General features: G+C 67.8%; 47 protein-coding genes and 1 other RNA gene (2 of these 48 running past the window's edge). 20 read left to right on the top strand and 28 right to left on the bottom strand.

What is annotated here, in order from left to right; genetic code table 11:
- Window positions 1-1,090: the 5' portion of a ribonuclease catalytic domain-containing protein gene (locus METUNV1_RS09975; RefSeq protein ID WP_008061318.1), read on the bottom strand. Its footprint begins 926 nt before the window's first position; 1,090 of the gene's 2,016 nt are visible here — the first part of the coding sequence; it begins with the start codon at window positions 1,088-1,090; its stop codon lies beyond the left edge, outside the window.
- A gap of 154 nt (window positions 1,091-1,244) precedes the next feature.
- On the opposite strand from METUNV1_RS09975, the gene mgtE reads away from it, so the two are divergent.
- Together mgtE and METUNV1_RS09965 are read left to right on the top strand one after the other, a co-directional pair.
- Complete coding sequence (mgtE, locus tag METUNV1_RS09970) at window positions 1,245-2,687, top strand: magnesium transporter (RefSeq protein ID WP_008061317.1); 1,443 nt, start codon at window positions 1,245-1,247, stop codon at window positions 2,685-2,687.
- Between the two features lie 11 nt (window positions 2,688-2,698).
- Window positions 2,699-3,217 carry a hypothetical protein gene (locus METUNV1_RS09965; RefSeq protein ID WP_008061316.1) on the top strand — a complete coding sequence of 173 codons (519 nt, stop codon included), beginning with the start codon at window positions 2,699-2,701 and terminating at the stop codon, window positions 3,215-3,217.
- Window positions 3,218-3,227: 10 nt separating this feature from the next.
- Here METUNV1_RS09965 and METUNV1_RS09960 read toward each other — a convergent pair whose 3' ends face one another.
- The 9 genes from METUNV1_RS09960 to METUNV1_RS09920 all read right to left on the bottom strand — a co-directional run bounded on the left by METUNV1_RS09960 (window position 3,228) and on the right by METUNV1_RS09920 (window position 11,062).
- Entirely contained in the window at window positions 3,228-4,046 is an 819-nt protein-coding gene (locus tag METUNV1_RS09960; RefSeq protein WP_008061315.1) for a sulfite exporter TauE/SafE family protein, read from the bottom strand.
- A 100-nt stretch (window positions 4,047-4,146) separates the two neighbouring features.
- Window positions 4,147-5,151, bottom strand: coding sequence for a 2-dehydropantoate 2-reductase (locus tag METUNV1_RS09955; RefSeq protein ID WP_008061314.1), 1,005 nt, complete (start codon window positions 5,149-5,151; stop codon window positions 4,147-4,149).
- Between the two features lie 99 nt (window positions 5,152-5,250).
- Entirely contained in the window at window positions 5,251-6,747 is a 1,497-nt protein-coding gene (locus METUNV1_RS09950; RefSeq protein ID WP_008061312.1) for a tripartite tricarboxylate transporter permease, read from the bottom strand.
- A 30-nt stretch (window positions 6,748-6,777) separates the two neighbouring features.
- Window positions 6,778-7,287 carry a tripartite tricarboxylate transporter TctB family protein gene (locus METUNV1_RS09945; protein ID WP_008061299.1) on the bottom strand — a complete coding sequence of 170 codons (510 nt, stop codon included), beginning with the start codon at window positions 7,285-7,287 and terminating at the stop codon, window positions 6,778-6,780.
- A 106-nt stretch (window positions 7,288-7,393) separates the two neighbouring features.
- Window positions 7,394-8,398 carry a Bug family tripartite tricarboxylate transporter substrate binding protein gene (locus METUNV1_RS09940; protein WP_008061296.1) on the bottom strand — a complete coding sequence of 335 codons (1,005 nt, stop codon included), beginning with the start codon at window positions 8,396-8,398 and terminating at the stop codon, window positions 7,394-7,396.
- 54 nt (window positions 8,399-8,452) lie between these two features.
- Complete coding sequence (locus tag METUNV1_RS09935) at window positions 8,453-9,979, bottom strand: acyl--CoA ligase (protein ID WP_008061294.1); 1,527 nt, start codon at window positions 9,977-9,979, stop codon at window positions 8,453-8,455.
- A gap of 332 nt (window positions 9,980-10,311) precedes the next feature.
- Window positions 10,312-10,494: non-coding RNA, 6S RNA (ssrS, locus tag METUNV1_RS09930), on the bottom strand.
- A 35-nt stretch (window positions 10,495-10,529) separates the two neighbouring features.
- Window positions 10,530-10,835 (bottom strand): cell division protein ZapA, encoded by a 306-nt coding sequence (locus METUNV1_RS09925; RefSeq protein ID WP_008061286.1) that lies wholly within the window; start codon window positions 10,833-10,835, stop codon window positions 10,530-10,532.
- Window positions 10,832-11,062 carry a hypothetical protein gene (locus METUNV1_RS09920; RefSeq protein WP_232416324.1) on the bottom strand — a complete coding sequence of 77 codons (231 nt, stop codon included), beginning with the start codon at window positions 11,060-11,062 and terminating at the stop codon, window positions 10,832-10,834. The genes METUNV1_RS09925 and METUNV1_RS09920 overlap by 4 nt, the downstream gene beginning before the upstream one ends.
- A 70-nt stretch (window positions 11,063-11,132) precedes the next feature.
- Between METUNV1_RS09920 and cobU the strand changes: the two genes are divergently transcribed.
- Together cobU and cobC are read left to right on the top strand one after the other, a co-directional pair.
- Complete coding sequence (cobU, locus tag METUNV1_RS09915; protein ID WP_008061277.1) at window positions 11,133-11,669, top strand: bifunctional adenosylcobinamide kinase/adenosylcobinamide-phosphate guanylyltransferase; 537 nt, start codon at window positions 11,133-11,135, stop codon at window positions 11,667-11,669.
- Entirely contained in the window at window positions 11,666-12,250 is a 585-nt protein-coding gene (gene cobC / locus METUNV1_RS09910; protein WP_008061276.1) for an alpha-ribazole phosphatase family protein, read from the top strand. Before cobU ends, cobC begins: the two co-directional genes overlap by 4 nt.
- Window positions 12,251-12,324: 74 nt before the next feature.
- Here cobC and METUNV1_RS09905 read toward each other — a convergent pair whose 3' ends face one another.
- On the bottom strand, window positions 12,325-12,585 hold the full coding sequence (locus METUNV1_RS09905; protein ID WP_008061275.1) for a hypothetical protein: 261 nt from the start codon (window positions 12,583-12,585) through the stop codon (window positions 12,325-12,327).
- 223 nt (window positions 12,586-12,808) lie between these two features.
- On the opposite strand from METUNV1_RS09905, the gene METUNV1_RS09900 reads away from it, so the two are divergent.
- Entirely contained in the window at window positions 12,809-13,390 is a 582-nt protein-coding gene (locus tag METUNV1_RS09900) for a histidine phosphatase family protein (RefSeq protein WP_008061273.1), read from the top strand.
- 169 nt (window positions 13,391-13,559) lie between these two features.
- Window positions 13,560-15,320 (top strand): lipid A export permease/ATP-binding protein MsbA, encoded by a 1,761-nt coding sequence (msbA, locus tag METUNV1_RS09895; RefSeq protein WP_008061271.1) that lies wholly within the window; start codon window positions 13,560-13,562, stop codon window positions 15,318-15,320.
- A gap of 4 nt (window positions 15,321-15,324) precedes the next feature.
- Here the strand turns inward: msbA and METUNV1_RS09890 are convergent, their stop codons facing one another.
- A complete protein-coding gene (locus METUNV1_RS09890) occupies window positions 15,325-16,521 on the bottom strand; it encodes a glycosyltransferase (protein ID WP_008061270.1) in 1,197 nt (398 codons plus the stop codon).
- A 146-nt stretch (window positions 16,522-16,667) separates the two neighbouring features.
- On the opposite strand from METUNV1_RS09890, the gene METUNV1_RS09885 reads away from it, so the two are divergent.
- Complete coding sequence (locus METUNV1_RS09885) at window positions 16,668-17,642, top strand: PEP-CTERM sorting domain-containing protein (protein WP_008061268.1); 975 nt, start codon at window positions 16,668-16,670, stop codon at window positions 17,640-17,642.
- 85 nt (window positions 17,643-17,727) lie between these two features.
- Here the strand turns inward: METUNV1_RS09885 and METUNV1_RS09880 are convergent, their stop codons facing one another.
- From METUNV1_RS09880 to METUNV1_RS09865, 4 genes are all read right to left on the bottom strand, one after another.
- The gene (locus METUNV1_RS09880; RefSeq protein ID WP_008061267.1) at window positions 17,728-18,504 is read right to left on the bottom strand and encodes a ferredoxin--NADP reductase; all 777 of its coding nucleotides are present in this window, start codon (window positions 18,502-18,504) and stop codon (window positions 17,728-17,730) included.
- Window positions 18,505-18,610: 106 nt separating this feature from the next.
- Window positions 18,611-20,887, bottom strand: a complete 2,277-nt coding sequence (locus METUNV1_RS09875) for a hybrid sensor histidine kinase/response regulator (RefSeq protein ID WP_008061265.1) — start codon at window positions 20,885-20,887, stop codon at window positions 18,611-18,613.
- 32 nt (window positions 20,888-20,919) lie between these two features.
- The gene (locus METUNV1_RS09870; protein ID WP_008061263.1) at window positions 20,920-21,750 is read right to left on the bottom strand and encodes a phosphate/phosphite/phosphonate ABC transporter substrate-binding protein; all 831 of its coding nucleotides are present in this window, start codon (window positions 21,748-21,750) and stop codon (window positions 20,920-20,922) included.
- A gap of 109 nt (window positions 21,751-21,859) precedes the next feature.
- Window positions 21,860-22,930, bottom strand: a complete 1,071-nt coding sequence (locus METUNV1_RS09865) for a glycosyltransferase family 4 protein (RefSeq protein ID WP_008061262.1) — start codon at window positions 22,928-22,930, stop codon at window positions 21,860-21,862.
- 83 nt (window positions 22,931-23,013) lie between these two features.
- Between METUNV1_RS09865 and ilvD the strand changes: the two genes are divergently transcribed.
- Together ilvD and METUNV1_RS09855 are read left to right on the top strand one after the other, a co-directional pair.
- The gene (ilvD, locus tag METUNV1_RS09860) at window positions 23,014-24,867 is read left to right on the top strand and encodes a dihydroxy-acid dehydratase (RefSeq protein WP_008061261.1); all 1,854 of its coding nucleotides are present in this window, start codon (window positions 23,014-23,016) and stop codon (window positions 24,865-24,867) included.
- Window positions 24,868-25,043: 176 nt separating this feature from the next.
- Window positions 25,044-26,639, top strand: coding sequence for a sensor domain-containing diguanylate cyclase (locus tag METUNV1_RS09855; protein ID WP_008061260.1), 1,596 nt, complete (start codon window positions 25,044-25,046; stop codon window positions 26,637-26,639).
- Between the two features lie 15 nt (window positions 26,640-26,654).
- On the opposite strand, the gene METUNV1_RS20105 is transcribed toward METUNV1_RS09855, so the two are convergent.
- The 5 genes from METUNV1_RS20105 to METUNV1_RS09830 form a co-directional block, all read right to left on the bottom strand.
- On the bottom strand, window positions 26,655-28,133 hold the full coding sequence (locus METUNV1_RS20105) for a glycosyltransferase family 39 protein (protein ID WP_008061259.1): 1,479 nt from the start codon (window positions 28,131-28,133) through the stop codon (window positions 26,655-26,657).
- Window positions 28,134-28,165: 32 nt separating this feature from the next.
- Window positions 28,166-28,828 carry a phosphatase PAP2 family protein gene (locus METUNV1_RS09845; RefSeq protein ID WP_157257873.1) on the bottom strand — a complete coding sequence of 221 codons (663 nt, stop codon included), beginning with the start codon at window positions 28,826-28,828 and terminating at the stop codon, window positions 28,166-28,168.
- Between the two features lie 285 nt (window positions 28,829-29,113).
- Window positions 29,114-31,624 carry a chemotaxis protein CheW gene (locus METUNV1_RS09840; RefSeq protein ID WP_008061257.1) on the bottom strand — a complete coding sequence of 837 codons (2,511 nt, stop codon included), beginning with the start codon at window positions 31,622-31,624 and terminating at the stop codon, window positions 29,114-29,116.
- Between the two features lie 226 nt (window positions 31,625-31,850).
- Entirely contained in the window at window positions 31,851-32,372 is a 522-nt protein-coding gene (locus METUNV1_RS09835; RefSeq protein WP_008061256.1) for a PepSY domain-containing protein, read from the bottom strand.
- Between the two features lie 180 nt (window positions 32,373-32,552).
- Complete coding sequence (locus METUNV1_RS09830) at window positions 32,553-33,050, bottom strand: hypothetical protein (RefSeq protein ID WP_008061254.1); 498 nt, start codon at window positions 33,048-33,050, stop codon at window positions 32,553-32,555.
- Window positions 33,051-33,320: 270 nt separating this feature from the next.
- Between METUNV1_RS09830 and METUNV1_RS09825 the strand changes: the two genes are divergently transcribed.
- Entirely contained in the window at window positions 33,321-34,046 is a 726-nt protein-coding gene (locus METUNV1_RS09825; protein ID WP_008061253.1) for a PEP-CTERM sorting domain-containing protein, read from the top strand.
- 6 nt (window positions 34,047-34,052) lie between these two features.
- Here METUNV1_RS09825 and uvrA read toward each other — a convergent pair whose 3' ends face one another.
- Both uvrA and METUNV1_RS09815 read right to left on the bottom strand, forming a co-directional pair.
- Entirely contained in the window at window positions 34,053-39,641 is a 5,589-nt protein-coding gene (uvrA, locus tag METUNV1_RS09820) for an excinuclease ABC subunit UvrA (RefSeq protein WP_008061252.1), read from the bottom strand.
- Between the two features lie 228 nt (window positions 39,642-39,869).
- Window positions 39,870-40,529: a S1 family peptidase gene (locus tag METUNV1_RS09815; RefSeq protein WP_008061251.1), complete on the bottom strand. Its 660-nt coding sequence runs from the start codon at window positions 40,527-40,529 to the stop codon at window positions 39,870-39,872.
- A gap of 116 nt (window positions 40,530-40,645) precedes the next feature.
- Between METUNV1_RS09815 and METUNV1_RS09810 the strand changes: the two genes are divergently transcribed.
- A complete protein-coding gene (locus METUNV1_RS09810; RefSeq protein ID WP_008061250.1) occupies window positions 40,646-41,908 on the top strand; it encodes a dicarboxylate/amino acid:cation symporter in 1,263 nt (420 codons plus the stop codon).
- A gap of 32 nt (window positions 41,909-41,940) precedes the next feature.
- A complete protein-coding gene (locus METUNV1_RS09805; protein WP_008061249.1) occupies window positions 41,941-42,864 on the top strand; it encodes a ZIP family metal transporter in 924 nt (307 codons plus the stop codon).
- Window positions 42,865-43,102: 238 nt separating this feature from the next.
- Here METUNV1_RS09805 and mltA read toward each other — a convergent pair whose 3' ends face one another.
- On the bottom strand, window positions 43,103-44,440 hold the full coding sequence (mltA, locus tag METUNV1_RS09800) for a murein transglycosylase A (protein ID WP_008061248.1): 1,338 nt from the start codon (window positions 44,438-44,440) through the stop codon (window positions 43,103-43,105).
- 96 nt (window positions 44,441-44,536) lie between these two features.
- Here mltA and METUNV1_RS20100 point away from each other — a divergent pair, with 96 nt between their 5' ends.
- The 8 genes from METUNV1_RS20100 to METUNV1_RS09765 all read left to right on the top strand — a co-directional run bounded on the left by METUNV1_RS20100 (window position 44,537) and on the right by METUNV1_RS09765 (window position 52,611).
- Complete coding sequence (locus tag METUNV1_RS20100) at window positions 44,537-44,668, top strand: hypothetical protein (protein WP_008061247.1); 132 nt, start codon at window positions 44,537-44,539, stop codon at window positions 44,666-44,668.
- A complete protein-coding gene (locus tag METUNV1_RS09795) occupies window positions 44,655-45,548 on the top strand; it encodes an ATP-binding protein (protein WP_008061246.1) in 894 nt (297 codons plus the stop codon). Before METUNV1_RS20100 ends, METUNV1_RS09795 begins: the two co-directional genes overlap by 14 nt.
- Window positions 45,545-46,507 carry a Nudix family hydrolase gene (locus METUNV1_RS09790; RefSeq protein WP_008061245.1) on the top strand — a complete coding sequence of 321 codons (963 nt, stop codon included), beginning with the start codon at window positions 45,545-45,547 and terminating at the stop codon, window positions 46,505-46,507. Before METUNV1_RS09795 ends, METUNV1_RS09790 begins: the two co-directional genes overlap by 4 nt.
- A 2-nt stretch (window positions 46,508-46,509) precedes the next feature.
- Window positions 46,510-47,394: a TraB/GumN family protein gene (locus METUNV1_RS09785; protein WP_008061244.1), complete on the top strand. Its 885-nt coding sequence runs from the start codon at window positions 46,510-46,512 to the stop codon at window positions 47,392-47,394.
- A gap of 95 nt (window positions 47,395-47,489) precedes the next feature.
- The gene (locus tag METUNV1_RS09780; protein WP_008061243.1) at window positions 47,490-49,526 is read left to right on the top strand and encodes a methyl-accepting chemotaxis protein; all 2,037 of its coding nucleotides are present in this window, start codon (window positions 47,490-47,492) and stop codon (window positions 49,524-49,526) included.
- A 156-nt stretch (window positions 49,527-49,682) separates the two neighbouring features.
- Window positions 49,683-50,528 (top strand): 23S rRNA (adenine(2030)-N(6))-methyltransferase RlmJ, encoded by an 846-nt coding sequence (locus tag METUNV1_RS09775; protein ID WP_008061242.1) that lies wholly within the window; start codon window positions 49,683-49,685, stop codon window positions 50,526-50,528.
- 9 nt (window positions 50,529-50,537) lie between these two features.
- Window positions 50,538-50,978, top strand: coding sequence for a DUF2721 domain-containing protein (locus METUNV1_RS09770; RefSeq protein WP_008061240.1), 441 nt, complete (start codon window positions 50,538-50,540; stop codon window positions 50,976-50,978).
- Between the two features lie 166 nt (window positions 50,979-51,144).
- Window positions 51,145-52,611 carry an alkaline phosphatase PhoX gene (locus METUNV1_RS09765; RefSeq protein WP_008061239.1) on the top strand — a complete coding sequence of 489 codons (1,467 nt, stop codon included), beginning with the start codon at window positions 51,145-51,147 and terminating at the stop codon, window positions 52,609-52,611.
- A 49-nt stretch (window positions 52,612-52,660) separates the two neighbouring features.
- Here the strand turns inward: METUNV1_RS09765 and METUNV1_RS09760 are convergent, their stop codons facing one another.
- The 4 genes from METUNV1_RS09760 to METUNV1_RS20220 form a co-directional block, all read right to left on the bottom strand.
- Entirely contained in the window at window positions 52,661-54,658 is a 1,998-nt protein-coding gene (locus METUNV1_RS09760; protein WP_008061238.1) for an ATP-binding protein, read from the bottom strand.
- Window positions 54,659-54,719: 61 nt separating this feature from the next.
- Window positions 54,720-56,756: an ATP-dependent DNA helicase RecG gene (gene recG / locus METUNV1_RS09755; RefSeq protein ID WP_008061237.1), complete on the bottom strand. Its 2,037-nt coding sequence runs from the start codon at window positions 56,754-56,756 to the stop codon at window positions 54,720-54,722.
- Between the two features lie 37 nt (window positions 56,757-56,793).
- Window positions 56,794-57,174, bottom strand: coding sequence for a Rid family detoxifying hydrolase (locus tag METUNV1_RS09750; RefSeq protein ID WP_008061236.1), 381 nt, complete (start codon window positions 57,172-57,174; stop codon window positions 56,794-56,796).
- 110 nt (window positions 57,175-57,284) lie between these two features.
- Window positions 57,285-57,671, bottom strand: the 3' portion of a protein-coding gene (locus METUNV1_RS20220; protein ID WP_408630414.1) for a CZB domain-containing protein. Its footprint extends 6 nt past the window's final position; 387 of the gene's 393 nt are visible here — the last part of the coding sequence; the start codon falls outside the window, past its right edge — the gene reads right to left on this strand; it ends in the stop codon at window positions 57,285-57,287.

Below are 57,671 nucleotides of genomic sequence, written 5' to 3'. Positions count from 1 at the left end.
TGAACAGCGGCTCGATCGCGTGGTGACGCAGATTGGCGACCACCGCGACGCGGTCGATGCGGGTTTCCTTGGCGGTGATGCGCAGATCGGTCTCGACGTCGAGGTAGAGCGACAGCGCCGGGCAGTCGCGGCCTTCCGCCAGCGTATAGGCCTCGACCGCCTCGTCCGGCAGCATGGTGATCTTGCGGCCCGGGAAATAGACGGTGGACAGCCGCGCGCGGGCGATGTCGGCCAGCGGCGTGCCCGGCTGGATGGCCAGCGAAGGCGCGGCGATGTGGATGCCGATGCGCCAGCCGCCGCCCTCTTTCGGGCGCACCGAGAAGGCGTCGTCGATTTCGGTGGTGGTGGCGTCGTCGATCGAGAAGGCGCGCACGCCGGCGTCCGGCAATTCGCCGACCGGCGGCACTTCGTGGGTCGGGAAGTCGGTGCCCTTCGGGAAGTACTCGAACAGGAAGCGGCCGAGGTGATATTCGTGGCTGGACGCGAAAGCGCCCGCCCGGGCCATGATGCCGACCACCGACAGGCCGGCGGCCACGGCGGCCGCCTCGACCGCCTTGGTTTCCAGCCGGTTGCGGTCCGGCTTGTACAGGATCTGCGTCGCGCAGGCGGCGATTTCGGGCGGCGTGCGGCCGGCCTGAAGCTCGGCGCTCCAGTGCTCGATCTGTTCCTGCTGCAGCCGTTTCTTCTCCAGCCCAGCCAGCGCGGCCTTCAGGATGTCCGGCGGTGCCTTGCGGAAACGGCCGCGGCCCTTGCGGTGGAAATACACCGGCGCCGCATGCAGGCCCAGCAGGATGGCGGTGGACTGCACCGCGGTCGGCGTGGCGCCGTGGTACTCGCGGGCCAGTTCTTCGAAGGCGAATTCGTCATCGCCGCACACTTCCCACAGGAAGGGCGCGTCGAGTTCGGCGGCCTGGGCTTCGGCGGCGGCCAGCAGCGCGGACGGTTCGGGGCTGGTGAAGCGCAGCAGCACATGGGCTGCCTTCACCTTGGAGCGCTTGCCGCTGGGCAGTTCGACCTGCAGCGAGGACACGCTGTCGGTCATCACGGAACCGGCGCGGAAGTGGCCGTCCTCTTCGAAAAGAACGTTCATGAAACGGGGCAACAGGGATTCGGTCCGTGATTATCGTTGAAAGCGGTCACACACTGTCGCATCGCGGCAAAAAGCCTCGGGACCGTCACGTCGGCCGGCTACAATCGGCTGCCCGCCCGCCACCCTGGCAGGCCCGACCCGGAACCCGCGACACGTGGCCGACGCCGACGAAATCCTGCACTCCGACGCGATGCAACAGCGCCTGCAAGAGGTGAGGACGCTGCTCGACCGTCAGAAGCGGGTGGAGAGCCTGGTGCACCGCCAGGAAATGCCGCGCCACGAACTGGTCGAGAACCTGATCGCGAAACAGCATCACAACGAGCTGACCAAGAAGCTCGATGCGATGCACCCGGCCGACATCGCCTACATCCTGGAGGCGCTGCCGCCGGACGACCGTCTGCTGGTGTGGGATCTGGTGCGCGCCGAGCGCGACGGCGAAATCCTGCTCGAAGTGTCGGACGCGGTCCGCGAATCGCTGATCGACGCGATGGAGCCGAAGGAGCTGGTGGCCGCGGTCGAACAGCTCGACGCGGACGAACTGGCCGACCTTGCGCCCGACCTGCCGACCGAAGTCATGCAGGACGTGTTCAGCTCGCTCGATCACGAGGAGCGCGAACAGCTGCGGGCGGCGATGTCCTACCCGGAGGATTCGGTCGGCGCGCTGATGGATTTCGACATGGTGACCGTCCGCGAGGACGTGACGCTGGAAGTGGTGCTGCGCTACCTGCGCCGCTTCGACGAACTGCCGGACCACACCGACCAGATCTTCGTGGTCGATCGCGACGACAAGCTGCGCGGTGCGCTGTCGCTGAACACGCTGCTGGTGAACGACGTCGAGGTCGAGGTGGCCAGCGTGATGCAGGATCACCAGCTGGTGCTGCACGCCGATGACAGCGCCGAATCCGCCGCCCAGGCTTTCGAGCGCTACGACCTGGTGTCTGCACCGGTGATCGACCACCACGACCAGCTGATCGGCCGGCTCACCGTGAATGAGGTGATGGACTTCATCCGCGAACAGTCGGAAGAGGAACTGCTGGCCCAGGCCGGTCTGCGCGAGGAGGAGGACATCTTCGCGCCCATCATGGATTCGGTGAAGAACCGCTGGGCCTGGCTGGCGATCAATCTGGTCACCGCCTTCTTCGCCTCGCGCGTGATCGGTGCCTTCGAAGGCTCGATCGAAAAGCTGGTGGCGCTGGCCGCGCTGATGCCCATCGTGGCCGGCATCGGCGGCAACTCCGGCAACCAGACCATCACCATGATCGTGCGCGCGATCGCGCTCGGCCAGATACAGCCGGAGGCGGCACGCCGGCTCTACCGCAAGGAAATGGGCGTGGCACTGATCAACGGCATCGTGTGGGGCGGTCTGCTCGGCCTGCTTGCGTGCTGGCTGTACGACTCGTGGGCGCTCGGCATGGTGATGACCGGCGCGATGACGCTGAACCTTCTGCTGGCCGCCTTTGTCGGTGTATCGGTGCCCATGCTGATGGCGCGCTACGGACGCGATCCGGCGGTGGGCTCTTCGGTGCTCATTACCGCGGTGACCGACTCCGGCGGCTTCTTCATCTTCCTCGGGCTGGCCACCCTGTTCCTGCTCTGACGGAGGTGTCCATGCAGCTGCGGCTGTTCGCGATCGGGCTGGCGATGATGGTGGCCGGCACCTGTGCCGAAGCGGGCGACCGGGCGCTGAGCGTGCCCTGCGCCGAAGCCGGCGCGCTGGAACTGTCGGTGCCAGACGACTGGGCGGTGGACATCCGCCGTCATGACCCGCGCATGCCGCCCACGGTCACGCTGGCCGCACCCGACGGTCTGGCGCAGTGGGTGCTGACGCCGGTATGGAAGGCGGCCGACCGCAAGCCGCCGTCGACGCCGGCGGAAATCCGCTCCCGGGTCCAGCGCACCGCGGAAACGCTCGGCGCCGGCGCAAGCCCGCTGCGCGAACTGCCCGGCGGTCTGTACTTCGACGGCGCCGCCGGCCAGACGCCTGATCCCTATACCCGGCTGCGCCAGGGCATGCTCAAGGTGGGCGAACTGACGGTGAGCTTCACCGCGATGAGCGCCGACACCCGCGCCGCGGATCAGGATCAGCTGCTGAACCGGCTGGGCACCGCAGTACACCGCGCGCCCTGAGCGCGGGCGGTCAGGCCGCCACCCACAGCTTCCACAGCATGCGCGCGGCGAGCGCGACCAGCAGGATGGAAAAGATGCGCTTGAGCGTGGCCACCGGCACCCGGTGCGCCGCGCGCGCGCCCATCGGCGTGGTGAGCAGGCTGGCCGCGACGATGGCCACCAGCGCCGGCAGGTGCACATAGCCGATCGCCTGGGCGGGCAGATGGTCGGCGTGCAGGCCGTTCCAGATGTAGCCGGCAGTGCCGCCGAGCGCGATCGGCAGGCCGAGCGCGGCCGACGTACCGATGGCGTTGCGCATGTCGCGGTTGCACCAGGTCAGGAAGGGCACGGTCATCGCGCCGCCACCCACCGCCACCAGCGCGGACACCATGCCGATGCCGCTGCCGGCGACGATCAGCCCGCCGGTGCCCGGCAGCTGGCGCGAAGGCTTGGGCTTGATGCCGATCAGCATGTTCAGCGCCACGTAGACGACGAACACCGCGAAGAACAGCGACAGCGTCTGGGTCGATACCAGCCGGGCGATATGGGTGCCGGCCGCGGTGCCGATCAGCACGCCCACCGTCATGCTGCGCACCGTGGGCCAGTCCACCGCACCGTGCGCGTGGTGGGTGCGCAGGCTGATGATGGAGGAGCCGACGATGGCCGCCATCGAGGTGCCCAGCGCCAGATGCAGGATGTGGTCGGGCGTGACCTGGATCTGCTCGAACAGCATGACCAGTATCGGCACCAGCAGGGTGCCGCCGCCGATGCCCAGCATGCCGGCGAAGAAGCCGGCCACCGTCCCGAGCGCGAGACAGGCGAGCACGAATCCGAGGTCGGGGAAGAACATGGTGGTGCGCCGCAAAAAGAACGAGGGGGCGCTATCTCAACACAAAAACAAGCGGGGCGCCCGCAGGCGCCCCGCTGTGTCGCACAGTCGATGACGGTGCTCAGCCGTCGATCGACAGCTTGCCCTTCTTGTCCGACAGCGTGCGCGCCAGCAGCGACACCAGCGCATACACCGCGTCGATGTTAGGCGTCGGGATGCCGGTGATGCGACCCAGTTCGCGCACCGAACCGACCAGCGCCTCGAATTCCAGCGGGCGACCGGCTTCGACGTCCTGCAGCATCGAGGTCTTGTGCGCCCCCACCGCTTCAGCACCGGCGATGCGCTTGTCCAGACCGATCTTGAACTCGACGCCCAGCTTCTCGCCGACCGCCTGCGCTTCGCGCATCATGTTGGCGGCCAGTTCGCGGGTAAGCGGGAAGCGGCAGATGTCTTCCAGCGTGGCGTGGGTCAGCGCCGAAATCGGGTTGAAACTGAGGTTGCCCCACAGCTTCACCCACATTTCGGAACGGATGTCCTTCGACACCGGCGACTTGAAACCGGCGGCGATCATGGCCTGCGACAGCGCCTCGATGCGCGGCGAACGCGAACCGTCGAGTTCGCCCAGCGTGAAGCGGTTGCCCTCGATCAGCTTGATCACGCCCGGCTCGACCAGCTCGGACGCCGGATAGACGACCGAGCCGATGACACGCTCGACCTCGATATTGGCGGCAACGATGCCTTCCGGGTCGACCGAGGTGACCGGCGTACCTTCGTACTCGCCGCCCAGCTTGTGGAAATACCACCAGGGGATGCCGTTCTGCATGGTCACCACCAGGGTGTCCGGACCGAACAGCGCGCGCATGTCGGCCGCCACGTCCTTCACCTGGTGCGCCTTCAGCGTGAGCAGGACGACGTCCTGCACGCCGGCATCGCTCATCTTCTGCACGCCGCGGATGTTCGGCGCGTCCTCGACCGTACCGTCTTCCAGAATGAGCGACATGCCCTTGGCCTGGATGGCGGCGAGGTTGGGGCCACGCGCGATGCAGGTCACGTCATTGCCCGCGCGGGACAGCTTCACCGCGAGGTAGCCACCGATGGCGCCGGCGCCAACGACTGCAATCTTCATTGTTTCGTCTCCTTCGATGTAGCGCGGCGGAGCGCCCGGTCAGGACGTTCCGCCGCCTGTGCCGCGCCGCCGTCGTGCGGCGGGCGGCGGTGTTTCGGATCAGTCGCGACCGCGCAGGTAGTGCTTCAGCGCCGGCACGATGGGCCACAGCAGCATCACGAAGGACAGGCTCATCAGGCCCGCCACCAGCGGATTCGCCCAGAAGATGGACAGGCTGCCCTGCGACAGCAGCATGGACTGGCGGAAGCTCGATTCGGCCATGTCACCCAGCACCAGCGCGAGCACCAGCGGGGCCAGCGGGTAGCGCAGCTTCTTGAACAGGTAACCGAACACGCCGAACACCAGCATCATGATCACGTCGAAGATCGAACTGTGCACCGTGTAGGCGCCGATCGCGCAGATCACGATGATGACCGGACCGATGACCGAGAACGGGATGCGCAGGATGGCCGCCCACCAGGGCACCGTGGTCAGCACGACGATGAGGCCGACGATGTTGCCGAGGTACATCGAGGCGATCAGGCCCCAGACGAAGTCCGGCTTTTCCTGGAACAGCAGCGGACCCGGCTGCAGACCCCAGATCAGCAGGCCGCCCAGCAGCACCGCGGCGGTCGGCGAACCCGGAATGCCCAGCGTCAGCATCGGCAGCAGGGCCGAGGTTCCGGCGGCGTGCGCCGCGGTTTCCGGCGCCACCACGCCTTCGACGTTGCCCTTGCCGAACGAGTCCTTGTCCTTCGCGCCGCGACGGGCCAGACCGTAGGCCATGAAGGAGGCCGGCGTGGCGCCACCCGGGGTGACGCCCATCCAGCAGCCCACCAGCACCGAGCGGATCGAGGTCCGCCAGTAGCGCAGCAGTTCCTTCCAGGTCTGCAGCACGATGTTGAGCTGGATCTTCGCGCTCTTGCCCTTGAAGGCCAGACCTTCTTCCATCGTGAGCAGGATTTCGCCGATGCCGAACAGGCCGATCACCGCGATCAGGAAGTCGAAGCCCTTGAGCAGTTCGGGGAAGCCGTAGGTCATGCGCAGCGTGCCGGTCACCGTGTCCATGCCCACCGCGGCCATCGCGAAGCCGAGCGCCATCACCGCCAGCGTCTTGGCCGGTGGCTCCTTGCTCATGCCGACGAAGGAACAGAAGGTGAGCATCTGCACCGCGAACATTTCCGCCGCACCGAACTTCAGCGCGAACTTCGCAACCAGCGGCGCGAGGAAGGTGATCAGCAGCACCGCGAAGAAGGCGCCGACGAAGGACGACGTGAACGCCGCGGTCAGCGCGGCACCGGCCCGCCCCTGCTGGGCAAGCGGAAAACCGTCGAAGGTGGTGGCCACCGACCACGGTTCACCCGGAATGTTGAACAGGATGGACGTGATCGCCCCGCCGAACAGCGCGCCCCAGTAGATGCAGGACAGCATGATGATGGCGGACGTCTGGTCCATCGAGAACGTCAGCGGCAGCAGGATGGCGATGCCGTTGGCACCACCCAGGCCCGGCAGCACGCCGATCAGGATACCCAGCGTGATGCCGAGCACCATGAAGCCCAGATTGGGCAGGGTCAGCGCAACGCTGAACCCGTGCAGCAGGTTGTTGAGTTCTTCCATCTCGATCTCGGACGTGAGTTGTTCTGTGTTTCAGAGGCCGAGCATCTGCTCGATCGGCCCCTTGGGCAGCGGCACGAGGAACCAGCGCTCGAACAGCATGAAGGCAGCCAGCGGCACGCCGACCGACGTGAGCACGGTGCCGATGACACCGAACTTGCCATGCACCTTCATGAAGTAGGCAATCAGCACGAAGGAGGACACATAGAGGCCCAGATACACCACCGCCACGATGTAGATGGACAGCGGCACCAGCATCTGCATGACCGACTTCAGCTCGACCCAGCTCGCGAACTGCGGCTGCGGCTTGCTGATCCGGGCCAGCGCACCGATCAGGATCCAGCCGCTCGAAACCAGCAGGATGCAGCCGATGTAGAACGGGAAATAGCCTGCCTGCGGACCTTCACCCTCTTCCCAGCCGGTACCGATGCGCATGCTGTCGGACACGACGATGACGCCGACGGCCAACAGGAAGAGCGCGACCAGAATTTCCGGCCAGCGGTTGGAGAGGCCGGCTTCAGCGGCGTCCTCGGATCGCTCCATCATGAATCTCCAGAATCAAAAAACAGGAAGGGAACATCTTTGCGGCGCATCGAAACGAATACGGGCGGGGATGACCCGCCCGTATGCATTGCCACTGCAGCCGGGATTACTTGGCCAGGAAACCTGCTTCCTTCATCAGGCCGTAGTGCATGGCTTCGGTCTTGCCCAGCCAGTCACTGAATTCCTTGCCGCTCATGAAGGTCTGCTTGAACGCGCCCTTCTTCATGAACTCGGCCCAGTCCGGCGTCTCGCGTACCTTCTTGAACAGGTTCACGTAGAAGTCGACCTGGTCCTGGGTCACGCCCGGCGCCAGGAAGATGCCGCGCAGCATCAGGTACTCGATCGGCACGCCCGCGCTCTTGCAGGTCGGGATGTCGGCCCAGGACTGGGTGGCGGTCACCTTCTCGTTGTACGGCAGCTTTTCGCTGTCCATGATGCACAGCGGGCGCAGCTTGCCGCCGCGCCAGTGAGCTTCCGCCTCGATCGGGTTGTTCACCGTCGAGTTCACGTGGCCGCCGACCAGCTGAACCGCGACGTCGCCGCCGCCCTTGAACGGCACGTAGGTCATCTTCTTGCCGGTCGCCTTGTCGATCATCGCGGTAATGATCTGGTCTTCCTGCTTCGAGCCGGTGCCGGCCATCTTGAAGGTGTTGGCCGGCTTGGCCTTCACGTCGTCGATGTATTCCTTGGCGGTCTTGTACGGCGCGTCGGCATTCACCCACAGCACGAACTGGTCGAGTGCCAGCATCGCGCCCGGGGTGAGGTCACGCCAGTTGAACGGAACACCGGTCGCCAGCGGCGTGGTGAACAGGTTCGACAGGGTGATGATGATCTTGTGCGGGTCGCCCTTGGCGCCCTTCACTTCCAGAAAACCTTCCGCGCCGGCACCGCCGGACTTGTTCACGACCACCAGCGGCTGGGCCATCAGCTTGTTCTTGGCCACGATGCCCTGGATGAAACGGGCCATCTGATCGGCACCGCCACCCGTACCGGCCGGCACCACGAACTCGACCGGCTTGGTCGGTTCCCACGCCTGGACGGCGCCGGTCAGACCGATGGTTGCAATGGCGGTCACGAGGGCACGGCCGGCCCACTTCCCGAATTTGGTCATGTGCATGTCTCCTTTTTTGTGAAAAACGGTACTGCGCGGAAGGGAGAGTGCCTGTCAGCCACCCAGGCCCAGTTTCTGGGCGAGACCGATGCGTTGCAGCTTGCCGGTCGCACCCTTCGGGATTTCGTCCATGAACAGGATCTTGCGCGGCACCTTGAAATCGGCCAGTCGCGTCGCGGCGAAGGCGGAGATTTCCTTGTCGGTGGCCTGCTGGCCTTCGCGCAGCACGACGACCGCGCCCACTTCCTCGCCCAGCTTCGGATGCGGAATGCCGAAGGTGACGACCTGCGCCACGGCGGGGTGATCCATCAGGACTTCATCGACTTCGCGCGGGGAAATCTTCTCGCCGCCGCGGTTGATGATTTCCTTCAGGCGGCCGGTCAGCGACAGATAGCCTTCGGCGTCCTTGCTGCCCTGGTCGCCGGTGCGGAACCAGCCGTGGGTGAAGGCTTCCTTGTTGGCCTTCTCGTTGTTCTCGTAACCCGGCGTCACGTTGGCGCCGCGGATCACGATTTCGCCGATCTCGCCGGCCGGCAGGATGTTGCCATCGTCGTCCATGATCTCGACTTCCGGACCGGCGGCCAGACCGACCGAACCCGGCTTGCGGGCGCGCGGCGGCAGCGGGTTGGACGCCATCTGGTGCGAGGCTTCGGTCATGCCGTAGGCCTCGATCAGCGGCGCGCCGAAGGTTTCTTCCAGCTCGCGGATGACCTGGGGCGGAATCGACGACGACGAAGAGCGCATGAAGCGCAGCGGATTGCGCTCGATGATTTCCTTGTTGCGCGAAGCGCGCGACAGGATGGCCTGGTGCATGGTCGGCACCGCGGTGTACCAGGTCGGGTGCGCTTCATCCATCAGCGAGAAGAACTTCAGCGCGTCAAAACCCGGCGTGCAGAACACCGAAGCACCGGCGGACAGCGGCGCCATGATGCCGGCGATCAGGCCGTGGATATGGAACAGCGGCATGATGTTCAGGCCGCGATCCTTTTCGGTGAAGGCCAGCGTGGCGCGGATGTTCTGCGCCGAGGCGGACACGTTGCGCTGGGTCAGCGGAACGATCTTCGGACGCGAGGTCGTGCCCGAGGTGTGCAGCACCAGCGCAACGTCATCCGCCTGGGCCGAACCGCCGTTGGCGGCCGGCGCGACGGTGGCCGCGTCACGCGGTTCGAGCGAGAAGTCGCCGGCGGCTTCGTTCGCCACCAGATCGATCACGCGCACGCCCAGCTTCTGCGCGACCTCGATCGCCGGCGACACGCTGCCGCGCTCGACCACCAGGGCCTTTGCATTCAGGTCGGACAGGTAGAACTCGAATTCCTCGGCGCGGTAGCCCGGGTTCAGCGGCGCGGCGGTGGCACCGGATGCAATGCTGATGAAGGAGCTGGCCATGTCCGGGCCGTTCGGCAGGACGATGGCGACGCGGTCATTGCGACCGATGCCCAGTTCATTCAGTCGTGCAACGGTGCGCGACATCAGTGCGCGCAGGTTGCCGAAGCTCAGATCGGTGCGCGCGGGCGCGGACAGCGCCACTGACGAATCGGCACCGTTGGAAAACAGCTCGGCAAGCGTGGAAATACCGGACATACAGACTCCGAAAAGCTCAATAGAACGAAGGAACGGACGGGTGCATCCGGACCGCGACAGGCCCGCATGCGTCGTATGGACGCACCGGACGGTATGGGCGACCGAGTCTTTCCGAGTTTGAACGCTGGTTCAAGACGCGGCGCCGCAAAACGGTCTGCTCCAGCAAAGCTGGCGCAGCAGAAATCTTCAACGGAGCACTGTGTAACAGATGCGCTACACAGACAGACCCTGGCAGGGTAGCCAGGGCAAGGAGAGAAGGCCGCTTCTGGCGGCCGGGTCCGTCAGCCCGGGGTGTCGGGAGACGGACCGTATTTACTGCTTACTGCGAATTGGGGACCCCCGCGCATGTCGCTAGGCCGGCATCCTGAACCGGGGGTTCAGAGCGGCCGCGTTCCTGCCACATCAGGCACACCCGCGAGGGGTGCGCACAACAGCGGCGTCGATGGTTCGCGACCTCATGCCAATGAGACATTGGTTCAAGGAATCTATGACCTTGGCGAACACCGCAGGGGATTGATACGCAAGGACTTTCACCTTGCCGCAATCGCCTCTAGAAGAGCTTTTCCTGTGCGGAAAGCGCTTCGTCGATACGCGACTGCATAGCGTTGATTCTACGCCGCAGCGGCACCAAATCAACACCGCCTGTCGCCTGCATCTGAAAAATTTCGTGCGCGAGGTTCAGTGCGCACATCACCGCCAGACGCTCGCCCGACGCGCGCGTGGCCTCGGCCAGATCGCGCATGCGGCGCTCCACCAGCTCGACCGACGCGTTCAGCGCATCGCGCTCGCCTTCGCGGCACTGCACCCGGTATTCGCGACCGAGTATCGTGATTTCGACCAGATTGGAATCGCTCATTCCTGCGGCAGCCTTTCCAGAAGACCGCTCACCTTTTCGCGGGCCGCGGCGACCTTGTCGCCCAGCACCTTGTTCTCGCCTTCGAGCGCCGCGACGCGATTGCGCAGGACGATGTTTTCGTCATGCAGCGCGCGGAAGCGACCGAGCAGAATGTCGAGCCGGTCGCCGAGCTGGTTGATGTCGTGATCCATCGGCGAACTATAGGTGCGCGCCGGCGGAACGGTCAAGACGAGGCGGCGCAGCGTCGTCCGGCGGCGCGGTCTTACAATCCGCATTCCTATTGCAGAGGGCTGGAGCGTGCGCGAACTGATACTGGGCGGGGCCCGCAGCGGCAAGAGTGCCTATGCCGAGCGCCGGGCCGCCGACAGCGGCCTCGAAGTGGTGATGGTGGTGACCGCCGAAGCCGGCGACGGCGAAATGGCCGAGCGCATCGTCCGCCATCGGGCAAACCGGCCGGCGGACTGGGCGGTGGTCGAGGCGCCGCTCGGCCTGGCGCAGGCGCTGCGTGACACCGCTGCACCTGGCCGCTTCGTGGTGGTGGACTGCCTGACGCTGTGGCTGTCCAACCTGCTGATGGATCTGGACGAGCAGCGCGGCGCACCGCTGCCCGCGCGCTTCGTCCGGGAGCGTACCGCCCTGCTCGACACCCTGCCCGGCCTGCCCGGCCATATTGCGCTGGTGTCGAATGAGGTCGGCTGGGGCGTCGTGCCGATGGGCCGGCTGTCACGCGTCTTCGTCGACGAAGCCGGCCGGCTGCATCAGGCGATCGCCGGCGTGTGCGAACAGGTGACCCTGGTCGCCGCCGGCCTGCCGCTGCACCTGAAGCAGCCGTGAAGCGGCTCTGGCTGGTCCGGCATCCGCAGGTCGCCGTGCCGCCGGGCATCTGTTACGGGCGCACCGATGTGGCACTCGCCGCAGCGCCGGACGCGATGACCGCCGCGCTGCGGGCCTGCCTGCCCGGGAATTTCGGCCTGCTGAGCAGTCCGCTGCGACGCTGCGCCGAGCTTGCCCGCCTGCTGCACCCCGCGCCGCGCTTCGATGCCCGCCTGCAGGAAATCGATTTCGGCGATTGGGAAATGCAGCGCTACGAGGCACTGCCGCGTGCGGACATCGACCGGTGGGCAGCGGACGTCTGGGGCTTCCGCCCCCCGGGCGGCGAGTCGGCCGGCGACATGGCACGGCGGGTGGACGCGGCCTGGGCCGAGCACCGGCACGATATTCAGGTGGTGGTGGCGCACGGCGGACCGCTGAAAGTGATTGCCGGGCGCCTGCTGGATCTGCCGCAGGCGGCATGGCTGGACATCCGCTGCCCGCAGGGCGGGTGGATTGAATTGCGCCACGACGGCCTCAGATGGCAGCGGACCGGACAGGAGTTCGACGAGCCCGGCGCGCGCGCCGGGGTCGGCGGGGCATGACCCGACACCGATCGCCAAAAGAAAAAGCCACCCTTCCGGGTGGCTTTTCCGGATGCTGCGGTGACCGCGCTGTATCAGCGGCTGGCTTCGGCCTTCTCGACCCGCTTGTCGGCGGACGATTCGGCGACGCGTGCGCTGTCCACCTTGCGGGTGAACACCCAGCGCGACGGGGTCTTCACGAAAGCGTAGCCGGTGGGCGCGTCGATGAACACCTTGTAGTCTTCGGGGTGTCCGACCGCGCCGGACGACACCGAAGCTTCGGTAGCGGCCGAGGCGCCGAGCGTGGCGATCGCGAGTGCAGACGCGAGAGCGATGCGGAGTGCAGTGGTTTTCATGGTGAAGCTCCTTGCAAGTTGAAAAGCAGAAAATGCTGTCGTTGAGTTCAATGTAGTGCAGCGCAGCAAACGTTTCAACCCCGCACCAGAAAGCCATTTGCGCCAGATCAAGTAAGAATTTTTTGCGGCGCATCACAGTGCATTCCCGACGTTACACAGTGCTCCAGACTCACATTTTGCAACGATGACGACCCCGCTTCCGTCATCCCATGAACGCAACACCATGAACGAACTGTTCCGCCTAAGTGATCCGCTGGACCTCTACCTGATACGCCACCCGAAGCCGGCGGTGGATCCGTCGCTGTGTTACGGCGCGGTCGATCTTCAGCTCGCGGAGGACGTCGGGGCCGTGGCCGACCGGCTGGCGCCTCATTTGCCTGCGGATGCGCGGGTGGTGAGCAGCCCGCTGACGCGCGCCCGGCTGCTGGCGGAGGCGCTGGCGCCGCAGGTGACGACCGACGCGCGACTGGTCGAGCTCGATTTCGGCGAATGGGAGATGAAGCCGTTCGCCGACATCCCGCCCGAAGGCTTCGACGTGTGGGGACGCACGCTGATCGATTTCCGCGCGCCCGGCGGCGAGCTGTATGCCGACATGGCGGCGCGGGTGTGGGCGGCGTTCGAAACGCACCGGGCGGGCGCCGGCGCGCTGGTCATCGTCGCGCACAATGGCCCGATGCGGGCGCTGACCGGCACGCTGCTCGGCCTGCCGTCCAATCGCTGGCTGAATCTGGAATTCGAATTCGGCCGCCTCACCCACCTGACGATCGGCCCACTCGGCCCCAAACTGCGGTCGATGAACCGCTAGCGGCGTCTTTCAGTAAGGGCGCGACGCCCTCGTCGCGACCGGGCGCCCGTCCGCCAGCCGCCCCCTCACCAACGCGTTTCACCGCACGGCGCTGCGACCGAAACACCCTGCCGCTGACGGAAAAGCGCGCGATCCGGGATAATCGCGGCTTCTCCGCCTTCCGTCCGCCATGACTTCACCCCAGGTTTCCAGCCGCGCGCTCTATGCGCGCCTGCTCGGCTATGTGCGTCCGTACTGGATCGCCTTCGCCGTTTCCGTCGTCTGCATGGCGCTCACCGCGGCGGCCGAGCCCGCCTTCCCGGCCATCATGAAGGCGCTGCTCGACGGCGGTTTCAACGGCCAGGACCCGGATGCGATCTGGTTCTACCCGCTGGCCATCGTGCTGCTGTTCGTGGTGCGCGGCATCTTCGGCTTCATCGCCGACTACGCCTTCGCATGGGCGGCCAACAACGTGGTGCTGGACCTGCGCCGCGCCATGTTCGGCCGGCTGCTCGCGCTGCCCACCCGCTTCTTCGACAACCAGTCGTCCGGCGCGCTCATTTCGAAAGTGGCCTACGACGTGCAGGGCGTGACCCAGGCGGCCACCAACGTGATCACGGTGTTCGTGCGCGATTCGCTCACCGTGCTCGGTCTGCTCGCCTGGCTGCTGTGGCTGAACTGGACGCTCACCCTCATCGTGCTGGGCATGCTGCCGCTGATCGCGCTCATCGTGCGGCTCAGTTCGCGCCGCATCCGCGAATCCGCCCGCGGTGCGCAGACCGCGATGGGCAGCATCGCGCACACGCTGGAAGAAACCATCGAGGCGCACAAGGTGGTGAAGATCTTCGGCGGCCAGGACTATGAAATGGGTCGCTTCGAAGCTGCCTGTCGCAAGCAGCGCCGGCAGAACATGCGCAACATCGTGGCCGCCTCGCTGGTGTCGCCGATGACCCAGGTGCTCACCGCGGTGGCGCTGGGCATCGTGATCGCGGTCGCGCTGAACGACTCGGCGGCACAGCGCACGACGGTCGGCGGTTTCATGGGCTTCGTCACTGCCATGCTCATGCTGCTGGCACCGCTGAAGCGGCTGACCGACGTCAACGCGCCGCTGCAGCGCGGCCTGGCGGCGGCGGAAAGCGTGTTCCAGCTGATCGACCAGGACGCGGAGCGGGACGCCGGCACGATAGAGATCGCACGCGCGCACGGGCGCATCGACTTCGACCAGCTCGGCTTCGGCTACCCGGACCGCGAACAGAAGGTGCTGCAGCGTTTCGACCTGTCGATCGCGCCGGGCGAGACAGTGGCGCTGGTCGGCGCCTCCGGCTCCGGCAAGACCACGCTGGCCCACCTGCTGGCGCGCTTCTACACGCCGACCTCGGGCCGCATCCTGCTCGACGGGCACGACATCCAGAACGTGAAACTGGCCAGCCTGCGCGCCAACATGGCGCTGGTGAGCCAGGACGTGGTGCTGTTCAACGATTCGGTCGCAGCCAACATCGCCTACGGCGCGATGCGCGGCGCCAGCCGCGAGGACATCGAGGCGGCCGCGCGCGCGGCGCAGGCCTTCGATTTCATCCAGGCCATGCCGGAAGGCTTCGATACGCTGATCGGCGAGAACGGCGTCAAGCTGTCCGGCGGACAGCGGCAGCGGCTGGCGATCGCACGCGCGCTGCTGAAGGACGCGCCGGTGCTCATCCTGGACGAAGCCACCTCGGCGCTGGACACCGAATCGGAACGCCAGGTGCAGGCGGCGCTGGAGGTGCTGATGAAGAATCGCACCACGCTGGTGATCGCCCACCGGCTGTCCACCATCGAGCGCGCCGACCGCATCGTGGTGATGGACCGCGGCCGCATCGCCGAAATCGGGCGGCACGCCGACCTGCTGGCAGCCGGCGGCATGTACGCCAACCTCTACAACTCCCAGCTGGGCGGCGGCGAACAGCCGGGCTGAAGGTTCAGCCGGCCATCAGCCTGTCGAGTTCGGTCGCGATGCGGGCCCCGGTAAGGACCGGATCGGCATCCGCGTGGCGCGCGGCCAGTGCGGCAGCCGCCTGCGTGAACGACGGTTCATCGAGCAGCCGGCGCAGCAGCGCCGGATAATCCACCGCCTTGCTGCCCGGCGCTACCGCCAGACCGAAACCGCCGTCGGCGATGCGGCGCGACACCATGTACTGCTCCATGTGATTGGGCAGCGTCAGCTGCACGCAGCCGGCCAGTGCCGCCGCACTCACCGTGCCGATGCTGGCGTGGGTGATCACGACGTCGGCGTCGCGCACCACCGGCGACATCTTGACCGGCTGCGACTCGAAGCGCAGCCGCGGGCCGGCAAGCCGGGCGACCGCATCCGGCGACAGCCCCTTGGCATGGACCAGCGCGCGCAGGCCGCTGTCGCGCAGCGCGCCCATCACCGCGTTGAAATCCGCATGTTCGGGTGACAGATAGGCGAACACACGCGGCCCGTCACCCGCCGGCCACTCCGGATCAACGCCGCTGTCGCCGACGAAGCTCGGTCCGACCATCTCCACCGTGTCGTCGTAATCCGGATAGTGGGCCAGCTCGGGCAGCGTGGCCGCCAGGCAGCGCACACCGTCGAACAGCGCGGTCAGACGGTGCATGGGCGCTTCACCGAGCAGTTCGAGCGCACGGTTGGCCGGCGCCAGCAGCGTGGCGTCGCTGCGCGCGCACAGCTGCACTTCGTCGTGATTCCAGTAATTCATCGCCGGAAACACATCGCGATGCGGCGGGATCTCGAAACAGTTGCCGATGGCCGCGACCGGCACGCCCCGGCCACGCATCGCGAGCATGGCGGTGGGCGCGTGGTCGCACACCAGCAGATCGGGCCGGTACAGGTCGAACAGTGCCCGCCAGGCCGAAACAAGACCGGCCAGACCGCCGGCATCGAGCCAGCCCGCGGCCGCCAGCACCGCGGAATAATTGACCAGACGCGGCGGATTGACCATGCGCGGCAGCCATACCGGCGACTGCAGGATGGGAAAGCCGTCCGCGACCACGCGACCATGGGCGCGCGCCAGATCCTTCAGCGCGAACGCGACCTCGTGCCCCCGCTCGCGCAGACCGCGCGCGGTGATGAGCATGCGGTCGATATGACCCATGTTTGCGCCCAGCTCCCAGGCCATCAGTACGCGGCTCATTCGGTGGATTCCTGTCGCCCGTTTTTACACAGCTCCGGATTCATCGGATACGGATCATGCCAAACCATTGATTTAACGATTCGTTAACAATTAGGCACGCTTCTTGTTAAGGAACGCGCGGTCGCATCCTACAGGACTCAAACAACATGAAAGTACGTCTTCATACCCGCCCGACGCTGATGGCGGTATCGCTCGCATTCTGGCTGGGCCACGCACCGTTCGCCGCCGCAGCCCCGCTGCTCGGCGCCAGCACCACGGCCAGCAGCAATGGCAACGTCGGCGTCGAAAGCACCTACGCCTACCCCGGTTACCAGAACAGCAGCACCTACGCGTGGAGCGGCAGCTATGATTCCGCATCCGGCTACGCCTTCTCTTCCTCGACCGGCGCCTATGCGGTATCGAGCTGGGCGCAGGGCTACAGTGGCAGTGGCACGGCTTTCGCCAGCTTCCTCAACACCGTGGTCAATAACAGTGCTGTCGCCCAGCACTACACGCTGAGCTTCAAGATCTACGGCGGCTCGCTGTCCACCAGCGCCTACGCGACGCTGGACCCGGACGAATACCTGCGCGCCGACTACGCGGCCTCGATCAAGGTGAACGGCCAGAAGGTGTGGTTCTCATCGGCCGGCATCGCCAACATCGGCGGCACCACCAGCTTCACCAAGGCCGGCACCGACCTGAATTCGGGTGACGATGGCAGCGACGGCTACTACAGCTGGGGCAGCAGCTACGTGACCGTGGATCTGGGCATCCTGGATCCGGGCGAGTCGCTGGACGTGCTGGCGGAACTGAGTGACAGCGCGCTGAGCAATGTCGGCGTCTACTCGTATTCCGGCAGCGGCGGCTATGACGGCTACGGCGGTTATGGCGGCTACGACTACTGCGGTTACGGTGAAGTGGCGACGCTGGCTGCAGCCACCACCGACACCGGCCTGGTTGAAGGCTGCGTCGCTTCCAAGGGCAATGCGAGCGCCTTCTACGGCGACCCGTCGGAAATCGACGCCGACCCGCTGGCGTTCGCGGTCACTGCGAACGCCGTACCGGAGCCCGGCAGTCTGGCGCTGCTGGCGATGGCCGGCGGCGCAGCCGCCCTGGCCCGCCGACGCCGCCGCGACAGCTGACGCCGGCGCGCTGAAAACAGAAATGGCACCGCAAGGTGCCATTTCTGTTTGACGGGTCGTATCGCGCCACCACGCGACAGACCGATCAGCGTTCGACGAAGGCGCGCTCGATCACGTAGTCGCCCGGTTCGCCGATCCCCGGGGAGATGACGAAGCCGCGCGCGTCCAGCAGATCGGCGGTGTCCTTGTTCATGCTCGGGCTGCCGCAGATCATCGCGCGGTCGGTTTCCGGGTTCAGCGGGGGCAGGCCGAGATCGTCAGTCATCTTGTTGCTGATGATGAGATCGGTCAGGCGGCCGCGGTTGCGGTAGGGCTCGCGGGTGACGCTGGGGTAGTAAAGCAGCTTCTCGCGCACCATCTCGCCGAGGAATTCGTCGTTCGGCAGCTGGTTCTCGATGTAGTCCTGATAGGCCAGTTCGTTCACGTGGCGCACGCCGTGGAACAGGATGACCTTGTCGAAGCGCTCATAGGCTTCCGGATCGCGGATCAGGCTCAGGAAGGGCGCCAGGCCGGTGCCGGTGCCGAACAGATACAGGTGCTTACCGGGCTTCAGGTCATCCAGCACCAGGGTGCCGGTGGGCTTGCGACCGACCAGGATTTCGTCACCCGGCTTCAGATGCTGCAGCTTGGAGGTGAGCGGGCCGTCCTGCACCTTGATGCTGAAGAACTCCAGGTGTTCCTCGTAGTTCGCGCTGGCGATGCTGTACGCGCGCAGCAGCGGCTTGCCGCCGGTTTCCAGACCGATCATGACGAAATGGCCGTTGCGGAAGCGCAGCGACGGATCACGCGTGGTCTTGAAGCTGAACAGGGTGTCGTTCCAGTGGTGAACACTCAGGACTTTTTCGGGGGCGACGGCAGCCATGGCGATTGAAGAAGAGTCGGAAATTGAAGGGATGATGATTTATAGCGCCGCAGCGCACCATAACTCAAGGCGACAAAAGACAATAATTCAATAACCTTGAGTTATCTCAACCGCGTCTTGCCAGATGACGGACCAGGGTTTCGATCAGCTGACGGGCGTGGAAGGGCTTGGAAATGAAATCGTCCATGCCCGCCTCGCGGCAGCGTTGCCTGTCTTCCTCAAGCGCGTTCGCGGTGATGGCGATGATGGGCGCGCGCTGCCAGTAGACATCGTCCAGTGCCCGGATGTGCCGCGTGGCTTCCAGGCCGTCCATGACCGGCATCTGCACGTCCATCAGCACCAGATCGAAGTGGCGGCCCCGGCAGGCCTCGACCGCCTGGGCGCCGTCGGTCGCCTGCGTGATGCGCACGCCGTGGCGGGACAGCAGACGCTTGAGCAGCACCTGGTTGACCGGCGTGTCCTCGGCGATCAGCACGTCGGCGTCCAGCGCCAGCACCTCGTTGTCCTCCGCCTGCGCCGGCGCCTGCGCGTCGCGGTTGCGCGCGGCCGGCAGCGGCAGTTCCACCTGGAACAGGGTGCCCTGCCCCGGTTCGCTCTGTACCGAAATGCGGCCCTTCATCAGATCGACCAGCCGCGACACGATGGACAGGCCCAGACCGGTACCGCCGTAATTGCGCGTGGTCGACGAATCGGCCTGCGAGAAGGGCGCGAACACCTGACCGAGCTTGTCGGCCGCGATGCCGATGCCGGTGTCGCGCACGGTGAGCAGCACCCGGCCATCAGCCGACGGCGCCAGCGTCACGGTCACGCCGCCGCGCTCGGTGAACTTGATGGCGTTGGACACCAGATTGGACAGCACCTGGCGCACCCGCAGCGGGTCGCCCATCACCTGCAGCGGCAGGCCGGGCTCAAGCCGGCTGTCCAGTGCGATGCCCTTGGCCGAGGCCTGGGCGGAAAACAGCGCCAGCGTGTCGGCAAACAGCGCGGGGAGGTCGAAATCCACCGATTCCAGGGTCATCTGCCCGGCATCCACCTTCGAGTAGTCGAGGATGTCGTTCAGGATGCCCATCAGGCTGTCGGCGGACGATTTCACCCAGCCCAGGCTTTCGCGCTGCTCATCGCTGAGCGGTCCGTCGAGCACCACGTCAGTCATGCCGATGATGCCGTTCATCGGGGTGCGTATTTCGTGGCTCATGGTGGCCAGGAAGGCCGCCTTGGCGCGGCTGGCCTTCTCGGCCTCTTCCTTGGCGCTGCGCAGTTCGTTCTCCGCCGTCCGGGCGGCGGTGATGTCCTCGCTCAGCCACAGCCGGCCTATGGTCTGGCCGTCACCGTCCCGCACCGCAAAGCCGCGCTGGGTCAGGATGCGGCCGTCCGCCAGATGCAGTTCGCGCACATGGTCGTCCGGCGCGAACACCGGATCGGAAGACGGCCCGGGCAGGCAGGCGCGGCAGCGCGCCTCCACGTCCGCCAGCCTGTCGAGGCCCTGACCGCCGGACGCAGGCAGCGCCCACACCCGCGCCAGATGTTCGTTCATGTAGAGCACGCGGCCATCACGGTCGGCCAGCAGCACCCCGATATCCATCGCCTCGAGCAGCGCCTCGAGGCGGCCATTTGCTTCGGATGCCTCGCGCGCCAGGCCGCGCTCCTTGTCGTGCAGCGCCTCCAGTTCGCCGATGCGCTCGCGTATCGCCGCCGACATCGCATTGAAGGCGCGCCCGAGCTGACCCACTTCGTCCTGGCCTTCGGCCACCGGATCCGGGGTGAGGCGCCCCTGTCCGACCGCCTCGGCCGCGCGGGTGAGGTGCACCAGCTGGCGGGTCAGCCACAGACCGAGCACGGTGAGCAGTGCAACCGACAGCAGCAGTTCGCCGCCGGCGATCGCCGCGCCCTGCAGCAGCAGCTGCCGGTTGGCGGCCTTCAGCGCCGACATGTCCAGACCGAAACGCAGCATGCCCAGCTGCTGCCCGGCCAGCGCGATCGGTGTGCCAAGGTCGTACACCGGCGGATCCTCTTCGCTGGCCAGATCGAAAACCGGGTCCAATTCAGGCAGCCGCGCGTGGCGGTCGATGCCGCTCGCCGCCACGACCTTGCCCTGGGTGTCCTGCAGCACCAGATACGCGATGCCGCGGCTGGACACGCTTTCGTCCAGCACCGCCTGCAGCGTGGCGTAGTCGCTCTGCGCCATCGGTGCCACCAGCGCCGCGTTCAGGATGGGCATGATCTGGCGCGCGTGCTCTTCCGCCTGCTCGGTCATGTTGGAGCGCTGCAGCCGTACGCTGTTGCTCACCAGCAGCGTGAGCATGACCGCCTCGACCAGCAGTGCGGCCAGCAGCAGACGCCCGCGCACCGAGCGCTTGAGGCCGAAACGGAAAATGTTCTTCACTGCAGGTCTTTACGGCGCATTCGTCGCTGTGGTCACTGCGCGGATTTTTTCAGCTGTTCCCGCACTTCGGCGGCGTAGGGCGCCATGACCTCGAGCTCTCCGGGGCCCAGCTTGCGGTAACCCTCGAGCTTGTAGCGCACGAAATAGTCGCGCCCTGCCGGCGACTCGGCGAAGGACCACAATGCAGCGTCGATCGCCGACGCCCGCGCGGATTCCGCCGGATTCAGCAGATAGACGCGGCCGGCCAGCGCCGGACTTTCCGCAAGAAAGCGCAGTTGGGCCTGCACGTCCGGCGTCAGGCCCTGGAAATTGGCCAGCGACATGGCGCCGGCCACCACTTCGCCGCTGATCAGCAGCTGGGCCACGCTGTCGGCGGCACTGACGAATCTCACCTGGGTAGCGGTGGCGCCATTGTCCGCCATCCAGTGCAGACCCCACAGCGTCACCAGCGAGGACGGACTGAGACCGGCCACCGGCTGGCCGGTCAGGTCGCGTGCGCTGCGCACCTTGCTGCCGGCAAGCGTCACCATCACCGCCCGGAACGGCGCCCTGTAGGTCAGCAGCGGACGGTAGCGGGCGTCGCTCTTGAGCAGTTCGGCCTGGTGGCCGGTGGTGATCACCAGGTCGTACTCGAGATTGAGCGCACGGCGGGCAAATTCGGTGAAATCCGGTGCGGTCATGATGCTGACCGGCGCCGACAGCGCCTTCTGCAGGTGCAGCCGCAGCGGCTGGTACATCTCGATGATGACGCGGGAGCTGGTGTGGGGTGCGACACCGATGCGCAGCGGACGCGCATCCTGTGCGGAAGCAGGCAGGCACAGCGCCCACAACGCCCCGAGCAGCAGACAGATTCGACCCAGCATGCGACTTTCACCCTTCCACGCAATACGACTGAACAGTTCCGATTATCGGTACAAAGCGTCCGTTCTTGAGATGAACGGCGCATGAAGAAACGTGACGCCCTGAGCAGGTTCAGACCGCCTGCAGCCAGTCGAACAGCGCGCCGAAGCAGGCGTCGGGACTGAACCGTGCGCGTGCGGCGGCGTGGGCGGCCGCGCCCAGCGCCCCACGACGCTCCGGATGATCGAGCAGGGACTGGCAGGCTGCGGCGAAGCCGGCCGGATCGTCCGCGCACAGAAAGGCGTGGCCGGCCAGATCTTCCAGCCCGCGCGCGCCCTCGCGCGTGGTGACCAGCGGCAGTCCGGCCGCCAGCGCCTCCACCGTCTTGATCTTCAGGCCGGAACCCCAGCGCACCGGATTGATCGCCACATCCATGCCGCACCACAGGTCGGCGATGTCCGGCACGAAGCCGCGCCGGACCACGCCGGGCGGCAGCGGATCGGCCACGCAGGCAGCGATGTGGCCGGCCAGATCGAGCCGTGCGCCTTTCAACCCGGGCCACACCCGGTCAAAGAACCACTGAAGGCCGTGCCGGTTGGCCACCCACTGACTGGCCGCATAGCCGATCACCCGGCTGTCCGGCCGCACCGGCTGCGCCGGCAGCAGCACCGGATGCGGCACGCACAGCGCCCGCTCGCCGAGCGCTGCCGCCACCCTCGAATGGTCGTCCGGCTGTATCAGCAGCACCCGGTCGTACTGACCCAGAAAGGCCATTTCCTGCGCGAACTCGAGCGGCTCCGGCACGTCGGCGCCTTCGCGCCGGCGCGCGGCCGCGTTGTCGCTGACCAGATCGTGGGTGTCCATCACCCGCCGCACCCCGGGCGGCACCGCGCGCCGCAGGAAGTCCAGCTGCAGCCGCGACAGCAGCACCACGTCGGGCGCGAGCTGCCGGCACAGCGACTGCATCGCGGCCAGCACGCCCGCCCGCTCCGGCCGGTCCACATTGCCGGCCGCCAGCCGGTAGCGGTGGGGCGCCGCCTCGACGCAGGCACGCGCGCTGTCCTCGGCGCGCTCCGGAAAGAACACGGTGAGATCGCACACCGCGGCCAGCGCCTCGATCAGCGCCGCGGTGCGGGTGGCTTCGCCGTTGCCCGGGCGCCAGTAGCGGCTGCGGGTGACGAAAAGCAGTTTCGGTCGGCTCATCGAGGGCGCGTCGGGAAGAGGGAAGGACGGAAGGTGAAGGGACGGATAGAATTCCGCTTTTACCCGATTCTGCAGGAGCTTCCATGCCCGCCTACCGTTCCCGTACCTCGACCCACGGCCGCAACATGGCCGGCGCCCGCGCGCTGTGGCGCGCCACCGGCATGAAGGACGGCGATTTCGGCAAGCCCATCATCGCCATCGCGAACAGCTTTACCCAGTTCGTGCCCGGCCACGTGCATCTGAAGGATCTCGGCCAGATGGTCGCGCGCGAGATCGAGAAGGCCGGCGGCGTGGCCAAGGAATTCAACACCATCGCGGTCGATGACGGCATCGCGATGGGCCACGGCGGCATGCTGTACTCGCTGCCCTCGCGCGACCTGATCGCGGACAGCGTCGAGTACATGGTGAACGCCCACTGCGCCGACGCCCTGGTGTGCATCTCGAACTGCGACAAGATCACCCCGGGCATGCTGATGGCCGCCATGCGGCTGAACATCCCGACCGTGTTCGTGTCCGGCGGCCCGATGGAAGCGGGCAAGGTGAACTGGGGCCAGAAAATCATCGCGGTCGATCTGGTGGACGCGATGGTGAAGGGCGCCGACACCAACTGTTCGGACGAGGAAGCCGAAGCCTACGAGCGCAGCGCGTGTCCGACCTGCGGCTCCTGCTCCGGCATGTTCACCGCCAATTCGATGAACTGCCTGACCGAGGCGCTGGGCCTGTCGCTGCCGGGCAACGGCTCGGTGCTCGCCACCCACGCCGACCGCAAGGCGCTGTTCCTGCGCGCCGGCCAGCTGGCGGTCGAACTGTGCCGCAAGTACTACGAAGGCGAAGACAGCTCGGTGCTGCCGCGCTCGATCGCCAGTTTCGAGGCCTTCGAGAACGCGATGGCGCTGGACGTGTCGATGGGCGGTTCCACCAATACCGTGCTGCACCTGCTGGCCGCCGCCAAGGAAGCCGGCGTGCACTTCACGATGGCCGACATCGACCGCATTTCGCGCAAGGTGCCCTGCCTGTCCAAGGTGGCGCCGGCCAAGTCCGACGTGCATATGGAAGACGTGCATCGCGCCGGCGGCATCATGGCCATTCTCGGCGAGCTGGACCGCGCCGGCCTGATCCACCGCCACCTGCCGACGGTGCACAGCGCCACGCTGGGCGAGGCGCTCGACAAGTACGACATCGTGCGCACCCAGGACGAAGCGATCCGCACCTTCTACCGCGCCGCGCCCGGCGGCATTCCGACCCAGGTCGCGTTCTCTCAGGACCGCCGCTATCCGGATCTGGATCTCGACCGCGAGAACGGCGTCATCCGCAACAAGGAACACGCTTTCAGCCAGGACGGCGGGCTGGCCGTGCTGTACGGCAACATCGCCGAGCGCGGCTGCATCGTGAAGACCGCCGGCGTCGATGACTCCATCCTGAAGTTCTCCGGCACCGCCAGGGTGTTCGAAAGCCAGGACGACGCAGTCGCCGGCATCCTCGGCGATCAGGTGAAGCCGGGCGAAGTGGTGGTGATCCGCTATGAAGGCCCGAAGGGCGGGCCGGGCATGCAGGAAATGCTGTACCCGACCACCTATCTGAAGTCCAAGGGTCTGGGCAAGGCCTGCGCGCTGCTGACCGACGGCCGCTTCTCCGGCGGCACCTCCGGTCTGTCTATCGGCCACGCGTCGCCGGAAGCGGCGCAGGGCGGCCTGATCGCCCTGGTCAAGGACGGCGACGTGATCGAGATCGACATTCCGAACCGCACCATCCACCTCGCGGTCGATGACGCCGAACTGGCGCACCGCCGCGAAGCGGAAGAGGACCGCGGCGCAGCCGCCTGGACGCCGCACGCACGCGAGCGCGTGGTGTCGACCGCGCTGCAGGCCTATGCGCTGATGACCACCAGCGCCGACACCGGCGCAGTGCGCGACCTGTCTCAGCTCAAGCGCGGCTGATACCGCACACCGCCCCAAGCACGACGGCCCGCAGCGATGCGGGCCGTTTTCGTTTCCGTCGTCCGGTCGCGGTCCGGGCCGTAGGCGATGCAGGCGCGCGTGATCCAAAGGCGCTGGGACGGTGCAATGTTGCGGGTGTATAAGGGGCACCTCTGTTTCCCCTGCCCGACGTCGCTGTGGCCGAACCGACCCCCTATTTCTTCAGCAGCATGCGCAGCTGGCTGCTTGGGCTGGTGCTGGCGTCTCTGCTGCCGCTGGCGCTGTTCGCCACTCATCTGCTGGTGGCACTGGGCGAACAGAGCCAGCGTGCCACCAAGGACAATCTGATCCAGCAGACCGAACTGGTGGCGCGGGCGCTGAACGAGCGCATGAGCCGCGCGATCGGCGCCCTGAGCGCGCTGGGACAGGACGATGCCTTCGTCAGCGGTGACCTCGAACGCGCGTACCGGCAGTCGCGCCGTCTGGTCGATGACAATCCGGATTTCCGCGCGGTGGTCCTGATAGACCGCGATGACCGCATGACCTTCTTCACCGCCCGCCCCTTCGGTGCGGAAATGCCCGCGGTCAGCGACCTGAAGGCGGTGCACGAGGTGTTCTCGACCGGCCGGCCGGTACTGTCCGGCGTGTTCAAGTCGCCGATCAGTGACCGGCACGTGGTCGCGATCGGCGTTCCGGTGCGGATCAACGGCGAAATCGCCTACTGTCTGCGGCTCATCCTGCTGGCTGACACACTGGCCCAGACAGTGCGCGAACAGGATCTTCCGGAGGACTGGATCGCCAGCACGCTCGACGCTTCGGGCATCGTGGTGACGCGCTCGCTCGGCGCGGAACAGTTCGTCGGCAAGGCGGCGTCGGAGGCGCTGGCCGCCGCCTCTCGCGAGAACCGCCGCAGCGTGTTCAAACGGATCACGACAGAGGGCATACCGGTCACCACCGCCATCAGACCGGTCGGCAACTGGGGCTGGGCTGTCGCCATCAGCGTGCCGGACGCCACGCTGTACGGCCCGCTGCACGATTCACTGACCAAGTTCGCGATCATCGGCGTGGTGTCGCTCGGGCTGGCCGTGAGCTTCGCGCTGTGGATATCGCGTTCGCTCGCCCGCCAGTTCGCGGCACTCGCCACTCCGGGCCACGGCACACAGCGCCTGCGGGTGGCCGAACTGCAATCGATACAGCGCCATATCGTCAGCACCGAACAGGAACGCCGCCGTTCGGACGAGGCGCTGGGATCGCTGTCCGAGGACTACCGGGCGGCCGAAGCGGAACTGCTGCAGGCGCGGCGAGATTCGCTGACCCGGCTGTACCGGCGCGAGGCCTTCGCGGCCGCCTACGGCCAGCTGCAGCAGAACCTGCCTGACGGTGACCGTGTCGCGCTCATGTTCCTGGACCTCGACAACTTCAAGGCAATCAACGACCTGCACGGCCACTGGCGGGGCGACGAGGTGCTGCGCGAGGTAGCCGGCCAGATCGGACAGAACCTGCGCGGTTCGGATCTGGCCGGGCGGCTCGGCGGCGACGAATTCGTGGTGGCGCTGGTGGCACCGGCGGACCAGGTCGAGGCGATCGCGGCCACGCTGGCGGAACGGCTGATCACGGCGATACAGTCGATCGACGCCGGGCTTGGCGCCAGCATAGGCATCGTGATCGCCGGCGCAGACAGCACGCTGCCGGCATTGCAGCGGCTGGCCGACGGCGCGATGTACCGCGCCAAGCACGCCGGCAAGGGTCGCTACTGCCTCATCCACGCCGAATCGACCGCGCCCGGACCCTGAGCGGGGGTCAGCCCCTCAGTCCGCGTCCGGGCGCAACGTGGCCGACACGCCGGCATAGCCGCGGAAGCCATCCAGCGCGACCACGTCCAGGCGTATCGCATGGTCACGGTGGGTACGCACCTCGATGCGGCCCAGCGGCTGCACACGGTCGAAACCGGCCCGCAAGCCGTTCAGATCGGGCGCGGCGCCCAGATACAGGTAATGACCGCCGGGCGGCCGCGCAGCCAGATCGCGGGTCAGCCGGTAGTGATCGCCGACGCGGCCGGTGGGGTTCCACATCGCCAGCCGCGACGACAGCGCCGGCGCGTAATAGAGCAGTTCGGCCGCCACGGTACGGCTGTCGGTCAGCGGATCCGCGTCCGGATGCCGGGCGAGCCAGTCCGCGGCCTGACGGCTGGCGTCCTGCCAGCCCTGCAGCCGACCGAAAGGATCGGCCCGGTAAGCCGGCTGCAGGCCGGACAGCCTGACCCAGCCCGGAAAATGCTGGATCACGGCCAGCAGCAGCACGGTGGTCGCCACCGTGACGCGCAGCGCCCGCTCGCGGGACTGTGCAGCCATCGCCCAGCCGGCCAGTGCGGCCAGCGGCACGAAGGCAAACATCGGCCAGTTCAGATTGGCGCGCGACAGCAGCGCCAGCAGTGCGAAGAACGCCAGCGGCACCGCACCCAGCGCGATCAGGCAATGAAGCGCCTGCCGCTGCGCCGGCGCGGCCGGGCGCAGCGTCGCAGCGGTGCCGGACAGCAGCACCCAGAAGCTGGCCGGACCGAAAGCCATCAGCTGCCCGGCCAGGAACAGCGCCAGCCCGCCCGGATGCACGCCGCTGCGATCTACCTGGGAAATTTCCGCCGTATGGGTGAAGGTAATGAAGGCATGCTGCGCATTCCACAGCAGGTTGGGCGAACAGACCGCCAGCGCAGCCAGCGCGGCCAGCCAGGGCCCGACCGTGCGCAGATGCCGACGGCCGTCCGCGGACAGCAGCAGATGGAGGGCCAGCGCGACCGGCAACAGCGCGAAGCTGTACTTCGCCAGCAGCCCGACACCCGACACCGCGCCCAGTCCCAGCCAGTTCGCGGCACGCGGGTCGCGCAGCACCGCCAGCGTGCGATGCACGAACAGCGCGCTGGCGAGCAGCAGCGGCGCATCGGTCGATACGAACAGGCCGTACAGTGCAGGCAGCGGGGCGAACACCAGCGCCAGTGCGCCATACAGCGCGGGCCGCGCCCCCAGCACCGGCTTCAGCCCGTGAAACAGTACCAGTGCCGCCAGCGCGTAGAGCAGACTGGCCATGCCCCGCACGCAGGCCTGACCCTCGCCGCACACCCGCACCGCACCGCCGATGAGCCAGGCCAGCAGTGGCGGCTTCGAGTAGTACCCTGCCGCCAGATCGCGCGCCCACACGACGTACTGCGCTTCATCGACGAACAGGTCGTGACCGTTCAGCAGCAGGGCGGCGACCCGCCACAGCAGCAGCAGGCCCAGCACGGCGACCAGCATGGAAGCCGGCGACCGCGCGCGCAGAACGCCGTTCAATCGGCCACGACCTGCGCCGCCGTGCGACCTGACGGCCGCTGGCCAAGCAGCCAGGCGTCGAAGACCCTGCACAGCCCGTAAACGATCCAGCCGGCGAACATGACGTCAGACAGGAAGTGGCCGCCCTGCATCATGCGGGCCAGACCGACCGCCGCGCCAGCCGCCACGCCCAGCATCATCAGACGACGTCGGTGGCTGGATGAAAGCCAGGCCAGGGCCATGAAACAGAAACCCACCATGGCGTGACCGCTGACGAAGGAACAGTTGCTGCCGCACTGGTCGGTCGGCCGCAGCGGCGGCGTGAAGGACAGCCGGCCGTCGAATTCGGCCAGCTGCACCGGACGCGCCCGATGCCAGTGGTCCTTGAGCGCGGTCGCGACCAGACCCGGCCCGGCCACCATGACCGCGAGCAGGAAGGCCAGTCGCGGCGTCCACGCCCGCCACGCGGTGCGCCGCGACAACCGGCAGGCGAAGAAGGCGATCAGCAGGCCCACGGTCACGCTCCAGCCGATCACGGGAATCGCCTGGTAGATGAAGCGGTTGATCCACAGCTCACGGCCGATGAACACATTGCGGCCGTAGGAATAGAACAGCCGGCTCAGTTCCAGATCGAGCTGAGGCAGCACCGTGAACAGCAGCACCGTCAGCAGGAGCAGCACGGCGTCGCGACGGGGCAGCCAGGCCGGCAGTCGGGACAGGCCGGGCGCGCAGGGGGGATGAGCAAACGGATGCATGACGCCAGATGATGGCGCCCCTTCCTTAAAAACCCGTGAAAGCTGCGCGCCGCTGCGGTTACACCCGCTTGCATCTGCTCACACCTGCCCGGCATGGGCTCCGATACTCTGAATCCTGTGCTGACCGCTCTTTTGAGTGGCCCGGACCAACCCTCCTTCTTGATTGCCCGCCCTCCCCGGCGGGCTTTTTTTTGCCCGCCGGGACGGCTCTCAGGCCAGCGCCAACGCCTCCGGCGCGTCCAGTTCGCCCGGCATGCGTTCGCGCAGCATGCCGTACAGCGCATCGAGATCAAGCACCGACACCAGCGGCTGCGCCGCGCCGGTGCTCACCAGCCGCTCCAGCCAGCGGAAGCGTCCGGCCATCATTTCAGGCATTGCACGGATGTCCTGTTCGCCGCATTCGATCACGCTGACCAGATCATCCACCCGCAGTCCGATGCGCCCCTGGCTGCATTGCGCCACCACCACGTGGCCACCCGTGCGCTCATCTCCGGCGCCCTGCAGGCCGAAGAAGGCACGCAGACTGATCACCGGCACGTGGGACGCCGCCTCGCCGTCGTCCATGGGCAGCACACCTGCGACCAGCCCCTCGCCGCTGCCGATGCGGCGTACGCGCGTGCTTTCGGCCGCCTCCAGCACGCGGTGGGCGGTGATCGCAAGCAGGCGGTCGTGCAGACGGAACACCGCGAATTCCTCGCCTTCGCCCGGGCGCAGCGCAGGGCTGTCGGCCGCGCCGTCGCTGCCGCGGTGCGCCGCTTCCGGCTCGGATGCCGGCAGAGCGATCGCCACCACGGCGAGCAGGTCGTTGCGGTAGTCGCCGGTGGTCTTGTATTCGCGATAGCCCGCGGACATCGCCACACCCGCCATGTGCGGCACACCGCCGAAATCGACAAGGGCATGGCGGCTCTCGCCCGGCGCCAGACTGGCGGCCAGCGCCCCCAGCGCCAGCGTGGCGCCGGCCGGCAGATCGTCACGGGTGCTGGCGACGACGCGGCCGTCGCGCTCGCAGAACGCGGCCCACACGCCTGCGCGGTCGGGCAGCAGTTCGCCCAGCATGGCGCGGAATTCGCGGTCCGACTCGAACACGATGCCGATGCCGCCCACCACCCGCGCCTCGTCGTGCGGCGCGCGGATGGCGGCGTGATAGACATAGGTCGGCCGGCCGCCGTGCAGCGACGTCGGCTCGAACGGCGACACCGCGTAGCGCTGGCTGTCGGGCAGCCGCAGCACCGCCTCGCGCATCCGCTCATCGAGCCGGGTACCCAGCACCGCATCGCCGTCGCCGGACAGCGCGCTGCAGGCCACGATGCGGCCTTCCGCGTCATGCACGAACAGGCGGTCATACACCGTGTAGAGGCGGTTGATGCCGTCCAGCAGCGGTCCGAGCATCCGCGGATCGCCACCGCCCGCCAGCGTCGCGCGCAGCGCAGGCGCCAGCGCCCACCAGCGGCAGTCGTTGGCGCGCTCGTACAGATTGCGGTCCATCACGTCGATCATCAGCCGGGACACGAACTGCAGATCCTGCAGCGTGGACGACGTGATGGTTTCGGACAGCGCGGCCAGCGCGCGCGAGAACACCGCGCGGGTCCGTTCACCGGTTTCGCTGATCTGCTGCAGCATGGATTTCAGCTTCAGCGCTTCGCCGCGCCGGCCACCGGCCATCACCTGACCGTTCCACACGACGCGGTTCAGCGCATCGCGTATCGCCCCGGCCTGACGTTCGATCGCGGCCAGTTCAGCGCACTGCAATCCGGCGTCCGGCACGGTGGCCCCGATGCGGAAGGCGTCGTCACGGAAGGCGAGGTCGGCCGGCACCATCACGTGTCCCCGCCAGCCCGGTCCGGCATAGCCCTGATAGCCGGTGGCCGGCCGGGTGCAGGCGATGTATTCACGGCCGCCAAACTCGGTCAGTGCGCCCTGCCGGTCACCGGCCACTTCAGGCATGCGACCCAGCGCGACATGGTCCGGATCGCTGCTGGCAATGACCCGGCCGGCGGCGTCCAGCAGCAGCATGACCGCCTTGTCCCGCGGGCGGCGGAAGGTGCGGAAGATGCCCGCCATTTCATCGTCGAAGCGGAAGGACAGGGCCAGCACGCCCAGCGTGCGGCCGTTCGTGCCGTCGATCCGCCGCGCATAGACCAGCGCCCGCTCACGGCCGGGCAACAGGGCACAGCGTCCGAAGCGCTCCACATGCGCGGGCGCGTTCAAGACCTCGGCCACCAGCGCGGCGTCGCCCTCCGGGGCTACGCCCTCGCCGATGGCCGCACACAGCCGCCCGTCGGGCGCGAGCACGCACACCGCGTCGTACACCGTGTACTTGCGGATGTATTCGTGCAGCCGCGCCTCGACCGCTTCGCGGGCCACCGCACCGCCCTCGAGAAAGGCACGCAGATCGCCGTCGGTCGCCAGGAAACCCACGTCGGCGGTCCGTTCGTACAGATTGCGCACCACCACATCAACCACCGCCTGGGCGCGCGCGCGCATCTGAAGTGCCACCTTGTCCGCGTTCTGCGCCGCCAGCGCGCGCACCAGTTCGCGTTCCAGCCGGCCGAAAGCTTCGCGGGTGCTGGCCATGGCCGGCAGGATGGTCTTGGCTTCGGCCGGGCACACCATCTTGGCGGTGGTTTCGATCAGCTGCCAGGTGAAACGCAGTTCAGCCAGTTCGCGCTCGCAGGCGAGCACGCCGCGCATGTGGGGAAGCAGGGATTCAGTCCAGGTCACCGGTCTCTCCGAGTAGTGGTTTACCCGGCTGAACGGCCTGCAACGGAACAAGTTAAGCGATTGATAAAAAATCACTTTCATGGTGCATGCGCGCACCATGGCGGCGCACGGAAAATACAGCTGAAGGGCTCGACGCCCCGTTCAGGCGCATGCACGGTCAACGAAAAGGGGGGCCTGAGCCCCCTTTCCGTTCAGCAGGCCGACCGCTGCGGGTCCGCCTGCGGCGTCACTCCTTGCCGATCTGCCACTTCTCTTCCGACTGCGAGGTGATTTCACCGGATTCGGTGTCCACTTCCAGCTTCACTTCCTTGCCGTCCGCGGTCCGGATGTCGAACTCATAGGAGCCCTTGCCGTCGGACTCGATCTCGTACTCGACCTCGACGATTTCGCCCGGCACCTTCTTCAGCGCGATTTCACGCGCAGCGGCTTCGGTCACCTTGGCACCCGCGAACTTCGGGTGGTCCTTCTTCACCTCTTCCTCGATCTCGGTCACCTTGCCGGTCTTGCCCGAGCATTCGACGTCCCAGGCCTTGCCGTCCGCGGCTTCGATATCGAATTCGTAGTTGTAGCCTTCGCCCCGCTCGTTCTTCAGTTCCACCTTCACCACCTGGCCCGGCTTCGCCTTGAGTGCGGCCTTCAGGCACTTGTCGAAACCGGCGGTGGTTTTGGGGAAGGTCGTGTCGGCCAGCGCGGGCGCGACGAGGCCGGCGGACAGCAGCAGGGATGCGAACAGGGCGGTTTTCTTCATGGCGTGGTCCTTGGACTTGAAATGGGGTCCGCGAATGTTGCAGCGCGGCATTCCAAGTCTAGCCCCCAGCCGGGAATTCTTCCCTTTCTCCGGTCGACGCGCTCTTCTCTCGGGAAAAATTCCCGGCTTTTACGGGAATCTTTCCCTGCTGCATCGCAGGATCGACCCCGTCCACTGCACTCAGTCGCGGCCGTGTCCATGCCCATGCCCCTTTCCATTTCCGTGCCCATTTCCGCGACCGCCGCGATCCGGCCGATCGTCATCCCTGTCGCCTCGGTAGCCGCCCCGCTCATCGCGCCATTCGCCCCGGTCGCGGTGATCGTCGTAGCGGGCTTCGCGGTAGCCGTGCCGTTCGCGGTAGCGCGGGACATACACATCGTTGTACCAGCGGTCCTGAACGAAATAGACCGGCCGGCCACAGGCTTCATAGCGGCCGCAGTACTTGCGCCAGTTCTTGGCGTGCCCCGGCGGCACGTGCATGTAGACCGGCGCCATCACCGGCCCCGGAACGATCACCACCGGCTGCGGATAGATCAGCTGCGGGCGCGGGTAGTAATCGCCGATGTCGATGTGGCCGTAGAACCCGGGCTGACCGATCGAGATCGACACCCCCACGTCCGCCGCCATCGCCGAGCCCGCCGTCGCGCTCAGAGCGAGCGCCATCATCAGTGCCTTCATCTTCTTCTCCTTAACGGGTGAGTCCTTCAACGCGCGAAGCGGCCGGACGTGCACCTGAAACCTGTAATCGGATGTTCCTGCGCTCAGGATGGCAGGCACGCGGAAGGCCGCCTGTAGGACGGGATGAAGTGCAGGCGTAGGCGCACGGCACAGTGCGCAACGAATGCTTCAGTTTGTGAAGACCCGGAAAGTGTTGAATTAGTCGCTATCGGCAGGCGCGACGCTGCCGGTACTGTGCGAACCAATCCGATAAAGCAGTGAAGGCACGCAATGAAAATCCGTTCCCTGTTCCGCCCGCTGGTCCTCGCAGGCATTGCGGCCTGCTCCACCGCCCAGGCTGCGCCGCTGCTGCTGAGCGACTACGCAGTGACCGGCCCGACGACCACGGTTCGTTTCGCCAACCTGACCCCGCGCCTGAACGGTCAGATGAACGCGGGCGGCTTCCGCTCTTCGGTGGCGGGATCGAGCGATCCGGCGCTGCAGAATTTCGTGTCCTGGTGCATCGACATCTTCCAGCCGGCCAAGCTGGGCACGACCGTGAATGACTACACCCAGCTCACGCTGGCACAGTACGGCTCGCTGTCGGCCGAGCGCGGCGCCATGCTGGGCAATCTGGCGTCCATCGCCTACGACCAGGCGCTGACCAGCAGCGTGTCGTCCGCCGCCTTCCAGCTCGCGGTGTGGGAAATCGTCAACGAGACCAGCCACAACCTCGACCTGTCGAAGAACACCTTCAAGGCCTGGGGCGCGACCGACGGTTCGATCGCGCTCGCCCAGCAATGGCTCAACAGCCTGCCGCAGCAGCAGAGCCGCTTCGGTTTCGACATCTTCGCGAGCGCCACCGCGCAGGACGTGATCCGCTTCTACGAACTGCCGAAGCCGCCGCTGGCCGCCGCCACCGCCGAATCGGTGCCGGAACCGGGTGCGCTGGCCCTGATCGCGCTGGCCGGCGTGGCAGCGTTTGCCACCCGCCGCCGTCGCGCGCTGCCGGTCTGAAACCGCTCAGGCGCGCGTATCGCGTGCCTGTCTGAAGCGCGCCAGTTCGCGCGCGGTATGCGACACCGCCGCCTGCGACAGCAGGTCGGCCGGTGCGCCGGCGGCCACCACCCGGCCGCCGCCCTCCCCGCCTTCCGGACCCAGGTCGACGATCCAGTCGGCTTCCGCCATCAGGTCGAGGTCATGCTCGATCACCACCACCGAATGACCGGCGTCCACCAGCCGGTGCAGCACGCCGATCAGCTTGGCGATGTCGGCCATGTGCAGGCCGGTGGTCGGTTCGTCCAGCACGTACAGCGTGTGCGGATTGCCGCGACCGCGCCGGGCGTTCGCCGGATCGTTCGCGTCCGCCGGTGACTTCGCCAGCTCGGTCACCAGCTTCATGCGCTGCGCCTCGCCGCCGGACAGCGTGGGGCTGTGCTGGCCCAGCGTCAGATAGCCCAGCCCGACCTCCTGCATCAGCTTCAGCGTGTCGGCCAGCTTGCGGTGGGCAGCGAAGAACTCGACCGCCTCGTCCACGCTCATCGCCAACACGTCGGCAATGCTCTTGCCGCGCCAGATGACCGCCCGCGTTTCCGAATTGAAGCGCGCGCCGTTGCAGGCTTCGCACAGCACCCGCACGTCCGGCAGGAAGGACATTTCGATCTGGCGCAGGCCCTGCCCCTCGCACACCGGGCAGCGGCCGGGGCCGGTGTTGAACGAGAAGCGCGCAGCGGTGAAACCGCGTTCACGCGCATCCTGGGTGTCGGCGTACAGCTTGCGGATCTGGTCCCAGAAGCCGATGTAGGTGGCCGGGCAGGAGCGCGGCGTCTTGCCGATCGGCGTCTGGTCCACTTCGAGCACGCGGCCGAGCGCGCCCCAGCCTTCGATGTCGATGCAGCCGGTCACCGCCGCCTTCGGGTCGTTCAGCCGCGCAGCCACGCCGTCGCGCAGCACGTCGCGCGCCAGCGAAGACTTGCCGGAGCCGGACACGCCGGTCATCACGACCAGACGGCCGAGCGGCACCCGCACGTCCATGCCCTTCAGGTTGTGCAGCGTGGCGCCGCGCACGACGAGCGAAGGCGTGTCGTCAGCGACCGGCCGGCGCGCCTTGAAGCTGTGGTCCAGCGGACGGGCGAGAAAACGGCCGGTGATCGAGTCCGCGTTCTTCGCCAGATCGCTGGCATGACCTTCTGCGATCACCTCGCCGCCGAGCCGGCCGGCGCCCGGGCCGAGATCGATCACGTGGTCGGCGCGCAGGATGGTGTCTTCGTCGTGCTCGACCACCAGCAGCGTGTTGCCCTTGTCGCGCAGCTTCACCAGCGTGTCGAGCAGCACCTGGTTGTCACGCGGGTGCAGGCCTATGGTCGGTTCGTCCAGCACGTAGCACACGCCGCGCAGGTTCGAGCCGAGCTGGGCGGCAAGCCGGATGCGCTGCGCCTCGCCGCCGGACAGCGTGGGTGCGGCGCGGTCCAGCGACAGGTAGCCGAGGCCGACTTCGCTCAGGAAATGCAGCCGGCTGTTCAGCTCCGCGATCACGTCGCGCGCGATTTCGCCTTCGCGGCCTTCGAGCGACCAGCCGGCGATGGTGGTCTGCAGCGCCGAAACCGGCTGCGCGCTCAGCTGCGCGATGGACTGGCCGAACAGCTTCACGTTGCGCGCGACCGGGTTCAGCCGCTCGCCGTGGCAGGCCGGGCATTCTTCCGTCTCGTCTTCCTGCCACTCGTTCCAGGTGGCCTCCTCGCCGGTCTGTTCCGCGTCGAAGCCTTGCAGCTTGAGGCCGGTACCCATGCACTTCGGACACCAGCCATGTTTCGAATTGAACGAGAACAGGCGCGGGTCGAGTTCGGCGAAACCGGTGCCGCAGCTCGGGCAGGCGCGCTGGGTCGAGTACACCTCGATGGTGGGCACCGGCGCGTCCGGCTGGCCCAGGCGGTCCAGCGGCGACATCAGGTGCAGCACGCCCTTGCCGTGTTCCAGCGCCTGGCGCACCGCGTCGCGCAGCGTGCGTTCGTCGCGCTCGTTCACGACGAAATCGCGGATCGGCAGTTCTATCGTGTGTTCCTTGAAGCGGTCCAGCCGCGGCCACGGCGAGGTCGGCAGGAATTCTCCATCGACCCGCAGATGGGTGTGGCCGTGCGACTTCGCCCAGCGCGCCAGTTCGGTGTAGTAGCCCTTGCGGTTGATCACCAGCGGCGCCAGCAGACCGATGTGCTGGCCGCGCCGCTCGCGCAGGATGCGCGCCACCATCGCGTCCTCGCTCTGCGGCGCGATCGCGCAGCCGCAGTCCGGACAGTGCTGCACGCCCAGCTTCACGTACATCAAGCGCAGGAAGTGGTAGATCTCGGTCTGTGTGGCCACCGTGCTCTTGCGGCCGCCACGGCTGGTGCGCTGGGCGATCGCCACCGCCGGCGGAATGCCGAACACGCCATCGACGTCCGGCTTGCTCTCCGGCTGCACGAACTGGCGGGCATAGGCGTTCAGCGATTCGAGGTAGCGGCGCTGGCCCTCGCCGAACACGATGTCGAACGCCAGCGTGGACTTGCCTGAGCCGGACACGCCGGTCACCACGGTGAAGCGCTCGCGCGGAATGTCGACCTCGATGTTCTTCAGGTTGTGCTCGCGCGCGCGGTGCACGACGATGCTGTGCGCGGCGCGTGCGCGCAGTGCGCTGTGCGCCGCGTCCTGCTGCTCGACCGGCGCCGCCTCATGCGCGGCCTGCGAGAAGGTGTCGGCCAGCCGGTACTCGGCCAGCGCCCGCCCGGTATGCGATGCGACGCAGCCGATGACCTGCGCCGGCGTGCCTTCGAACACGAGCTGGCCGCCGTCCTCGCCAGCCTCCGGCCCGAGGTCGATCAGCCAGTCGGCCGCCGAAATCACGTCGAGGTTGTGTTCGATCACCAGCACCGTGTGGCCGGCGTCCAGCAGCTTGGCGAAGGCGCCGAGCAGGCGCGCGATGTCGTCGAAGTGCAGGCCGGTGGTCGGTTCGTCGAGCAGGAAGAGTTTGCCACCCTGAGTGCCGCCGTCAGTCTTCTTGCCGGCCTTCGCGCCCTTCACGTTCGCCGCCTCGGCCAGGAAGCCGGCCAGCTTCAGCCGCTGCGCCTCGCCGCCGGACAGCGTGGGCACCGGCTGGCCCAGCGTCACATAGTCGAGGCCGACGTCGATCAGCGCCTGCAGGCCATTCACCGCCGCATCGACGTGGCGCTTCAGCGCACGCTCGTGGGTGGCCAGTTCGCCCAGCCAGTCGCGCGCATCGCGCACCGTCATCGCCAGCAGGTCGGAAATGCTGCGACCGTCGAGCCGGATCTCCCGCACCTCGGCGCGGTAGCGGCTGCCGTCGCAGTCCGGGCAGCGCAGATACACGTCGGACAGGAACTGCATTTCGACGTGTTCGAAACCGGTGCCGCCGCAGGTCGGGCAGCGGCCCTTGCCGGCGTTGAACGAGAAGGTGCCCGCGGTATAGCCGCGCTGTTTCGCCTCGGCCTGCAGCGCGAACAGTTCGCGCATCGGGTCGAAGGCACCGACATGGGTAACCGGGTTGGAACGCGCGCTCTTGCCGATCGGCGACTGGTCCACCATCACCACATCCGTGATGTGCTCCAGCCCTTCGAGCGCCTGGTGCTCGCCGGCCGCTTCGGTCGGCCGGCCGTAGTGCTTCAGCAGCGCCGGGTGCAGCACGTCCTGGATCAGCGTGGACTTGCCGGAGCCGGACACGCCGGTCACCGCGACCAGACGGCCGAGTGGAATCGCGATATCGACATTCTTCAGGTTGTGCGCCCGCGCGCCGCGCAGCAGCAGGCGCGGCGTGGCGGCATCGACAGCGCGGCGGCTGCCGAGCGCGGCGTCCACCTTGCGCCGGCCGGCCAGATAGTCGGCGGTCAGCGTGTCGGCACCGGCCATGGCGGCCGGCGCGCCGTCGAACACGATGTGGCCGCCGCGCGTGCCGGCGCCCGGGCCGATGTCGAGCAGGCGGTCGGCGTGGCGCATGATCTGCGGGTCGTGCTCAACCACCACCAGCGTGTTGCCGGCGTCCTTCAGCCGCTGCATCACGCCGATCACCCGCTCCATGTCGCGCGGGTGCAGGCCGATCGACGGCTCGTCCAGCACGAACAGCGTGTTCACCAGCGAAGTGCCGAGTGCCGTCGTGAGGTTGATGCGCTGCACCTCGCCGCCGGACAGCGTGCGCGACTGGCGGTCGAGGTTCAGATAGCCCAGGCCAACGGTGCACAGATAGCCGAGCCGGGTGCGGATTTCCGCCATCAGTTCTTCGGTGGCCGAGTCGAGCGGCGGCGGCAGGTCGAGCGCGTCCATCATCGCGCGCAGCTTCACCACCGGCCAGCGCATCAGGTCGTGTATCGACTGCCCCTCGATCTTCCACAGCGCCGCGTCCGGCTTGAGCCGGCTGCCGCCGCAGGCCGGGCATTCGGTGTAGGCCCGGTAGCGCGACAGCAGCACCCGGATGTGCATCTTGTAGGCCTTGGTTTCCAGCCACTCGAAGAAGTGGCGCACGCCATACCAGGTGCCGGGCCAGGACTTCTGCCAGCTCTTCCACTTCGGGTCGCCTTCGAGCACCCACTGCCGGTGCTCCGCCGACAGCTCGTTGAACGGCACGTCCAGCGGCACGCCGTACTTCGGCGCCAGCTTTTCAAGGTCGGTCTGGCACTCGCTGTAGGACTCGGTCTGCCACGGTTTCACCGCGCCGCCGCGCAGCGTCTTGCGGCCGTCCGGAATGACCAGACCGAAGTCGATGCCGATCACGCGGCCGAAGCCGCGGCAGGTTTCGCAGGCGCCGATCGGCGAATTGAACGAGAAGGTGGCCGGCATGGCCGGGCTGTAGGCGATGTCGCAGTCTGCGCAGTGCAGCGTGCTGGAGAAGGCCCAGCGCTCGCCGCCCTCGCTGTCCAGCAGCTGCACGTGCATGCGGCCATGGCCCAGCTTCAGTGCCGCCTCGACCGCTTCGGCGATGCGCGATTCGCCGGCGTTGCCGGCGCGGAAGCGGTCCTGCACCACCTGCAGCACATTGCCGTCGCGCGCGTGGATGCGGGTATAGCCCTGGCGTTCCAGCCAGCCCTGCACTTCGGCGTCGGTGAAGTTGTCGGGCACGGTGACCGGCGCGGTCACCGCCAGCCGCGGGTCACCGGCCGCCGCGGCGCGCTCGGCGATCCGCTGCGCGATGCGGTCGGCGGTGTCGGCCTGCACCGGCTTGCCGCAGCAGCGGCAGTGCAGCGTCGACACGCGGGCGAACAGCAGCTTCAGGTGATCGTTCAGCTCGGTCATGGTGCCGACCGTCGAGCGCGAGGTGCGCACCTGATTGGTCTGGTCGATGGCGATCGCCGGCGGTACGCCCTCGATGCGGTCGACCTGCGGCGCGTCCATGCGGTCGAGGAACTGCCGCGCGTACGGCGAGAAGGTTTCGACATAGCGGCGCTGGCCTTCGGCGTACAGCGTGTCGAACACCAGCGAGGACTTGCCGGAGCCGGACACGCCGGTCACGACCGTGAGCCGGCCGAGCGGGAAATCGACGTCGAGGTTCTTCAGATTGTTCTGCCGCACGCCGCGCAGGCGGATGGCGGCTTCGGGCGCGGCGGCGACGGGACGATAGCTTTTGCGGGACACGATGAACGGAGCTGGGTGAATTGGGTGCTAGCGTAGCAGCGGTGGCGCCGAACCCGCTGCAGGCAGGGATCGAATCGCGACGAGGGCGTCGCGCCCACTGGCCTCTGCACGGCACCGCGCCTGACGCGGGGCGAAGCGCGCGTCCGGATCAGGTGACATGCATGCGCGCTACCGGTGGAGCAGGACCTTGGGAGCGACGCCCTCGTCGCGATTGCGGCGGCAAAGAACTCAGGGCGCCGGCCGCAGAAAATCCGGCATGTCAGCCGGCGCCGCCTTCCAGAAGGGCACGGTGCGGGTAGCGTCGATGTCCGCCTCAAGCCACTCGATCGGGATGGCGTAGCGTTCCTCACCGGCCGTCTTCGCGACGAAGGCGAGAATGCCCACCAGTTCGCCGGCCACGTTGAACAGGCCGCCGCCACTGTCGCCGATGGCGAACGGCACGCTCACCTGCATCACCGGTGCGCCATCCATCGTGAAGGTCTTGTCGAGTGCGCCGATCAGCAGGCGCACGTCGACGCCGTAAGCGCCATTGAAACCGAGCAGCCGGTCACCCGGCTTCAGGTCGCCGGCGCGGGCGATCTTCGCCGCCGGCGCGGCCAGACCGGGCACCGACAGCACGCACAGGTCCCGCCAGTCGTCGCGACGCAGTACGGTGGCGGGACTGGCCACGTACTGATAGCTGGCCTTGAGTGCCTTCGCACCGGCGACCACATGGCAGGCGGTGGCCACCCGTTGGCCCGGCAGCACCACGCCGCTGCCGATGGAAATCGAGCCGTCCGGCTGTTCGGCCTGCACCCGCACCGTGGTCTGGATGGCGGTGGCGATGTTCATCGCCTGCGCACTGCAGGCGGCGCTGGCGATCAGCAGGGCGGCAACGGTTGTTCTCATGATGGGCTCCGGTCGGCGGGGGGAGGATGCGCGCTGCGTCTCCGACTGCGCGGCGCGGGCTTGGTTTCATCCGCCGCACCGGTGGTAAGGTCGGAAAAAAACGCGGAGAACGATGCATGCGGCTGTCCGGCAATTCACAGATTCTGATCGGAGCGCTCGCCGGCCTGGCGCTGGGGATGTTTCTGGGCGCGCAGCCGGCGGACGCCGGTCTGCGGGTGCAGGGTCTCTATCTCGCCGGGCTGATCGGCAGCGTGTTCATCGCGCTGCTCAAGATGGTGCTGGTGCCGCTGGTGTTCTCGTCCATCGTGGTCGGCGTGGCCCAGCTCAGGCAGCATGGCAGCATCCGCCGTGTCTGGGTGACCACGCTGCTGTTCTACCTGCTCACGGTCACCATCGCGGTGCTGCTCGGGCTGGGCGCCGCCCATCTGTTCGACCCGGCTGCCGGCCTGCATCTGGACATGTTCGCCGACGCGCTGGCCGGCTTCCAGGCGAAGCAGCTGCCCTTTCCCGAATTCGTACAGCAGTTCCTGACCGGGCTGTTCAGGAATCCGTTCTCCGCGCTGGCCAATGGCGACATCGTGGCGCTGGTGGTGTTCGCGCTGATTCTCGGCATCGCGCTGGTGCAGGCTGGCGAGCGCTATCCGGTGATCAACCGCGGCATGGAGGAAATGCAGGACCTTTCGCTGCGCATCGTCGGCGCCATCATGCGGCTGGCGCCCTGGGGCATTGCCGCGCTGCTGGCGAAACTGATCGCCACCCAGGACATGGCGCTGCTCGAAACCATGGCGCGCTTTATTGCGGTGGTGCTGGGCACCACGCTGTTCCACGGCGCGGTGGTGCTGCCCGGCCTGCTGTGGCTGATCACCAAGGTGAGCCCCCTGGCGCTGTGGCGCGGCGGACGCGAATCCTTCATCACCGCCCTGGCCACCAGTTCGAGTTCGGCGACGATGCCGGTCACGATGCGGGTCACGCAGCAGCATTTCGGCGTGCGCCCCGCCACCGTCGGCTTCGTGGTGCCGGTCGGCACGACGATGAACATGGACGGCACCGCGCTGTACGAAGCGGCGGCGGCGCTGTTCATCGCCAGCCTGGCCGGCATCGAACTGAGCCTGGGCCAGCAGGTGGTGGTGTGCGTCATGTCCATGCTGGCCGCGGTCGGTGCGCCGGGCATTCCGAGCGCCGGCATGGTGACCATGGTCATGGTGCTGCAGTCGGTCGGCCTGCCGGCCGAAGCGATCGCCATCCTGCTGCCGATAGACCGCATCCTCGATTCGCTGCGCACCGTCGTGAACGTGGAAGGCGACATCGTGGGCAGCATCGTGGTCGACCACCTCACGCTGCGCGCCGAAGCGCAGGACGCCCCCCGGGCGGCCGGCTGAGCCGCCCGCCATCCGACAACGAACAGGACACCATGGATCCGACTTCCGCTTCCGCACAGACCGCCACACGCCCCGGCCCGCTGTTTCCGTGGCTCAAGCTCGACCCGGCGCTGCAGTTCATGCTGATGATAGGCATCGCGGTGCTGGCCGCGGCGATCGCCTGGCTGTTTGCCGACAGCCGCAGCCCGCAGGCGCTGCAGTGGGGACTGCTGGCCGGTCTGGCCGGCTTCGGCGCCACCGCCCTGGGCGCGGCGCCGGCGCTCGGCCTGCGTTCGCTGGGCCAGCGCGGCTCGGACATCCTGCTCGGCTTCGGCGCCGGCATGATGCTGGCCGCCTCCTCCTTCTCGCTCATCGTGCCCGGTCTGGACGCCGGCGAATCCATCACCGGCTCACGTGGCTGGGGCGCGGCCGTGGTGGTGGCCGGCATGTGTCTGGGCATCTGGCTCATGATGGCGCTGGACGCGATGACGCCGCACGAACACGAGCACTGCGGCAGCTGCGGCCCGGAAACCCGCATGGGCCGGGTATGGCTGTTCGTGAATGCCATCGCGCTGCACAACCTGCCGGAGGGCATGGCCATGGGCGTGTCCTTCTCGCAGGGCGACATGACCGTGGGGCTGCCGCTGTCCACCGCGATCGCGCTGCAGGACATTCCGGAAGGGCTGGCGGTGGCGGTCGCGCTGCGCGCGGTCGGCATGTCGCCGCTGAAGGCGGTGGCCATCGCCGCGCTGAGCGGCTTCATGGAACCGCTGGGGGCGCTGATCGGCCTCGGCCTGTCGAGCAGCGTCGCGCTGTTCTACCCGGGCGGCCTGGGTCTGGCCGCTGGCGCCATGCTGTTCGTGGTGTCGCACGAGGTGATACCGGAAACCCACCGCAACGGCCACGAAAAGGCTGCCACCCTCGGGCTGATGGCCGGTTTCATGGTGATGATGGTGCTCGACACGACCCTGGGGTGAGACAGGGGTTTCGCAGCGCATGCGCTGCGCCTGTCGAACGGGTGAGCTGTGCAAAGCTCACCCTCGTGACCTCCGGGTTTCGCAGCGCATGCGCTGCGCCGGGTGGGAGCGGCGCCCCGCCGCGATGCGGGCGGCGGACGGGCTGAGGCGCAGTGGGCAGAGGCCGATCGCGGCGGGGGCGGCGCTCCCACAACTTCGCCGCTTGCAAGACCCGCCTTCACCGGGAGGGGGCAAACGTTCAGTTGCCCGGCGTCACCCCGTTCGGCAGCAACACCCACATGCGGCCCTGCTGTTTCATCCGGCCGGCCTGGGCGCCGGCTTCCGGGCCGAAACCCCAGAAGAAGTCGGCGCGCACGCCGCCCTTGATCGCGCCACCGGTGTCCTGCGCCATCATGAGCCGGCGCAGCGGCTGGCTGCTGTTCGGCCGTGTGGTGCTCAGCCACACCGGTGCACCCAGCGGTACCGCGCGCGGGTCCACCGCCACCACGCGGCCGCCGGCGATCGGCACGCCGAGCGCGCCGAGCGGGCCTTCAGGCAGGCCGGGCGCCTGTTTGCCGATCGGCAGTTCGCGGAAGAACACATAGCTCGGATTGGCCGCCAGCAGTGCCGGCACGCGCGAAGGGTTGGCGCGCGCCCACTCGCGTATGCCCTGCATCGACGCCTGTTCCAGCTTCAGTTCGCCCTGGTCCACCAGCCAGCGGCCGATGGAAGCGTACGGATGACCGTTCTGGTCGGCGTAGCCCACGCGCACCCGGCTGCCGTCCGGCAGCTCGACCTGGCCCGAGCCCTGCACCTGCAGGAAGAACACGTCCAGCGCGTCGGCTGCCCAGAACAGCGCCTTGCGGTCCAGCTCCGCCGCGCGCGCGTCCAGTTCGGCCCGGCTCCAGTAGGGCACCACCTTGCGCCCTTCCAGCCGGCCGCGCAGCCGCATGTTCTTCAGGTCCGGATTGACCGACGACAGGTCGATCACCAGCAGGTCATCCGGCACCGCATGGATGGCGTGCCGGTAGGCGCCGCCACGGCTGCGGCTGGCTTTCAGCAGCGGCTCGTAATAGCCGGTGATCAGCCCCTGATCGCTGCCGTCGCCGTTGAGCAGCTGCCAGGGCCGGAAAAAGGCTTCGTAGAAGGCGCGCACCGCGCCGCGGTCGTTCGGGTCCAGGATGACCAGCGCGGCGCACGGCTCGCCCCAGCCCGGCTTGTTGGCCACCGCGCTGCAGGAGGCGCGCAGCGCCGGCAGCGATTCGCGCAGGTCGTCGTCCTGCCAGCCTTCGAGCGCCGACCACTCGGCCGGCTGCAACTTCGGCGGCAGCGGCTTGGCTTCGGGCGCCGGCACGGTCGGGCAGACCGGGCAGGCGGCACAGGCAGGGGCGGCCGGACACGCGGGACAGGCGGCCGCTGCCGGTGCCGGCGTCTGCAGCGGCGGACACACGGCCGGCGCGGGCATGCTCACGGCCGGCGCCGATTCGGGCTTCGGTGCAGGTCTGGACGGGGTCTGCGGCGTGCCGGCGCAGGCCGCCAGCAGCAGAGTGACCATCATCAGTACGCCGGCGGTGCGCAGGCGGATTTGCTGGAACATCGGGATTTAATTAGATTGATGCGCCCGCGGCGCCGAGTGCGCCATGATAACGAGCACCGCGCCCGAGGGCCGGTGCGATGACGAAAGCTCCGCCCCATGTGGTTATTCCTGCTCGAGGCCGGCACCGCGCTGGCGCTCTTCCTGTTCATCCTGTGGTGGACCCTGCCGAAGAAGGACAAGGCCCGCATCGATCCGGCCGAAAGGAAGGACGACGATGGCCAGCGCTGACGGTTTCGAGGGCCTGATCGCCCGCGCGCACGCGCTGTTCGACCGGCTGGAGCACATCCTGCCGCCGCCGCCGGTGGAACCGGACTGGAAGGCGATCGCCTTCCGCTGGCGCCGCATCAACGGCCGTGGCCGGCTGGAGACGGTGGCCCATCCGCACCGGCTGCGTCTGGCCGACCTGCGCGACATCGACGTGCAGAAGGCGCGCATCAAGGCCAACACGAAGCAGTTCGTGGAAGGCCGGCCGGCCAACAATGCGCTGCTGACCGGCGCGCGCGGCACCGGCAAGAGCTCGCTGGTGAAGGCGCTGCTGAACGAGTACGCGAAGAAGGGCCTGCGCCTGATCGAGGTGGACCGCGACGACCTGACCGACCTGCCGGACATCACCGACCTGATCGCCAAGCGGCCCGAGCGCTTCATCATCTACTGCGACGACCTGTCCTTCGAATCAGGCGAACCCGGCTACAAGGCGCTGAAGAGCATTCTCGACGGCTCGGTATCGGCCGTGCTGGACAACGTGCTCATCTATGCCACCTCCAACCGTCGCCACCTGATGCCCGAGTATTTCTCGGAAAACAGCGAGGCCCGGCATGTCGACGGCGAAGTGCACCCGGGCGAGGCGATCGAGGAAAAGGTGTCGCTGTCCGAGCGTTTCGGCCTGTGGCTGTCGTTCTACCCCTTCGACCAGGACGCCTACCTGAACATCGTGAACCACTGGCTCAAGAGCTTCGGGCTGGACGCCGACCAGATCGCCGCCGCGCGCAGCGCCGCGCTGCTGTGGTCGATCGAGCGCGGCGCCCGCAGCGGCCGCGTGGCCTGGCAGTTCGCGCGCGACTGGGCCGGTCAGCACGCGGTGACCGCGCCGGCCCGGAGCGGACGATGAGCGAGCGCAAGCAGGTGGCGGTGGCCGCCGCGGTCATTTTCCGCGACGGCGCCCACGGCCGCGCTGGCGCGCGGGAATTCCTGCTCGGCCAGCGCGCGCCCGGCACCTTCTACCCGGGCTACTGGGAATTTCCGGGCGGCAAGGTGGAAAAGGGCGAGGCGCCGGTCGACGCGCTGAAGCGCGAGCTGGACGAGGAACTGGGCATCCGCGTCGAGCACTGCACGCCGTGGATCACACTGTCGCACGCGTACGAGCACGCGCACGTACGACTGCACTTCTTCCGCGTCGAGCGCTGGAGCGGCCGAGTGCATGACCACGTGCACAGCGCACTGGCCTGGCAGACCGCGGACGCGCTCACCGTGTCGCCGATGCTGCCGGCCAACGGCCCGGTCATGAAATCGCTGCGCCTGCCGACGCGGATGGCGGTCACCCACGCCTTCCGGATCGGCGCCGCCGCCCAGCTCGACGCGCTGCGCCAGGCCTGCCGCCGCGGCCGGCTCATGCTGCAGATCCGCGAACCGGTGCTGGACGCCGCCGCGCTGGATTTCGCACGCGAGGCGATCCGCATCGCCCGCGATCACGGCTGCCCGGTGGTGCTGAACGGCCCGGTGGAGGTGGCGCAGGCGCTGGGCGCCGACGGCGTTCATCTGAAAGCCGCCCAGCTGGCCGGCCTGACGGCGCGTCCGGACTTCGAATGGGTGGGCGCGTCCTGCCACTCGGTGGATGAACTGGCGCAGGCCACGCGACTGGGCCTGGACTACGCGGTGGCGGGATCGGTACTGCCCACGGCGACCCACCCCGGGGGCGACACGCTGGGCTGGGACGGTTTCACGGCGCTGGTCGCCGGCAGCCCGCTGCCGGTGTTCGCCATCGGCGGTCTGGACGACAGCCATCTGGCGCAGGCGCAGACCTGCGGCGCGCACGGCATCGCCGCGATACGCGGCGCCTGGGTGCTCTAGCCATGACCGGCCGGCGCGCCTTCCTGCTGCAGGCGGCCGCGCTGGTCGCGGCGCCGGCGCTCGCACGCGCCGCCGTCCCGGCCGCCTTCGAACGCGGTCTGCTGTGGCGCGTGAACGTCGAGGGCGCGCCACCCAGCTTCCTGTACGGCACGCTGCACAGCGGCGACCCCCGGGTGCTCGCCCGGGTCGAACCGCTGCGACCGCTGATCGCGGCCGCCCGCGTCTTCATGCCGGAACTGGTGACCGACGCCGACGCGGTCAATCTCTACATGGCAGCCAGCGTCTACGACAGTGAGGACCTTCCGCGCCGGGTGGGCAAGGCAAAGTGGCCGCGCATCGCGCAGGCACTGGCCCTGCACGGCGTGGATGCACGGGTCGCACCGCGCCTGCGTCCGTGGGCGGCGCTGATCACGCTGCTGCAGCCGGTCGCCGCGCGCCAGCCCTCGCTGGACGAAGCCCTCATAGACGCCGCCCGCGCCCGGCGCGTGCCGGTGCAGCCGATCGAACAGGTGCAGGAACAGATCGACGCGATCGCGCTGCTGCCGGAAGACACCCAGATCGCGCTGCTGATCGACGCGTCACGCCGGCACGACCTCATACAGGCCGGCGTGGAACCGATGACCCGCGCCTGGCTGGCCGGCGACATCGGCGAACTGGCCCGCATCAACAGCCGGCTCATGTCGGCGGAGCCCGCGCTGAAGCTCCATGGCCAGCGCTTCCTGCAGTCGCTGCTGGGCGCGCGCAACGCCCGCTTCGAACAGCGGCTGCTGCCCGAACTGCGCCAGGGCGGCGTATTCGCGGCCTTCGGCGCCTCGCATCTGACCGGGGCCGACGGCGTGCTGTCACGCCTGTCGGTACAGGGTTGCACCGTGGAGGCGGCCGACTGACTCCAGTTTCGTGACGTCCTGCCGTAATTCAGGCACGAAGTCGCACCTTTCCGGTGCGTGAGATACCCGCCTGGAAAACTGACCGGAGCCCCGTCATGTTCGCATTCAACCGCCTGTCCGTCGTGAGCCAGCTGTCCAGCTCGATCGGCCTGCTCTGCCTCACCGTATTCACCGGCCTGATTGCCGTCGTCTCGATCTCGAGCAACCGCACCGCCATCGACCAGACCCGTGCCCACCTGGGCGACCAGGCTGACGCCACCACCCAGCTGCTGGACCTGAGCTACGACAGCGCGATGACCAATGCCGAAAAGGGCATGGCCGCATTCAAGCGCGCGCTGGGCGGCGAGGTGACGGTGAGCGAGGACACGGTGGACATGGGCAAGTACCCGGCGGTCCGCGTGGCCCGTGTCGGCTCCGCCGCCCTCAATGGCGACGAGAACCGGATGAAGCAGATCCGCGACCTGACCGGCGCCGATCCGGCGGTGATGGTGCGCGTCGGCGACGAATTCGTGCGCGTGGCCACGCTGCTGAAGGACAAGGACGGCAAGTCGCAGGCCGGCGTCGCCATCAAGGCCGGCCCGGAAACCGAGGCGCTGCTGAAGGGCGACAGCTACCGGGGCGTGGTCGAGCGCAACGGCCGCTTCTACATTTCGTCGCTGGAACCGATCAAGGACAGCGCCGGCCGGGTGGCCGGGGCGCTGTCGTCGCGGGTGGACGTGCAGTCGGTGATCGACCAGCTGTTCGCATCGCTGAAAACCATCAAGGTCGGCGAAACCGGCTACATCCACGTGATCAAGCCGGGTGACAGCGCCGACAGCACCGAAATGCTGTACCACCCGAAACACGCGGGCAAGACGATCAAGGACATCGGCAATCCGGTGCTGACCCGGGTGATCGACGAACAGATAGACCGCAAGGAAGGTGACCACATCTACGACTGGCCGACCGCCGACGGTTCGATGGCACCGAAGATCGCGTCCTTCCGCAAATCGGACAAATGGGGCTGGATCGTGTCCTCCGGCGCTCACGTCGAGGAATTCACCCGCGACACCACCCGTCTGCGCAACCTGCTGATCGGCTTCTGTGTCGCGGCCGGCCTGCTGTTCGCCGGCCTCACCTGGTGGCTGGCCCGCAGCCGGCTGGCCCGCCTGCGCGACGTGTCGGCGGCGATGACCCGCCTCGGCAACGGCGATTTCAGCCAGCGCCTGCCGGTGGTCACTGGTGAAAGCCACAACGAGCTGGACCTGATTTCGCTGCAGATGAACGAAGCGACCCGCAAGACCGCGGCGCTGATCACCGCCACCGCCGATGCCGCCCGGGCGGTGGGCGAGGCGGCGCGCACGCTGCGCGCCGGCTCGTCGGAAGTGGTGAGCGGCTCGACCGAACAGAGCAGCGCGGCCGCCGGCCTGGCCGCCGCGATCGAACAGCTGTCGGTCAGCATCACCCATGTCGCCGACAGCGCCGGCGTGGCCGACGGCATCACGCGGGAAGCCCGCAGCGCGGCCAGCGAAGGCGAAAACAAGCTCAACAGCATGGTGGACGGCATGCAGCGCATCGCCGCCGAAATCCGTGACGCCTCGTCCGCGGTATCGGATCTGGCGGGGCGCACGCGTGAAATCTCGAACGTGGGCCGCATCATCCAGGAGATCGCGGAACAGACCAATCTGCTGGCGCTGAATGCCGCCATCGAGGCCGCCCGCGCCGGCGAGTCCGGCCGCGGCTTCGCGGTGGTGGCCGACGAAGTGCGCAAGCTGGCCGAACGCACCGCCGCCTCGACCCAGGAAATCGCCAGCATGGTGAGCAGCGTGCAGGCCGACGCCGACAAGGTGGTGCGCCGCATCAGCGAAGTGAGCGGCCAGGTCGACGCTGGCGTCACGCTGGCCAGCGAAGCCGGCGAGGTGCTGCGCATCATCAGCGCGCACAGCGAACGCACCGCCGAGGCGATGAAGGAAATCGCAGCCGCCACCCGCGAACAGAGCAGCGCCAGCCAGTCGGTGGCACAGGGCGTGGAGCGCATCGCCGGCATGGCCGAACAGAACGCGGACATCACCCGTCGTGCCGACGGCCAGACCCACGGTCTGGAGGTGCTGGCCGGCGAACTGCAGGACAACGTCGGCCGCTTCGTGGTCTGACGCGCGGGTCGCCCTGCCCGCAGGCGGGCGGCCGGTGCCGCTTCACACGCGATCCGCCGGGGCGGCTGCGCGGTATCTGCCGCCCGGTCATCGGCGCGACCGGGCGCGGCGGCGGCCACGGCGTATACTCCGCAGCCACGCTCACCTGCCCGTCCCATGCTCAGCTACCGCCACGCCTTCCATGCCGGCAATCCGGCCGACGTGCTCAAGCACTTCGTGCTCACCGAACTGCTCCAGCACCTGAACCAGAAGGACAAGCCCTACTGGTACATCGACACCCACGCCGGTGCCGGCGGCTACGCGCTGGACAGCGGCTACGCGGCGAAGAACGCCGAATACGCCGAAGGCATCGGCCGTCTGTGGTCGGCGCGCGACCTGCCGGCTGCGCTCGGCACCTATGTCGACATCGTGCGCGCCTTCAACGAGGGCGATGCGCTGCGCGCCTATCCGGGTTCGCCCATGGTGGCGCGCGCGCTGCTGCGCGAGCACGACCGGATGAAGCTGTTCGAACTGCACACCACCGACAACCGGCTGCTGAACGAAGCTTTCGCCGGCGCCGGCCGCAGCGTGAAGATCGAGAAGCAGGACGGCTTTTCCAGCCTGAGGTCCATGCTGCCGCCGCCCACCCGTCGCGCGCTGGTGCTGATCGACCCGCCGTACGAAATCCGCGAGGACTACCGCTACACCTTCGAAACGCTGCGCGAGGCGGTGGTGCGCTTCCCGACCGGCACCTACTGCGTGTGGTATCCGCAGCTGCAGAAGATGGATTCGCGCGATCTGCCGGCCAAGCTCAAGCGCATGAAGGTGGACAGCTGGCTGCACGTGGCGCTCACCACCCGCACGCCGCCGGCGGACGGCTTCGGCATGTACGGCAGCGGCCTGTTCGTCGTCAATCCGCCGTGGACGCTGCCGGCCACGCTGAAGTCGGTCATGCCCTGGCTGGTGAAGACGCTGGGGCAGGACGGCGGCGCCAAGTTCGAGCTGGAATTCCAGATTCCCTGAGCCGCTGCCATGCTGCTGCAGACCTCGATCGACACCATCACGCACGCCATCGGCCTGGCGGTGGCACCGGTGTTCCTGCTCACCGCGCTGTCCACGCTGATCGGCACGCTGAACAACCGGCTCGGCCGCATCATCGACCGCCGGCGCGTGGTGCTGGCGCGCGGCAGCCAGCCCTGCGAGGACGCGACGCTGAGCAACGCGAGCGAACTGGACCTGCTGGCCCGACGCGCCCGGCTCATCTATCTGGCCATCCTGTTCTCGGTGGCCGCCGCACTGCTGGTGTGTCTGGTGGTGGCCTGCGCCTTCTTCGGCGTGCTGTTCGCGGTGGTGCTGGCCGATCTGCTGGCCGGACTGTTCGTGCTCGCGATGCTGGCGCTGATCACCTCGCTGAGCCTTTTCCTGCGCGAAGTGTTCGTCGCGGTATTCACCGCCACCCACGCCAATCGCTGAGCCCCCTCTTCCTTAGCATGCGAACAAGTTGATTTTCTTTACAGCCCATGGGCCGAACGGACTACGGGCTGACCGCCTTCGCGTCACTGCGACGGCATATGGATTCTCTAGATTGCGTTGACCCCTGCCCGATGCGGCGGGGTAACCATCCAACAGGGAGTCCACAATGCAAACCCGCAAGCTCGCCATAGCCGCCGCCATTGGTCTGATGGGCGTTTCCGCCCAGCAGGCATTCGCTGCGGACCTCACCTACTTCGACAACTTCACGCCGCTGAGCGCCTCGGCCGGTGCCACCTCGACGCCGGCCACGCCGATCACGCTGTCCTCGCCCTTCTTCTCGCAGAAGACCATCGCCGACCGCGCCACCCAGAACCTGGTGTCGCCGGGCTCGAACTCGGGCAGCTGGGACATGATCACCGCCAACGAAAGCGGCCCGGACGCCGGCCGCTACCTGTTCATGCCCTTCGAGACCGGCTCGGGCGGCGTGCAGCGCATCGACCTGTGGGACAGCAACTACGCCACCCGCACCGTCACCATCGTGGCGCCGGGCAGCCAGGGCTTCGTGTCGGGCGACGCCTCGCGCTGGACGCCGTGGGGCAGCTATCTGACCGCCGAGGAATCCTGGGGCACCGGCAGCAGCAAGGGCCGCCTGTTCGAAATCACCAACTCGACCACCGCCGGCGCCAACGGCGGCACCTTCATCCAGCGCAACGTGATTCCGCGCGTGTCGCACGAAGGCCTGGCTTTCGACAGCAACAAGAACTTCTACTTCATCGACGAACTGAACGGCGGCTCGGTCTACAAGTACGTGTCGGCCAATCCGAACGCCACCAGCGGCGACGCCTACTTCAGCAAGGGCCAGACCTTCGTGCTGAAGGTCGGTGCAGGCGGCCAGTTCGAAGGCAACAACGGCCCGGCCATCACCGGCGCATCGACCTGGGAAGCGATCACCACCGCCACCGGTACCGCCAACGCGGCGACCTGGAGCGCGATGGTGAACCTGGGCGGCGGCAACTTCGCGCTGGACGGCCGTGCCGCGGCCGATCTGGTTGGCGGCACCGGCTACAACCGTCCGGAAGACCTGGAAATCCAGACCCGTGCCGACGGCTCGCAGGTGCTGTATTTCGCCACCACCGATTCGGACATCAACGGCAATACCGGCGACGGTCGCAGCCGCGTCTACACGCTGGACGTGAACACCGGTGCGGTGCGCCTGTTCGCCGACGCCTCCACCATCGACCTGGCCACCGGCCTGGCAGTGGGCGGCGGCTTCCGCAACGCCGACAACCTGTCGATCGATGCCAATGGCAACATCTACATCATCGAAGACCGTGACGGCGCGGTCGACGACGACATCTGGTTCGCCCGCGATCTGAACAAGGACGGTGACCTGCTGGATGCCGGCGAAGGTCTGGCCCGCTGGGCCACCAACGGCACGCCGGGTTCGGAATTCACCGGCCTGTATTTCGACAAGTTCAACCCGAACGTGGCCTACGTGAACATCCAGCATCCGGCGGATGGCGTGGATCGCACGATCCAGATCACCGCGGTGCCGGAACCGGAAAGCTACGCGATGTTCCTGGCCGGTCTCGGCCTGATGGGTCTGATCGCGCGTCGCCGTAGCCGCGTCTGATACCCGGCATCACCGCAGCAAGGAAAACGGGGGCTTAGGCCCCCGTTTTTCATGGCGCTGGAGTGGCCGCGTCCGGTGGCCCGCTCTCCAGCGCGGCGATCTTCTCGCGCAGCACGCGCGGCAGCAGCGGCTTGGTCAGGAAGTCGTTCATGCCGGCCTCGAGACAGGCGGTGCGGTCCTCTTCCTGCGCGTTGGCGGTCATCGCGAAGATGGGCACCGGCAGCCGGCCCAGCTCCTCTTCCATCTGCCGGATCAGGCGCGCGGCCTCGACCCCGCCCATGACCGGCATCTGCATGTCCATCAGCACCAGATCGAAACCGCCCTCGGCCACCTTCTCGATCGCCTCGATCCCGTTGTGCGCCACGGTCACCCGGTGACCGGCACGCTGCAGCACCACGGTGGCCACCTTCTGGTTCACCGGATGGTCTTCCACCAGCAGCACCGACAGCCTGCGGCCGGTGGCGGTCTCGCCCCGCTCCGGCTCGACCGGCGTGGCGGCGGGCGCCGCTTCGCTTTCACCCCGCCGCAGCGGCAAATCGACCCGGAAGCTGCTGCCCCGGCCCGGCGCGCTGTCGAGCGAAATGTGGCCCCCCATCAGTTCGGTCAGCCGGCTGGCGATGGACAGCCCCAGTCCGGTACCGCCATAGCCGCGGGTGGTCGAACTGTCCTGCTGGGCGAAGGCCTCGAACACGAGGGCGTGCTTGTCCGCCGGGATGCCGATGCCGGTATCGATCACGCTGAAGAGCAGACGCTCGCCGCTGGCGGCGTCGACGCGTTCTACCCGCAGCGTCACGCCGCCTTCGTGGGTGAACTTGATCGCGTTGCTCACCAGATTGAGCAGCACCTGCCGCAGCCGCAGCGGATCACCGGTGAGCCGCGCCGGCACACCGGGCACCACCTGCAGCTGCATCACCAGCGACTTGCGCGCCGCCTGCGCGGCCAGCGTGCGCATCACCAGCGACAGCTGTTCGCCGAGGTCGAAGGACACGGTTTCGACCTCGACCTTGCCGGCCTCGATCTTCGAGAAATCAAGAATGTCGTTGATGATGACCAGCAGCGATTCGGCCGAACTGCGCGCGGTCGACACGCACTCGCGCCGCTCCGCGTCGTCGGTCGCGTCCAGCGCCAGGTCGAGCATGCCCAGCACGCCATTCATCGGCGTGCGGATTTCGTGACTCATGTTGGCGAGGAATTCGCTCTTGGCACGGCTGGCCGCTTCGGCGGCATCGCGCGCGCGACGCAGCGCCTCCTTGGCCTCCCGGCTTGAGGTGACGTCGACCGCGACGCCGGCCACCTCGTCCGGATCACCGCGCACGCCGCCGAGGATGCGCAGCACGCGATGACTGCCGTCCGCGAGGTTCACGTGCACGTCCTGCTCCAGCCGTGCGTGTTCGCGTACGGCCCGGTCCAGCGCCTGGGCGAAGGCATCGGCCTCGGCCGGCAGCAGCCGGTGCAGCCAGCCTGCCAGCCCGCCACTGCTCTGCGCCGGCGTCAGACCGTGCAGCGCGCACATCTGGTCGTCCCAGGTGAGTTCGCCGCTCACGCGGTTCCACGCCCAGATGCCGATCGAGGCGGCCGAAGTGGCCAGTTCGAGCCGGTGCTTCTGACGCTCGAGTTCTTCTTCGTTGACGCAGGCACGGCAGGCGATCGCCAGCTTGCGCGCCAGGGTACGGAAGTTGTCGAGGAAGCCCGGATCGAGCGCCTCACCGCGCCGCTCGATCAGCAGCATCCCGAACTCCGGCAGGTCGATCAGATGGTGGGTCAGTGCGCTGTCGCCCAGCGTCCGCCAGCCCTCTCGGGCCAGTGCTTCCGCATCCGGCCAGCGTGCGCGCAGTGCGGCGGATCCGGCAGTGTCCTCCTGCGCCTCCGGCTCGCTGCAGATGCGCTTCAGGCGATCGCCGGTGCAGGCGTAGAGGGCACAGCTGCGCGCGTCCAGCAGTCTCCGGATTTCGGACAGTACGCGCCGGGTCATCTGTTCCAGATGCACATCCTCGCCGATGACCAGGGCGATACGGAACAGGATGTCGGTTTCTATGGCGGCTTTCATGCAGGTGGAGGCCGCAAGCCTCCAGGTGTTCAGTCCCAGGCTCGGATAACGGCCGGGCCGCTCACGCCTTGAGCAGTTCCTCCCGCCCGGCCAGCCAGCGCGCCAGATGGCGGTCCGCCGCCTCGACATGGTCGCGCAGCAGCGTGTCCGCCGCTTCGCGCGCCAGTTCAACCAGTGCCTCGTCGATCACCAGATCGGCGAAGCGCAGCAGTGGCTGGCCGGACTGGCGGCTGCCGATGAACTCGCCCGGGCCGCGCAGCTTCAGGTCTTCGGCCGCGATCATGAAACCATCGGTGTAGGCGTGGATGACGCGCAGGCGCTCGCGCGCGGTCTGCGACAGCGGGCCTTCGTACAGCAGCACGCAGGCCGATTCGCGGCTGCCGCGGCCGACCCGGCCGCGCAGCTGGTGCAGCTGCGACAGACCGAAGCGCTCGGCGTGTTCGATCACCATCAGGCTGGCGTTCGGCACGTCGACCCCGACCTCGATCACCGTGGTGGCGACCAGCAGCTGTGTGCGGTTGGCGACGAAATCCGCCATCACCGCCGCCTTCTCGTCCGGCTTCATGCGGCCATGCACCAGCCCCACCTTCAGTTCCGGGCAGGCGATCACCAGCTGTTCGTACGTGTCGAGCGCGGTCTGCAGCTGCAGCGTTTCCGATTCCTCGATCAGCGGACAGACCCAGTAGGCCTGGGCGCCGCCTTCGCAGGCGTGTCGCACGCGTTCGATCACCTGTTCGCGACGCGCGGCGGCAATGAGCTTGGTCAGCACCGGCGTACGACCGGGCGGCAGTTCGTCGATCACCGACACATCGAGATCGGCGTAGAAGCTCATGGCCAGCGTGCGCGGAATGGGTGTGGCGCTCATCATGAGCTGGTGCGGGCTCACGTCGCCGGCCTTGGCCCGCAGCGCGAGCCGCTGACGCACGCCGAAGCGGTGCTGTTCATCGACCACGGCGACACCGAGGCGGGCGAAATCGACCGCGTCCTCGATCAGCGCGTGCGTACCGACCGCGATCGGCGCCGCGCCGCTGGCGATGGCTTCCTTCATCGCCCGTTTCTCGCGCACTTTCAGGCTGCCGGACAGCCAGGCCACCTGTATGCCCAGCGGCGCCAGCCAGTCGGCCAGCTTGCGGAAGTGCTGTTCCGCGAGGATTTCGGTCGGCGCCATGAAGGCGGCCTGGTAGCCGGCTTCGACCGCTCGCAGACAGGCCAGCGCCGCCACCACGGTCTTGCCCGAGCCGACGTCACCCTGCAGCAGCCGCTGCATCGGATACGGCTGCGACAGGTCGGCGGCGATCTCGGCCCAGGCGCGCGCCTGGGCGCCGGTCAGCGCGAACGGCAGCTGTTGCAGGAAACGGTCGATCAGCGAGCCGTCGGTATCCGCCGGCTGCGGCAGCACCGGCGCATCGCGGTTGCGGCGCGCGGCGTGCGCGCGCTTCAGGCTCAGCTGCTGGGCCAGCAGCTCGTCGAACTTGATGCGGCGCCAGGCCGGTGCCAGCCGCTCATCGAGATCGCGCAGCGATTCGCCCGGGCGTGGCCGGTGCAGCGCCTGCACCGCGGCGCCGAAGGGCACCAGCGCGTAATGGCGACGCAGCGCCTCCGGCAGGCTGTCGGCGAGATCGGTGCGCTCCAGCGCGTCGTCGATGGCGCGGCGCAGGCTGGCCTGGGACAGGCCGGCGGTGGCCGGGTACACCGGCGTGAGCCGGTCCGGCAGCGCGGTGTCCTCGCCCACGGTGCGCACCCGCGGGTGCAGCATCTCCGCGCCGAAGAATCCGGGGTTGATGTCGCCGAACAGCCGCACCCGCTTGCCGGGGGCGAGCTGCTTCTGCTGCGACGGATAGAAGTTGAAGAAGCGCAGCGTTACCGTGCCGCTGTCGTCGGCCGCGGTCACCACCAGCTGGCGCCGCGGCCGGAACTTCACTTCCGACTGCGTCACCTCGACCTCGACCTGCACCGGCTGGCCGGCGCGCGCGAGCGCCACCGGCGTGATGCGCGTCTCGTCCTCGTAGCGCAGCGGGAAATGCAGGACGAGCGCAGCATCGGAGCCGAGCCCCATCCTGTCCAGCGCGTCGGCGAGCGCTTCGCTGCGTGTGCTCATCCGGTGCGGAAGGCCGGGCGGAGCCGGCCGTCGCTCATCAGTCGATCACCAGCACCGCGTCGACCTCGACCAGCGCACCGCGCGGCAGCGCGGCCACGCCGACCGCGGCACGCGCCGGGAAGGGCTGGCTGAAGTAGCGGGTCATGGCCTCGTTCACCTTGGCGAAATTGCCGAGGTCGGTCAGGAACACATTCACCTTCACCGCGTTGTCCAGCGTCGCGCCGGCGGCGGCGGCCACCGCCTTCAGGTTGTCGAACACGCGGGAGATCTGCGCGTCGATGCCGTCGGCCATGGTCATGGTGGCCGGGTCCAGACCGATCTGGCCGGACATGTAGACGGTGTTGCCCACCTTCACCGCCTGGGAGTAGGTGCCGATGGCGGCCGGTGCGTCGGGGGTCGAAACGATGATGCGCGACATGGAAATCTCCGGAGTGTGTTCAGGAATGCTGCGCGGCCTGCCCGAGCGGATCGGACAGGCCGGACGACGCCGGATTATCGCGGATATGGCCGCCTCAGGGGTGGCCGGACTCAGGCCGTGCCGACGGCGGGCACCGCGTGTTCGGCCGCGTCGCTCATGCGGTCCAGTTCACCGATCACGTCCAGGCTGAGCGATTCCATGCGCGCGATCGCCGCCAGCGCGTCGTCGAACCGCCCGGCTTCGGCATGCCTGAGCGCCTCGATGCCCACCTTGTGGAAGGCCTCGTGCGGCGCCTCCAGTTCGCGGAAGCCCGGCAGATGGCTGTGGCAGCGGCGGCCTTCACCCTCGTAGTACCACTTGCCCAGCCGGCAGCTGGCGTGACTGGCGAAACTGTCCACCGTGCGGCCGGTATGGCCGGACACGGTCTGGTAGATGTCCATCTTGTAGGCCAGGTGATCGACCTTGGCCAGTTCGGCGAAAGCGCGCAGCGAAGTGGC

The sequence above is a fragment of the Methyloversatilis universalis FAM5 genome, assembly GCF_000214035.2.
Taxonomy (GTDB): Bacteria; Pseudomonadota; Gammaproteobacteria; order Burkholderiales; family Rhodocyclaceae; genus Methyloversatilis; species Methyloversatilis universalis.
The sequence above is the reverse complement of the archived record's forward strand: the minus strand, read 5'-3'. Positions and strand labels throughout refer to the sequence as shown.

What these genes read in the sequence shown, in the direction of transcription:
- METUNV1_RS09835 (WP_008061256.1), bottom strand. Translation starts at nt 32,372, where the DNA reads ATGAAGAAAACCGCCCTGTTCGCATCCCTGCTGCTGTCCGCCGGCCTC.
- METUNV1_RS09955 (WP_008061314.1), bottom strand. Translation starts at nt 5,151, where the DNA reads ATGAAGATTGCAGTCGTTGGCGCCGGCGCCATCGGTGGCTACCTCGCG.
- METUNV1_RS09830 (WP_008061254.1), bottom strand. Translation starts at nt 33,050, where the DNA reads ATGAAGGCACTGATGATGGCGCTCGCTCTGAGCGCGACGGCGGGCTCG.
- METUNV1_RS09805 (WP_008061249.1), top strand. Translation starts at nt 41,941, where the DNA reads ATGGATCCGACTTCCGCTTCCGCACAGACCGCCACACGCCCCGGCCCG.
- METUNV1_RS09825 (WP_008061253.1), top strand. Translation starts at nt 33,321, where the DNA reads ATGAAAATCCGTTCCCTGTTCCGCCCGCTGGTCCTCGCAGGCATTGCG.
- METUNV1_RS09965 (WP_008061316.1), top strand. Translation starts at nt 2,699, where the DNA reads ATGCAGCTGCGGCTGTTCGCGATCGGGCTGGCGATGATGGTGGCCGGC.
- mltA (WP_008061248.1), bottom strand. Translation starts at nt 44,440, where the DNA reads ATGTTCCAGCAAATCCGCCTGCGCACCGCCGGCGTACTGATGATGGTC.
- METUNV1_RS09960 (WP_008061315.1), bottom strand. Translation starts at nt 4,046, where the DNA reads ATGTTCTTCCCCGACCTCGGATTCGTGCTCGCCTGTCTCGCGCTCGGG.
- METUNV1_RS09890 (WP_008061270.1), bottom strand. Translation starts at nt 16,521, where the DNA reads ATGAGCCGCGTACTGATGGCCTGGGAGCTGGGCGCAAACATGGGTCAT.
- METUNV1_RS20105 (WP_008061259.1), bottom strand. Translation starts at nt 28,133, where the DNA reads ATGCTGGTCGCCGTGCTGGGCCTGCTGCTGCTGTGGCGGGTCGCCGCC.
- METUNV1_RS09815 (WP_008061251.1), bottom strand. Translation starts at nt 40,529, where the DNA reads ATGAGAACAACCGTTGCCGCCCTGCTGATCGCCAGCGCCGCCTGCAGT.
- METUNV1_RS09810 (WP_008061250.1), top strand. Translation starts at nt 40,646, where the DNA reads ATGCGGCTGTCCGGCAATTCACAGATTCTGATCGGAGCGCTCGCCGGC.
- METUNV1_RS09905 (WP_008061275.1), bottom strand. Translation starts at nt 12,585, where the DNA reads ATGAAAACCACTGCACTCCGCATCGCTCTCGCGTCTGCACTCGCGATC.
- METUNV1_RS09770 (WP_008061240.1), top strand. Translation starts at nt 50,538, where the DNA reads ATGCTGCTGCAGACCTCGATCGACACCATCACGCACGCCATCGGCCTG.
- METUNV1_RS09950 (WP_008061312.1), bottom strand. Translation starts at nt 6,747, where the DNA reads ATGGAAGAACTCAACAACCTGCTGCACGGGTTCAGCGTTGCGCTGACC.
- METUNV1_RS09935 (WP_008061294.1), bottom strand. Translation starts at nt 9,979, where the DNA reads ATGTCCGGTATTTCCACGCTTGCCGAGCTGTTTTCCAACGGTGCCGAT.
- METUNV1_RS09795 (WP_008061246.1), top strand. Translation starts at nt 44,655, where the DNA reads ATGGCCAGCGCTGACGGTTTCGAGGGCCTGATCGCCCGCGCGCACGCG.
- METUNV1_RS09940 (WP_008061296.1), bottom strand. Translation starts at nt 8,398, where the DNA reads ATGACCAAATTCGGGAAGTGGGCCGGCCGTGCCCTCGTGACCGCCATT.
- METUNV1_RS09870 (WP_008061263.1), bottom strand. Translation starts at nt 21,750, where the DNA reads ATGCTGGGTCGAATCTGTCTGCTGCTCGGGGCGTTGTGGGCGCTGTGC.
- METUNV1_RS09885 (WP_008061268.1), top strand. Translation starts at nt 16,668, where the DNA reads ATGAAAGTACGTCTTCATACCCGCCCGACGCTGATGGCGGTATCGCTC.
- METUNV1_RS20100 (WP_008061247.1), top strand. Translation starts at nt 44,537, where the DNA reads ATGTGGTTATTCCTGCTCGAGGCCGGCACCGCGCTGGCGCTCTTCCTG.
- METUNV1_RS09785 (WP_008061244.1), top strand. Translation starts at nt 46,510, where the DNA reads ATGACCGGCCGGCGCGCCTTCCTGCTGCAGGCGGCCGCGCTGGTCGCG.
- METUNV1_RS09790 (WP_008061245.1), top strand. Translation starts at nt 45,545, where the DNA reads ATGAGCGAGCGCAAGCAGGTGGCGGTGGCCGCCGCGGTCATTTTCCGC.
- METUNV1_RS09780 (WP_008061243.1), top strand. Translation starts at nt 47,490, where the DNA reads ATGTTCGCATTCAACCGCCTGTCCGTCGTGAGCCAGCTGTCCAGCTCG.
- METUNV1_RS09925 (WP_008061286.1), bottom strand. Translation starts at nt 10,835, where the DNA reads ATGAGCGATTCCAATCTGGTCGAAATCACGATACTCGGTCGCGAATAC.
- METUNV1_RS09880 (WP_008061267.1), bottom strand. Translation starts at nt 18,504, where the DNA reads ATGGCTGCCGTCGCCCCCGAAAAAGTCCTGAGTGTTCACCACTGGAAC.
- METUNV1_RS09945 (WP_008061299.1), bottom strand. Translation starts at nt 7,287, where the DNA reads ATGGAGCGATCCGAGGACGCCGCTGAAGCCGGCCTCTCCAACCGCTGG.
- METUNV1_RS09750 (WP_008061236.1), bottom strand. Translation starts at nt 57,174, where the DNA reads ATGTCGCGCATCATCGTTTCGACCCCCGACGCACCGGCCGCCATCGGC.
- METUNV1_RS09865 (WP_008061262.1), bottom strand. Translation starts at nt 22,930, where the DNA reads ATGAGCCGACCGAAACTGCTTTTCGTCACCCGCAGCCGCTACTGGCGC.
- recG (WP_008061237.1), bottom strand. Translation starts at nt 56,756, where the DNA reads ATGAGCACACGCAGCGAAGCGCTCGCCGACGCGCTGGACAGGATGGGG.
- msbA (WP_008061271.1), top strand. Translation starts at nt 13,560, where the DNA reads ATGACTTCACCCCAGGTTTCCAGCCGCGCGCTCTATGCGCGCCTGCTC.
- METUNV1_RS09765 (WP_008061239.1), top strand. Translation starts at nt 51,145, where the DNA reads ATGCAAACCCGCAAGCTCGCCATAGCCGCCGCCATTGGTCTGATGGGC.
- METUNV1_RS09900 (WP_008061273.1), top strand. Translation starts at nt 12,809, where the DNA reads ATGAACGAACTGTTCCGCCTAAGTGATCCGCTGGACCTCTACCTGATA.
- METUNV1_RS09760 (WP_008061238.1), bottom strand. Translation starts at nt 54,658, where the DNA reads ATGAAAGCCGCCATAGAAACCGACATCCTGTTCCGTATCGCCCTGGTC.
- METUNV1_RS09775 (WP_008061242.1), top strand. Translation starts at nt 49,683, where the DNA reads ATGCTCAGCTACCGCCACGCCTTCCATGCCGGCAATCCGGCCGACGTG.
- ilvD (WP_008061261.1), top strand. Translation starts at nt 23,014, where the DNA reads ATGCCCGCCTACCGTTCCCGTACCTCGACCCACGGCCGCAACATGGCC.